Source organism: Peribacillus sp. ACCC06369, assembly GCF_030348945.1.
Classification (GTDB): Bacteria; Bacillota; Bacilli; order Bacillales; family DSM-1321; genus Peribacillus.
Genome location: NZ_JAUCEN010000002.1, coordinates 4,323,963 through 4,381,633, shown reverse-complemented (window position 1 = coordinate 4,381,633; position 57,671 = coordinate 4,323,963). Strand labels below are relative to the sequence as shown.

Sequence of the window (57,671 nt, the reverse complement as noted above, 5' to 3'; positions counted from 1 at the left end):
CACGTCCGGAGCAGGGGGTAAGATCTTTATCCATGAGTTTGCTGAAATTGGATGAAGCCGTGGACTTTGGGCCGGATAAACCGGTTCGCCTGATTATCATTTTGGCAGCCGTAGATAACGATTCGCATTTGCGGGCATTGATCCAGCTCACTCAATTATTGAATGAACCAGCCAATATAGAGGAAATCTTACGCACTTCAGATAAATCGCTCCTTATGGAGTACGTTCATAAATATTCGAAGGAGGAAACGGAATGAAAATCATGGTAGTATGCGGAAACGGATTGGGCAGCAGCTTCATCATGGAAATGAATGTGAAGAAAGCATTGACGGAAATGGGAAAAACGGCCGAGGTGGATCATACGGATCTTACATCCGCAAAAACGGTTCAGGCGGATATCTTCCTGGGAGCGGCGGATATTGTCGGTCAGCTGGATGATGGAACCCGGACGATCGTCACACTGGAAAACATGATGAGCATCCCTGAAATCAAATCTAAATTAGACAAGCATGTAGGATAAAAAAAGGAGAGATTGATATGAAGAAAATCATGGTAGTATGCGGAAACGGATTGGGCAGCAGCTTCATCATGGAGATGAATGTGAAGAAAGCATTGACGGAAATGGGAAAAACGGCCGAGGTGGATCATACGGATCTTACATCCGCAAAAACGGTTCAGGCAGATATTTTCCTGGGAGCGGCGGATATTGTCGGTCAGCTGGATGATGGAACCCGGACGATCGTCACGCTGGAAAACATGATGAGCATCCCTGAAATCACATCGAAATTAGCGTCACATCTATAACAAGAAAACTTAAAAAAGAGGGGGAGAGGCAATGCTGGAGCTTATCATGAATGACATCTTGGGTACACCTTCCATACTAGTGGGGCTGTTTGCTCTCATTGGCCTGCTGTTACAGCGGAAATCCAGTGCGGATGTTGTATCTGGAACGTTAAAAACAGTCATGGGTTTCATTATCATTGGAGCGGGAGCGGCAGTGCTCATCGGCGCCCTTGATATATTCAGTAAAATGTTCGATCATGCATTCAATGTACAAGGCGTCATACCGAATAACGAAGCCATTGTCGCAGCCGCCCAAAGTGATTTTGGGACCTCGACTGCACTTATCATGGTTTTTGGTATGGTCGTCAATGTATTACTAGCTCGGTTTACGCCATTTAAATATATATTCTTAACGGGGCACCATACCTTATTCATGGCTTGTTTACTTGCAGTCACCCTATCGGTCGGCGGGCTTGACGGATTTCCGCTTATCTTGGTCGGTTCCATCCTATTGGGGGTATGCATGGTGATGTTCCCAGCCCTCCTTCAGCCATACGTACGGAAGATCACCGGAAGCGATGATTTTGCCATCGGCCACTTCGGGACCATCGGATATTTTGTATCCGCGACTGTTGGAAAATGGTTTGGGAATAAGGAGAAGACGACCGAGCAGATCAAGGTTCCTAAATCTTTAGGATTCCTGAGGGACACATCAGTCGCCGTATCGCTTACGATGACGTTGTTCTTCGTGATCGTCGCATTGTTTGCCGGACAGAACTATATTGAAACGGAATTATCCGGCGGTTCGAACTTCATCGTATTTTCTTTCATCCAGGCGATAACATTTGCAGCAGGGGTCTACATCATCCTTGCAGGGGTACGGATGTTAATTGCTGAAATCGTCCCTGCATTCAAAGGGATTGCTGATAAAGTGGCACCGAATACAAAACCTGCATTGGATTGCCCGACCATCTTTCCTTTCGCTCCAAATGCAGTGATCATCGGATTCCTATTCAGTTTCCTGGCTGGCCTATTATCCATGTTCCTCCTTCCGGCAATCGGATTGAAAGTCATCGTTCCGGGGCTCGTACCGCATTTCTTTACCGGAGCGGCAGCAGGTGTTTTTGGAAATGCCACAGGCGGCAGACGCGGTGCGATGCTAGGATCATTTGCCAACGGGCTCATCATTAGTTTCCTGCCGGCGATACTCCTGGTCTTCTTGGGGGATGTAGGTTTTGAAGGAACCACATTTGGTGATTCGGACTTCGGCGTGGTCGGTCTCTTCATCCTAAGTGTCATGAAACTTTTAGGATTATCCTAAACTGTTATACTGATAAGGTACATGAAAAAAAATCAATGAAACCAACAGCCTAAGATCTTTTTGATAATGGGCTGTTGGCATTTTCATATCATTCGGATTCTAGAGGTGATTTGCATGACTAACAAGGCAATTGTGCTGGATTTGGATGGCACGACATTGAACGAAATGAATAAGGTGAATGAGACGCTGGAACAGTACATAGGCGAACTTAGGGAAAGAGGTAAGCTGATTTTCATTGCAACAGGAAGAACGCTGGAAGAAGTGAGGGACGTTTTGCCGTCTGGCATGGAAGCCGATGGAATGGTGACAGCCAATGGAATGTCCGTATTCATCGGAAAGGAACAGATTGTCGAACACGCCCTGTCGCCGGAACTTGTGGAAGAATTGGTCGCCAAAGCAGGAGCTGGAGAGATTTTTTACGAAGTACATCCGAACGCTGGAACACGGATGGCATTACTTAAAGATAAAGACTATATGGTTAAACAAGGCTTGGTGCCAAAGCCCGAGACAGTCGATGAAAATGAATGGCTATCAAGACAGGATGCAGTGGATGACAAAATAAGATGGTCAGAACAAATGGATATAAGCAGCGTCGCCAAAATCTACTTTTTCAGCAATGAAATGAATACCATTCGAAAATGGAAAGCGGATTTGGGGAAAATAAAGCAATACAATGCCTTCACAACAGCTTCCTCCACCCATCACAATGTAGAAGTGACAGTGGAAGGCGTCTCAAAAGCAACAGGGGTCCAACTATTACTGAAGCATTTCCAGCTAGCACCGGAAAATATCCTGGCAGTGGGCGATGGTGAAAATGACCTCCCCCTATTTAAACTCGCAGGACATTGCGTTGCCATGAAAAACGCCACTGACCTGGTCAAAGAACAAGCCGATGAAGTGACGGAGCATTCATACAGAGAAGATGGACTGTATCGATTTTTGAAGGGAAAGTTTCACTAAATAACCTGGAAAGCAAAGAAGATCCAATCTTGTTTGTGAAATTTGCACGTTGATTGGAACGTAGGTCACTCGCTTTCTGCGGGCGGTCCGCCCTCGGCGCCTTTGCGCCTGCGGGGTCTCCCTTGGACGCGCTTTCCCAGCAGGAGTCTCGCACCTTCCGTTCCAATCAAATTTGTTTTAGATGTAACTTCTTTTGTCTGCAGAATCGATAATAACTGGTCAATAAAAGGGGGTTCGGAAGGGTCTCAACCCGAACCATGATAGTAAAGCAAGCTAGATAATCCTTAATGATTTTTTACTATTTTATGAAACCCTCAATGGATTGAAGAGTGCGACACTCCTGCCGAAAAACTGGCTAGCCGAGACCCCACAGACGATTCCTTTGATGCTGCTTGGCAGACAGTCGGCGGAAAGGATGCGGATTTCTGGGATCAAGTGAATCATTCTTATAATAAACTCCACCTCCATAAAACCCTCAAAAGGGGAAGCTTCAAATGAAGTATTTCCTATTGAGGAAATGCTGATGGAAAGAAAATGAGGACGTACATTGATCAAAAGAGCAGACCTTAACGGGTCTGCTTTTTTTACTTTTGTTAATGTTCAACTTCAAGCCCTTGCCGAATCGGTACTTCAACTTACTTCACGTAATCAATAAAATGCATGCAGGTTGCCCTAATGGCCATAATGATTTTTATTCACAAAATTTTATTAATATTGACGGTATCAGTCGATGACTTTATCATAACAGCAGGATAATGATAATCATTTTCAATTATGAATGTATTCGTTGGTTAAGAAGTTAAATAGATATAGATGAGAGAAAGGGTGCAAAAAATGCGAGAATCTAAAAAAGCAAGAACATATGGGGGAGGAGTATTAATCCTGTTATTGACTATTATGATGATGTTATCAGGATGTAATACCTCTCAAAAAACAACAGAAGCAGATAAGACATCTGCCGAAACAAAGAATCAAGAAATAAGGACGATTAAGCATGAAATGGGAGAAACGGAAATTAAAAATACTCCTAAAAAAATAGTTACCCTTGAGTTATCTTTCGTTGATTCTCTAAATGCTCTAGGAATAAAACCTATTGGGATTTCAGATGACAACAAAAAAGATATGATTACAAAACTTGTAGGTCAAGAAATGGATTATACTTCAGTGGGAACACGTGAACAGCCTAATTTAGAGGTTATCAGTTCATTACAGCCGGATTTAATCATTGCAGATGCTGAGCGGCATAAAGGTATTTATAAAGATTTACAGCAGATCGCTCCTACCGTTGTCTTAAAAAGTCGGGAATCTACCTATCAAGAAAACTTGGATTCTTTCAAAACGATTGCAAAAGCAGTAAATCAGGAAGAGGCTGCAGATAAAAGATTAAACGAGCATGAAAAAACGATCAAAGAACTTAAATCAAAGCTAACAGTTAATTCAAATATGACGGTTTTACCTGCTGTTGTACGGGATACTTCATTCCAAGCTCATACTTCTTCTTCTTATGATGGAGAATTGCTTGAACGAATGGGATTGAAAAATGCCATTCAGCAAGACCAACCACATGCTGAGATGAATCTGGAGCAACTTGTCGAGATTAATCCGGATGTGCTGCTTTTGGCGAACAATGAAGGTAAGTTACTTACTGATGAGTGGAAAGATAACCCTCTTTGGAAAGACCTAAAGGCTGTAAAAAACAAACAAGTTTATAGTGTTGATCGGGATTTATGGACAAGATACCGTGGTGTTGTATCCGCAGAGGCCATTGCTAAAGACACCTTAAACATGCTTGGTAAAGAATAAGGAACAAAAGCGAAGTAAGAGATCCAATTCTTACTTCTCTTTCTATTAGTATGAAAATCTTGTTAGGAAGTGTGTTGTATAGTCAATGGAGACCTTAGTTAGAAGTAAAATGAAAGTGTATTGTACAGCTGTAGCCGGAATCGTTTTGTTAATTTTGGGAGTCCTAACAAGTATTTCTGTGGGCGCGGCCGACATAAATTTAGCAATGGTTTTGAAGTCCTTTTTTGAGATGGACTCATCAAAAGAACAGGTTATTATAAGGACTCTTCGTTTACCTCGAGCTTTGGTTGGAGCATTGGTCGGTGCTAATTTAGCGGTGGCGGGTGCTCTCATGCAGGCTATCACCCGGAATTCATTAGCTTCTCCACAAGTATTTGGTGTTAATGCCGGTGCGTCATTTTTTATTGTTTCAGCTTTTGTTTTCTTTCCTAACCTTTCTTCCGTCTCTCTAGTTTGCGTTGCATTCATTGGTGCAGCAGTGGGGGGGATGGCAGTCTATTCTTTTGCTTCGGGAGGGGGAATGACCCAAGTGAAGCTGGCATTGGCGGGAATGGCTGTTCACTTTTTTTTATCTTCTTTAACGCAAGGCATGATCATCTTTAATGAACAAGCGAAAGATGTGCTCTATTGGTTAGTCGGATCTATTAATGGGAAAACATGGGCGCACGTTAACATGGTTCTTCCTTGGTCTCTTTTTGGGCTATTTGTAGCTGTCTTGTTCTCTCGATCTGTTTCCGTCCTTGTATTAGGAGAAAATATGGCGCAAGGACTTGGGCAACGGGTGTACCGAATCCGTATTTTAGCAGGAATATTGGTCATTATTTTGGCAGGATCTTCGGTTGCCGTCGCAGGCCCAGTGGGCTTTGTTGGTTTGATTATTCCTCATATCGTCAGGAGGCTGGTGGGGGGAGATTATCGAAGAATCATCCCTTTTTCTGCATTATTCGGCGCTTTACTCTTAGTTTATGCAGATATTATCGCCCGGTTTATCGCTTATCCTTTTGAATCGCCAGTAGGAATTGTAACAGCTATAATCGGTGCGCCATTCTTCCTTTATTTAGCGAAGAGAGGGAGGAATATTAAGCAATGAAACTTAGTCGAAAATCCGTGTTGAAACCCAAATTTCTCCCTTATTCCATTCTCCTTATACTTATGGTAATCCTGCTGATTTTATCAATGGTGAGCCTGGGATTAGGGGCCATTTACATCTCACCTTTGGAAATCATCCAAAATTTCCTTGGAAATGGCATGCAAAGTCAGGCATTCATACTGCACAACTACCGGATACCCCGTATTTTGATTGCCGTGATAGTGGGTGCCGGATTGGCAACGGCTGGAGCCATTCTGCAAGGGGTCCTTCGAAATCCATTGGCTTCTCCCGATGTGATTGGGGTAACAAAAGGTGCCGGATTGGCAGCTGTTATCGTCATTGTTTTATTTCCGCAATCGCCAATCATCATTTTACCCCTTTCAGCTTTTATCGGAGCAGCGGTCATGGCGGCAATTTTGATGATATTTGTTTATAAAAAAGGGGCTCAACCAAATACAATAGCTTTGGTGGGAATTGCTTTAGGGGCAATATGTCAAGCAGGCATAGAGTATTTCATGGTCAAGTTCCCGGATGATGTGAATACGACTCTCTTGTGGTTAACAGGGAGTCTATGGGGAAGAGGATGGGATCAAGTATTCATTTTGCTTCCATGTCTAGTTCTTGTCCCGGTATTAATTGCATTAACTTCTAAAATGGATGTACTGAGCCTTGGAGACGAAATAGCTACAGGTCTCGGTGAAAGATCAAAATTACTGCGTTATATTTTACTAGGTGTTTCTGTCATTTTAATTGGAGTCTGTGTAGCTGCGGTTGGTTCTATCGGATTTATTGGTTTAATCGCCCCCCATATTGCCCGTAGAGTGGTTGGATCTAAATTCAAGGTTTTACTTCCTGCTTCAGCGCTCTTTGGTTCTATCTTTCTACTCGTTGCTGATAGCTTGGGCAGAGGATTGTTCCCTCCAATAGAAATACCCGCCGGAATTATCACTGCGGTGATTGGGGTGCCATACTTTTTATATCTATTACGTCGTGAACGAAAAATAACATAAGGAAGGCTGGCGATCATGACAACATTATCAGCAGAGCATCTTTCTCTATCTTATGGATCAACTCAGATCATTGATAATATCGATTTAGAAATTCCTGAAGGTAAAATCAGTATAATCATAGGTTCCAATGGTTGTGGCAAATCTACCATCTTACGGTCTCTAGCTAGATTATTAATACCTCAGCAAGGCACGATCTATTTAGATGGAAAGGCCATTCATCAGCAATCTTCCAAGGAAGTTGCGAAGAAATTGGCTATTTTACCGCAAGCTCCGGAAGCTCCGGAAGATATAACCGTTAAAGATTTATGTTATTATGGCAGGCATCCACACAAAGGCTTGTTTTCGAGACAAACTCCAGAAGATCATGCCATTGTCGACCGTGCTTTATCTGCAACGAAAATGACTGAATTTGCTGATCGTACATTGGATGCCTTATCTGGAGGACAAAGGCAAAGAGCATGGATTTCGATGGCTTTAGTACAAGAAACCGACCTTTTACTGCTAGATGAACCGACAACCTATCTAGACTTAGCACACCAAATTGAAATATTGGAATTACTGCGCGATTTAAACGTAACTTATGGGCGCACGATTGTCATGGTTCTGCATGATTTAAATCAAGCGGCACAGTATGCGGATCATCTGATTAGCATCGTTAAGGAGAAAATCTATAAAGAGGGACCGCCTGAAAAGGTCTTTACAAAAGAGATGATCAAGGACGTCTTTAGGCTGGAATGCTGTATTATTGAAAACCCTGTTGACCAAACGCCTCTATGCATTCCAATTGGTTTATCTCAAGATCATTAGAAGCAGTTTCTTCCCTATTAATATAGATCAAGACTTTAGCGGTAGATTTTTAAATTAATCCAACCAACATTAAATGGGGCATTCCTTCAAAAGGGGATGCCTTTTGTTTTTTCTCAATAGGCACAGTGACATACATCGAAGCCTAAATCATAAGACTACTATAAAGGCTTATCCCTTTATAATGCCAAAAAGAGGTGCTTTTTGATGGAAAAACGAACTATTAATCAAGTGGACGGGTATGTGCCACAGCCTATCCGAAGTGATGGAGCCGGAGCGATTGACTCTGGCCCGCGAAATATTATGCGGGATCTTCAAAATCCAAATATGCTCGTCCCGCCTATCACAGATGCAGGCTTGCTTCCTAACTTGAAATTCTCGTTCTCAGACACTTCAATGACATTAAATCACGGGGGATGGTCAAGGGAGATCACCGCAAGGGAACTTCCGATTGCGACCACACTTGCGGGAGTGAATATGAGCTTAACGGCAGGAGGAGTACGTGAACTCCATTGGCATCAAGAAGCAGAGTGGTCTTATATGCTGTTAGGACGGGCACGCATAACCTCGGTTGACCAAGAAGGACGAAATTTCATTGCGGACGTCGGCCCGGGCGATCTTTGGTACTTTCCACCAGGAATCCCACATTCGATTCAAGGGTTGGAACATTGCGAATTTTTGCTCGTCTTCGATGACGGAAACTTTTCCGATCTTAACACCTTATCCATCTCAGATTGGTTCGCACACACTCCAAAAGATGTTCTGTCGGCCAATTTCGGCGTTCCAGAGAGTGCCTTTGACTCCATTCCTTCAGATCAGGTCTATATCTATCAGGGAAAGGTACCCGGTTCACTGGAAAGTCAGGAAGTCCAGTCACCTTACGGAGAAGTTCCTTTAACCTTTAAGCACGAGCTGTTGAAACAAACACCAATCAAGACCCCTGGTGGAAGCGTGCGAATTGTGGACTCTTCTAACTTCCCTATTTCAAAAACAATAGCCGCGGCACTCGTTGAGATTGAGCCGGGTGGAATGAGAGAACTTCATTGGCATCCCAATAACGACGAGTGGCAGTATTACCTTACTGGACAAGGGCGCATGACAGTATTTACTGGAAACGGTACAGCTCGTACATTAGATTATAGAGCAGGTGATGTCGGATATGTACCCTTTGCTACTGGGCACTATATTCAGAACACCGGTACCGAAACGTTATGGTTTTTAGAAATGTTCAAAAGCAATCGCTTTGTAGACGTTTCTCTAAACCAGTGGATGGCACTGACTCCTAAAGAGCTAGTTCAAAGCAACTTGAATGTTGGATCAGAATTGCTCGATTCACTACGTAAGGAGAAATGGCCTGTTGTGAAATATCCCGGGTTTCCTACTAAAATGCCGGATTAAACTGATAGGGGTTTTTATATTAGAAAAGTTATGATTAGGTTCTTATTTAACAAAAGAAATTTTTACTTCAAAACCTGGGTTGCTGCGGCAACCTTTTTTTTATGGAAAGAAGGGGCAGGTCAATTGAAGGTGAAAAGGGATTATAATAATAAAACGGAATGCTTAATTAGAAGTGATTAAAACGTGGAAAACCACAATATATTAAACCCAGAATTAACAGCTCTTTAAGTTTTTTAGAATACTGGCCAGGTTCAGTTTAAATGATAAAATAGATAGACTTATACATAAAAGGAGACTTATTATTTTGGAAGCCAAATGTGTTACATTCTATGAGTTTGGGAATCCGCAAAAGGTTTTAAAAGTTGAAAATAAATTTATCCAAAGACCTTTCGAGGGGGAAGTCCTCGTTCGGATGACCACACGTCCCATTAACCCGTCTGACTTGCTGCCCATTCGCGGTGCCTATTCCCACCGAATCCCCTTACCTGCCATACCTGGTTATGAAGGTGTCGGCATTGTAGAAGAGGTGGGTCCATCGGTTTCGAAAGAGCTGATAGGCAAGCGTGTACTGCCTTTGCGTGGTGAAGGGACCTGGCAGGATTATGTTAAAGCATCTGCGGAGCTGGCCATCGTCATTCCTGATTCGATCGAGGACCATATAGCAGCGCAATTATATATAAATCCGATAACCGCGTGGCTAATAATCACAGAAGTATTAGCATTGAAACCGGATGATGTATTACTCGTAAATGCTTGCGGATCTTCCATTGGCCGTTTATTTGCCCAGTTATCCAGGATTCTTGGTTTTAAGCTGATTGCTGTAACGAGAAACGATAAGTATACGGAAGAACTGCATGAACTTGGTGCTGCATATGTAATCGATACGTCCCAATCATCCTTGCGTGATACCGTGATGGAATGGACGAATGGGCGCGGAGCGAATGCGGCCATAGATTCAGTGGGCGGCATTGATGGTTCAGAGCTAGCTTTTTGTGTTCGGCCTAACGGCATCTTATTAACGATTGGCCTTTTATCAGGACAGTCTGTAAATTGGGCGGAAATTTCACAAAGGACAAAAGTGAATGTTAAAATGTTTCATCTTCGCCATTGGAATCAGCAGGCTTCAGTTCAAACCTGGCATGAAACGTTTAACCTTTTGATGGGTTTCATTGCTGATGAAAGATTGATGTTCATGAAGCCGGATTCCTACTACGGCCTTCAAGATGTGCAAGAAGCCATTCGTATCACCGAAACCCCTGTGGGCAATAGAGGGAAGATTTTTTTAAGCAGCTGATTTGCCTGCTGAATTTGCAATGGGCATCACCTATGTGGTTTGCTGATTGATCGGACATATTGAAGGAAGCATTCATCTTGAAGCTTTTCCAATAGGTTCCTAAGGTAAATGGAAATGTCCCCTGATAATATGGAATTACTTGATTACCTGTAAGATGCTAGTTTAGAATGCGGAATAGAAACATGTTGATACATGATACGACTTTGGAGGAAATACTTATATGAAAACGATATATATGAATGCTACCTTTTTTACTATGGATAAAGAAAATCAAATCTTTGAAAATGGGATGATGATTGTACAAGATCAAACCATATCCTACATCGGCCAGCACTCTGAAGAACAATTGGCAGATGCTGATCAAGTGGTCAACCTTGGCGGGAAATGGATTATGCCAGGCCTTGTGAATGCCCATTCGCATATTGTCATGACCCTTTTACGCGGAATCGGGGACGATATGCTGCTGAAGCCGTGGCTTGAAACGAAAATATGGCCGATTGAAAGCCAGTTTACAACGGAAATCGCCTCTGTAAGTTCTCAACTTGGCCTTATGGAAATGATGAAATCAGGAACCACGACATTTTCGGATATGTTTAATCCTAATGGAATAGATGCGGGTGCTGTCGTGGAGACGATAGGCGAAACGGGAATGCGCGGAGCCTTTTCTTACACAATTTTCAGCTTGGGTACGGAAAAAGACCAAAAAGCGAACCTCATGGGGGCTGAGCAGTTTTCAAAAAACTATAAAACGTTTGCCGATGGCCGCCTGACCACCATGGTCGCGCCACACAGCCCTTATGCCTGTACACCTGAGGCGATTATGGAAAGTGCACGGATTGCAAAAGAGAATGATTTAATGGTGCACATTCACGTATCGGAAACGGACTTTGAAATCCTCGACATCGAAAAACGTTACGGATCCCGTCCTGTCGAGCACCTTCGCCGTTTAGGACTGTTCGATCAGCCTACCGTGATGGCCCATGGTGTGGTCCTCAATGATGAAGAGCGGGCGATACTAAAACAGCATGACGTTCGGGTTGCCCATAATCCAATCAGTAACCTGAAGCTCGGATCTGGAATAGCAGATGTCGTCAGCCTCCTTGATGCAGGCATTAAAGTTGGGGTTGCAACAGACGGCGTCGCCTCGAATAACAACTTCGATATGTTCGAGGAAATAAGGACAGCTGCATTACTACAAAAAGGAATCTATAAGGATGCCACTAAATTCCCTGCACAAACGGCACTCGCCATGGCCACCAGAATGGGTGCAGAAGCGATCGGCATGGGTCATACGGGATCACTTGAAGCTGGTAAAAAAGCAGACTTCATCACCATTTACCCATATAACAAAGAACATCTGCAGCCACTGAGTGAAGCCTATTCGCACCTGCTTTATGCAGCACGCGGAAATGATGTATGTGATGTATACATTGATGGCAAAATGGTCGTGAAAGATGGCCGCTGCTTAACGATCGATGAAGAAAAAGTAATCGCCGAAACGAATCGTCTGCAGGGGACCCTATCACGATAAACATGAACGGATGCATGAAAAAAGGAGCTGTCATTGCAGCTCCTTTTTTTTATGGATTCAATGATAAAAATGGGAATTATTTTGATGTAGGACGGAATAAATGGGGTGTAGGTCGAATTAAACTGATGTAGGTCGAAATAATCCGATTTAGGACGAAATAAATCAATTGTAGGCCGAATTAATCCATTTTGAGGACCATATTATTGGGTTTTAGCAAGGAATAAATCGTATCGAATGGCAGTTTAAAAGGAATTACCGCTAGTATTGTGGAATAAATTGTTCTTAACACTTAGAAATTCGTCATGAGTCCAGTTTCTTGGAAATATGGAAACAAAGTAAGCCGGTTAAAAATATTAATAAGAAAATAGGTATGGCAAAAACGGTTAAAAACGAAAAAATGAAAAAAATGCTGCTGACCGCAAATATTAGCCAACTGGTAATCAGCAAGCAGCTGGAAAAAAAATCTTTGACAGCATGGATCATGAATTCACCACCGTATGAAAGTCTTTGTATGAATTATACACCATTTTCCAATCGTATTGAGAAGCAGTCAACTCGAGGAAAGTAGTTGAAAAAGGAGGACAAGATGAATGGAAAGTGATTCTTCGTTGTTAAAAGAGCATTTGTATCAGCTGGAGGAGAAATTGTTAAAATCTGAAATCCGTACATCTCCAGAAGAGCTTTCATTATTATTGAAAGATGATTTCTTTGAGTTTGGCAGTTCGGGTAATATATGGACTAAAAGCGATTTTGTGGGGGAAGAGGGAGCCGGTGCGGTGAAAATGACCTTAAGTCAATTTGACATGCATCAATTGTCAGAGGATACCGTGTTAACTACGTACCGGATTTTTGATGAAAGTAAAGCGGAACATACCTTAAGAAGTTCAATCTGGAAATGTACGAATGGAAGATGGCAAATGTTTTTTCATCAAGGCACAAAAACGAAAGGGCCTCTTTAAGCCTTTTATTTATGAAATTGAAAATGGTGAATTAGCGTAAGAAAATGAGTATTACCTATCTAAAAACTATTCCAATAAAATGATAGGGGTGGATGAAGTTGCTTTTTCGTACCATTGATACGGACAAAGATAAAGAAATTATCGTTAAATTCCGGAAAGATTCATTTGTTGTAAGTTTTGGATCTGAAGACGGTTTTGGAGATGAAAATACATACTTGCAACGAATGAAAGAACGGGTCCGCAAATTTCCGGATGGACAGGTAATCATTGAAAAGGACCAAGAACCGATTGGACAAATGGAACTTCAAATTCGGGAGTATGAAGGAACTGAGATTGGCTATGTGAATCTATTTTATCTTATTCCCGAATACCGCAGTAAAGGCCTTGGCAAGGAATTGGTTCGCTACGCAGAAAACTTTTTCAGGCAATTTAATGTATCCGAATATCATTTAAGGGTTTCTCCGAATAACCAAAGGGCGATTCGATTATATACGAATTCGGGCATGATGAAGATAAGCGAAGAAAATGAAAAACACCCTGTATGGAGAATGAGTAAATCATTATAAAATAGAAATAAAAATTATATTAATATAGTTAAAAAGCATCGAGTCACTATACTATGAAAATATTTAGAGCGATTAAAAATATGGTTGACTTTAGAGAAATTAGAATATATAGTGAAGGACATAATTAAATATAACGTTAATTCTTATCAAGAGATGTGGAGGGACTTGGCCCTATGATACCTCGGCAGCGGGTTTTTACTTTTGTAAAAATACTGTGCTAATTCCAACGGACGAAAGTTTGAAAGATAAGAAGGAGCTTTTCTTAGATAATTAAATTAAGAGTTTACTCTTTTTTATTTCTAAAAGAGGCCTCTTCTGTCTGATGACGGAAGAGGCCTCTTTTGTTTATTCAAAATGTATATGGTTATTTGGAGAATTATTGATTTACTCGTGAGATTCGGGCATTTACTCGTGAGTTCCGGGCATTTACTCGTGAGATTCGATCATTTACTCGTGAGTTTCGATCATTTACTCGTGAGTTTCGGGCATTTACTCGTGAATTTCGAAATTAACCCTATCATTATGAAACTTTGCAAAGCTCTTCTCTGATAATGAATTTTAACAAATAAACAACATGGGGGGAGATAGGATGATTGAGTTTCAAAATGTTAAAAAGGTTTATCAAACAAAGAAACAGACCGTTGAGGCTTTGAAAGGAATTAATTTGACGGTGGAAAAGGGGGATATATTCGGTGTCGTCGGTTATAGCGGGGCCGGGAAAAGTACGTTGATCAGGTTGGTCAACCTGCTTGAACAGCCTTCAGATGGTTCGGTGATTGTCGGGGGTAAGGATTTAACTTCATTGAATCCGAAGGAATTGCGGGCAGAAAAGAAAAAAATCGGAATGATCTTTCAGCATTTCAACTTGCTAAACTCAAAGACTGTTTTTGATAATATCGCCATGCCGCTGGTTTTATCAGGAACTCCTAGTAAAGAAATCAAACAGCGGGTAGGCGAGCTGTTAGAGTTCGTTGGCTTATCAAGCAAGGCAAAGAGTTATCCGGAACAATTATCCGGCGGTCAAAAGCAGCGGATCGGCATAGCGAGAGCATTGGCTACCAATCCATCGATCTTATTGTGTGATGAAGCTACATCTGCATTGGATCCACAAACAACGAGTGCGGTTCTGCAGCTCTTAAAGAAAATTAATAAAGAATACAATATTACGATTCTGTTAATCACTCATGAAATGTCTGTTATTAGGGAAATTTGCAATAAAGTAGCGGTCATGGAGGGCGGATTTGTGGTTGAACAAGGTTCAGTTTTCGAGGTTTTTGCCAAGCCGCAGACGGATATTGCAAAAAACTTCGTGAGAACGGTCATACATGATGAGATTCCACAAAGTTTCCTAAAAAGTATAGGGTCCCATATCCCGATTATTTGGAAAATTAATTTTATTGGGACTACTTCGGGTACTCCCTTACTTTCTACCATCTCGAAGAAATATGATGTTCATTTAAGCGTATTATCAGCCAATATTTCTGAAATTCAGGAAACGCCTTTTGGAAATTTAATCATCGAAGTGACAGGGAACAAAAAAGAGGTGGACAAGGCTTATCAATATATTAAAGATGAGGGGATTCTCGTCCAGGAGGTGCAGATAAATGGGTAATACGCTTTGGGGAATGGAAATAACGGCAGAGCAGCTGTCGACAGCTTTCGGTGACACACTTTATATGGTAGCCATCTCATTGGTGTTTTCCGGATTGATTGGGCTGCCGCTCGGTATCCTGCTTGTCATTACAAGAAAGGGTCACATCCTGGAGAATAAATGGATCTTTAATGTATTGAATCCGATCATCAATATATTGCGGTCTGTTCCTTTCATCATCTTGCTTGTAGCACTTATTCCGTTTACCAGAATGCTCGTAGGCAGTGCGATCGGAACGAATGCGGCCATTGTTCCGCTTATCTTTTACGCGGCTCCTTATATTGCCCGGCTTGTCGAAAACTCCCTTTTGGAAGTGGACAAAGGGATCATCGAGGCAGCTCAGGCGATGGGGGCGACGACATGGCAAATCATTTACCGCTTTTTGATTCCCGAGGGACTTAGTTCATTGATCCTTACATTTACAACAGCGACAATCGGGCTGGTCGGATCTACGGCCATGGCAGGTGCCGTCGGAGCAGGCGGGGTCGGAGATTTAGCTTTGGCTTACGGTTATCAAAGGTTCGATACGATGACGATGGTCGTCACAGTAGCGGCGCTCGTGATCATCGTTCAATTACTGCAATCCACCGGGAATTTTGTTTCAAGAAAAATCAGAAGAAGATAAAAATAACAGGAGGTAGGAGAAAATGAAGAAAATCTTATTAACGATCATAGTATTGGCATTGGCCATCGTGGCTGCAGCATGCGGGAACGAAGAGGGTGCATCAGGCGGTTCGGATGATGTGAAAACAGTAAAAGTCGGTGTCAGCAGCGGGGATACGAGAACATGGGAATACATTGTTGACTTAGCTAAAGATAAGGGGCTGAATATCGAACTGGTCACTTTCAATGATTATATCCAACCGAACCTTGCATTAAGTGAAGGGGAAATTGATGCGAATTCATTCCAAACGGTCGCCTACTTCGATGAATTCGTTCAAGATCAAAATCTGAAATTAGAGGCCATCGGGTCGACTGTCATTGCACCCATGGGACTTTATTCGAAAAAACACAAAGATCTCAAGGATCTTCCAGATGGCGCTACGATAGCGGTTCCGAATGAAGCAACAAACTTTGGCCGTGCGTTACTCCTTCTTCAAGAAGCTGGATTGATTACATTGAAAGAGGAATTCAATGGATCGGGATCATTGGAAATCATTAAGGAAAATCCGAAAAAATTGAAAATCAAACCTGTTGCTGCCGGCAATACACCGCGTCTATTGGATGATGCCGATGCTTCAGCCATTAATAATAATTTTGCCGTCGAAGCAGACCTTACTTTAAAAGATGCATTATTCCATGAAAGTAAAACGGCGAAACCATATATCAATATCATTGCAGTTAAAAAGGGAAATGCCGATCGTCCTGAGCTGCAAAAATTAGTAGAGCTTTATCAATCGAAAGAAGTGAAGGAATTCATTGAAAAAACGTTTAATGGAAACACCATTCCTGCATATGTTTCTGTAGATGAATTATTGAATTACCAAGATGCTTGGACAAAACCAGCTAACGAAAAATGATGAATAGAACAATGTGAAGGAATGCCGGAAGGATTCAAAATGCTATCCGGCTTTTTAAACCAATAAATAAAAGGGGAGATAAGAGTATGGCGAGAGAATTAGTGCAGAAGCAGCATCAGCAAATCATTGAAGATCACATCGACCTTCATTCCGAATTATATATCCAAACGAGTCAAGCCATTCATGCCAAACCCGAAATTGGGAATCAAGAGTTCTTCGCTTCGGACACGTTAACCGGAATACTTCACCATGAAGGATTTGAAGTGACCCGCAATATAGCTGGACATGAAACAGGATTCATCGCCAAAAAAACCTCTTCAAAGGAAGGACCTACCATTGCCTTTTTAGCCGAGTATGATGCATTGCCGGGTTTAGGTCATGCTTGTGGCCATAATATCATCGGCACAACGAGTGTTGCAGCAGGCATTTCCTTGGCTCAAGTGCTGGAGGAAACGGGCGGAGAGGTGATTGTTTTCGGTACACCGGCTGAAGAGGGCGGGCCGAATGGAAGCGCAAAAGGCAGTTTTGTGAAACATGGTCTATTTGATGGGGTGGATGCAGCCATCATTATCCATCCTGCCGGGCAAACGGGTATAACTAGTCCATTTTTGGCCGTCGATCCCCTTGATTTTCATTTTTACGGGAAGGCAGCACATGCGGCTGCTGCTCCTGAACAAGGCGTAAATGCACTTGATGGGGTGATTCAGCTGTTCAATGGCATTAATGCTTTGCGCCAGCAGCTTCCAACCGAGGTCAAGATCCACGGAATAATCACCAATGGCGGGGAAGCGCCTAACATCATTCCTGAATTTGCTTCAGCCAGATTTTACATTAGGGCAACAACATGGAAACTTTGCCAAGAAGTGTCCCGAAAAATACGTGCTGTCGCTGAAGGGGCAGCACTTGCCACAGGAAGCACGGTTAAAGTCGAGCGTTTCCAAAATGAAGTACTCGATTTTGTCATTAATCCAGTCCTTGATGAACTGTTAAAAGAAGAACTGGATCAATTGGGGGAAGCGGTGGCCCCTCGAAAAGAGAGTGGTTTTGGTTCGACGGATGCAGGTAATGTAAGCCATGTAGTGCCGACAGCCCATCCTTATATTAAAATTGGACCGGATGAGTTGATTGCCCATACGAATGAATTCCGCGACTGTGCTAAATCAGAAGCTGGAAACAAAGCCATTCTGACTGGTGCAAAAGCACTTGCGCTTACAGGATATCGATTGCTATCGGATAAAGACCTGTTGGGTAAGGTGAAAACGGCATTTCATGAAGCGAAGCAAACGGAAAAATAAATAAAATAAAAATTTTTGTTGACTACGGAGCTCGGAGTTTGTAATATAAGAAATAACAATACCAAGTAATTAAATAGGAATTATAGGTTAATTGACCGGAAAACCGGAGACTTTTCTTTAAAAAGAGATGTCTCCGTTTTTTTTGGTGTATGAGCCAGGTTCCATCGCTGTTACAATACCGTAGTTGTTCATATAATAAAGGAGGATTTATTATGGGGATATTATTACGTAAAGCAATTGAAAAGAAAAGAAACTTCCTGATCAACAAGTTGATTAACGAGGGAGTCTATAAAAAGAATGACATCCATCTATTTGAATTAACACTAACCGATTTAGAGGAAGAATATATCAAAATAATTAAAATTGAAGAGAAGGAATCCGATGATCATTACCCCTGTCTGAAGATCCATCATTTCATATAATCAGTGGAAAGATAATGAAAAGGGGAGGGTGAAATGAGGAAGAGTGTGGAAGAAAGGCGGAAGGAATTAATCCATAAACTTATGATCCATACTGTAAATAAGAGTGTGGAACAGCTTATGAAGTTAACCTTGAAAGAATTGGAAGTGGAGTACAAAAAGGTTCAAACGGACAGTCATCCCCATAGCGATGCTGGTTCGATACAATGGATCAATACAAAACGATATTAGAGAATGTGACACCTCAGTTCATCATGAAAAACTTCATCATTTTGCTAAAAGCGTTTTGTGCTGATTCTACATGATACTTTGAACTGTAAGGGTCACTGAATCCGTGTTTTCCGTTGAATTTTTGCACTTCGATATTCTTTATTTCTAAAGCTGAAATCAATTCGTCCACATTAAATGCTGATTCTTCTTGCGGAAAGAATAACAGTGTAGGGCATTGTGGCGTTAATTCTACATAATTCCTAATACGGGAACCGTAGTATCCAACCATTCCATCGACACATTCGTCCTCACTACACAGCCAAGCCACAGTTGCCCCTGCACTAAATCCAAGGATGAATATTTTTTGGTATTCATCTTTAACATCCGATAATATGTCCTTTATTTTATGTAAAGCGCCTGTTAAACCCACATTCTCCATAAAATGACGATAAGCAGCATCCTCTTGGGAATAATCAAAAGGTGTCTCTCGGTCTAACAAATTCGGACAGATGACATCAAAACCCTGATTCGATAATGATTCACAAAAACCCTGCATATGTTCGTTCAGTCCATAAATTTCGTGAATGACAATGATTACAGTATCGGAATCTTTCTGTATGTGCAGCATTTTTCCCCCCCCATTATCCTATTGCTTCATTATATATTGATCTTCAGCTAACGCACTTGTTAGTTGAATCCTTTATTTGAATACCCCGTCTATTTCATTTCTGTCGTAAGCTAATATCCAATCGTTGTAGTTGTCATAAACATCTCTTATTGTTTCGCGCGAGGTCGCCACTAAATCACAACCCCTGTCATCATAAACGTGAAATATAGTTTTCCTGTTGATGTTGATAAAATAGACCATATTAAAAATACTAGGTCTTATCCCCATATCCTGATTGCAGATTGCTTTCAACATAGGAATGTATTTGAAGTCGGATGTTTTACATTTTAAAGTGAATCTATGTGTTTTATATGTTCCTTCTTCATCATCGTCATGAATAATAGTCTTTTGGTTTAACCCATATAAGACAGATTTCCCTTTAATATAACGAGAAAAAGTTTTTGATTTAAGTTTAAAATCATCTGCATAATCACTAACGTCAACTACAATATAAATATCATCGTTATTAGAATGCAAGGACTTAAATAAAGTGATCACCCTTTTATATACTCCTTGTAGATATGGGCTATTTTCATAAGCAAAATCACTATCATAGTCCACACCTAATTCAAAACGGATACCAATTTTCCAACTATAAAACACGGGTGGTCTAAGTTCTAAGTTTGGGAAATTCTCATTCATAAATTCGTTTAAAAGCATTTTTGCACCTCGTTAATTTTCCTCATTCCTCATTAACTTGTCCTTTAGTTCGGAAGAAAAGGGTTGCAGCAGTTGGTATTACGACTGATTGTGATAAATTAAATCTTTCCACCCTTCAAAAGTATTTCTGAAATTTCTGGATATATCATCATCTTTACTAAGAAGTAAAATCAATGAAGAGTCCCACAGAACCAATTCAACCATAGCCTTAGGATGTTGGATAATTGGATTTTCCACCCAAAAATTTGGATTTCCATCAGCATATGGTACTTCTTTAATGTCATCTAAATCAATTTTTTCGTTTTTATCGAATGCCGAAAATACACCCCATATAAAATGAAAATCTTTATTATTGGCAAGTTCCGTTAGATTTTCACCTGTAATCCAGAAGTTATTATGAGGGTCGTCAATAATTCGATAATCTTCGAAGTAATTAAGGTAATTTTCAGGGTAAGACCAATCTAAGTCGGTAAGTAGCCAATTATAATCTTTATTGAGGCCATTGAACGAGTTTAATATTTCTTTTAACTCCAAGAACTCTTCTAAAATGGTGTTCATTTCTTCCACCTCACAACTAAATTCCCCTTTATTTTATCACTTCTTCTTCAACGAACCTTCTCTATTGGTTTAAGTGAATTACTGGCATCTTTTAATAAACTTCGTGACTTTATGTTAAAACCACATTGTTTATACTTTCCTAAAAATTTTCATTCCATTTAAATATGAAATCATAACGATTAGCACCATCCAACCAATAGACACCCACAAATCATTTCCAACAGCATGAGTCGTATTTAGGTATAGGGAAGTTCTCTTCCTTCTGAAAATGCTTTTAGGTTTGCCAAACTAAGTTCAAATCCGTCCATGTTAATGGATACTCTAGTTCCTTCAGGTTCTGGGTATATTTCGAAAGTGAAAACGAGGTTATCCGAATCCAAGGAATAAGAAAACTTTTCGTTAGGAATTACTTCTTGGATGGTAAAGCTCATTGGAATACTTTCGTTATCTTTAAGATTGTTATGTGCACTAGGCATTAATACGAAGATTGCCTTCTCGCCAACCTTGAGTTTAGGAATATTCCATTTTGAACCCGGGGCATACCATTTTGAAATGTTTCCATCATTTGTAATCGCATGCCAAACAGCTTCTTGGTTTTTATGAATTAGAACAGAGTTACTATCATTATTCACCTGACTAACCTCCTGATTTTTCTATGGATTATATAGAATGTCTTAGAAATATACAAGAAGATTTATACTCTAGCGATAGTTGAACACGTGACAATATTGTAAGATTGCAGCTAAAACTGTTAGGAAAATCGATGGCGATTTACACCTCTTTTCTTTTACTATGAAAGAAAAAGAGGAAAGGTGGATATGAAATGAGTCTTTTTGAATGGAATGTCAATGTATTTAGAATGATAAATGACTTAGGGAAACAATACTCTTATTTAAACCCTTCTGCCATTTTCATTGCCGAGTACATGGTATTTTTATTAGCTTTAGCAGTCATCGTAATATGGTTCACTCGAAATGAACAGAGTAGAATGATGGTTGTTTGTGGAATGATTACGTTTGTAATAGCTGAAATGATGGGGAAAATGGCAGGGGGATTACATTCGAACAATCAGCCATTTGCCGAATTGACCAATGTTAATAAGTTGATTGAAAAAGCAGTGGATAATTCATTTCCAAGCGACCATACCATCTTGTTTTTCTCGTTTTGTGTATCCTTTTGGCTTTTCAAAAGAGGATGGTGGATGCTATGGATCATGCTGGCTTTCCTTGTTGGCATTTCTCGTATTTGGGTAGGAGTCCACTTTCCGGCGGATGTGCTGGCAGGTGCTATAATAAGCATCATTTCGGGCCTGGTGGTTTACTTTGTTGTTCCTAAGATAAGTTTGATTCATAAAATATTAGCGGGTTATGCGAGGTATGAACAAATACTTCTATCTCCATTGACTAAATCGAAGGAAAAAAAATCAAAGGACTTTTAAGCGAGACTTAAAAACAGGGTTGCTCAGGTTTTAAAAAGTCCAGCAAATATTTATTCAATTCAATACAATAAATATTTTAGATAAGAGAAAAGGATAAATGAACAGGGAAGCACTCCTGAATACATCTATCCTTTTTATTCAACATATGACCTCATTTACTACTACAACACCAAAGTTTTACCACAACAATTTGTTTTTCTAATTCAAACATAGTTTTTTATATTATTACAGGAGGCTACCCCTTAATTCCATCCCTCGTCTTGCCTCCCATTTTTGAAAATAAGGACTAGAAACTTAAACAATGATGTTATTTGGAATTATGTTTGTTATTTGCCCGAACCCAATCGGTAAAGGCTTCAATGCCATGCACGACTGCTTTGGTACGAATGGAGTGATATAAATCAAAATTGTGCTCAGCACCGGGAAGTTCGACATAAACAACCGGATTAGATGAGGAATCACGCAAATGCTCCGCGAAGCGTCGTGCATTTTCCACGGGCACTAACCTGTCCTGATCACCATGCACCACGAAGAATGGCGGTGCTTCTTTTCCACTGTAAGCCATAGGAGATGAGAATAAGCCAGGGTGTGTATCGATATAACCGTAATAGCCATATAGACAAATGGCGGCAGTTACCGACGTGTCCACACACTCAAAACCTGGCTGGAATGAAGGGGAATTTGGGGTTAGTGCAGCCATAGCAGTCAAATGAGCCCCTGACGAATTACCAGCTAAAACTATCGTCGTAGGGTCAGCTCCGTACTCGGACCCGTGCTCGCGTACCCAAGCAATCACTTTCTTAATGTCAATCAAGTGGTCGGGAAATTTCACGTCAGCACTTAAGCGGTAGTTTGCACTGATGCACACCCACCCCTTGCTAGCAAGCTGGTAAATAAGAGGGAGAGATTGGCTGTTCTTTTTACCGCCTACAAATCCTCCACCGTGCAAATGCACCAACGTGGGGCAGCCCGTCGGATGAGAGCGATGGCGATAAACATCTAGTTGATTTCTCATACCTGCATTACCGTAGTTGATGTTTGCAATCCTCACTACATCGTATCGTCTTTTAAAGAATGGACCGAGTAAAGCTGTGAAACTAAATTTCTTGTGTAATCGGCGCTCATTCTTAGGGTTAATTGTAGTTCGCCACGTTTTCTCAAGACTATCATTCATGGCTTGACTGACTACAGGAGAAGTTTGTAATCCCCGATGGATAATCACTAAGAGTGTTCCCACTGTCAAAATTGATATTGCAAAAGCCATCCACCCAACCGGAGAATGAACGTCGCCTTCAATAAAGGCTAACGAATTTGATCCAATCAACCAGAAAAGTGCAAAGAATGGTAGTTCATTTATTACGGAAAAGTAAGAACCTAAAGAGTTAAAACTTCGAGGGAAGTTGGATGGTGCCACTACGAAATATGTACACCAAGCGACAAAAAGCACAGAAATAAGGTAACCGATTGGTATGCTCGATATAGTCATCACGCCCTTTAGGAGATATACAATCGCGTTAGTTTGTTTCCTCTAGAAATTTGATGTTATCTTTTACTGTCATTTAAAATTCCAGTATCACCTGATGGCTATTCAACATCATAAATATATTCTAATGGATACACGTTGCCTATATGCCATTTTCCACATCTTACTATATGTTAGGTCCTTATATGAATTCTTCTTAATGACCTATAAAATTTTCTAATATTTGTTCGTGAGAAAGTGGAAATCCTTCTTCCACAAAACTGCTACTTTAGTCTAATGAGGACAGGTGATACTTTTTGAAGTACCACTTACTTTCAAATGTTTGCCACCCATTTTGAATTATTATCAGCTATATATTTTCCACAAGTATAAAGCGTTGTACCAGTTCATTTATTTATTTAGCAACACTTCAATTTTGTATTTTAAGTACAGCCGCTATTTTAGTGAACGATATGTAGAAAGTAAATACAAAAATATCCATATGATGATCCTGATGGTAAAATAAAGGGAAAGAATTCATCACAATGGGGGGCTTAATATTGGTTGATATCCAAGAAATCAAAGACATTATCAGGCATCGCTATCCATTTCTTTTAGTTGATAGAGTACTGGAATTGGAAGAAGGAAAGAGAGCGGTGGCCATTAAAAATGTAACAGCAAATGAAGAGTTTTTTACTGGTCACTTTCCAAATCACCCAGTGATGCCAGGTGTATTGATCGTTGAGGCTTTAGCACAGGTAAGTGCTGTTATTATGCTTACAAAAGAAGAAATTCAAGGGCGGATCGGGCTTTGGCTGGGATCGATGGATGTCGTTTTAAAAGGCAAGTAAGACCAGGGGATCAATTACGTTTAGAAGTGGAGATTACTCGCTTGAAAGGTCCTATCGGGAAAGGAAGGGCTACTGTTGATGGAGAAACTGTTTGCGAGACAGAGCTCGTATTTGCTTTTGGTGATTGATCTTTCAATAGGGGTAACTTGAACACGGGGGGATGAAAGTGATACCGATAAAAAAAGCCTATGGGTATGTGACAAGAATCAAAAATGGAGAAACTCAGGTATTGGTTTTTCAACATCCCATTAGGGAAGCGGGTATACAGATACCTAAGGGAACAGTGAAGCCTCAAGAAAATGCTTACCAAGCAGTGATTAGGGAAATGAAAGAAGAAACAGGTCTTGAGAATTTTTATGTGGAGAAATTAGTTGCGGAAGATTTTTGGGAGAGCGCTGATGGTGCCATACATAATAGATATTTTTATCAAATAAGTGTATCGATTGTTCCTGATGAATGGGACTATCAGCCAACGGGTGGAGGAGATGAAGAGGGGCTGACATTCCATTTCTTCTGGATTTCATCCCAACATGAAGTGGAACTTATTAAAGGGCATGGAGATTATTTAAACCTGATATTTACCTAACCCTTCAGTACGCAGCAGTATATCACAACCGGCCAAGGTCATTATTGATCTTGGCCGGTCGTTTTTTTATAATCAGGTCTGTTTTTCGGTAATGAAAGTTTTTACGGTTGGCGGTTCATATGTATTGAATTGATCAAGAAGCCCATTTGGTTCAACATCTACCAGCGCCATCGAACGGAATTTTTCATGAAGGAACTGTTCGTCGGACATATGATTGAATAAAGCGACCAAAGGATCATAATAGTGATTGATATTTAAGAGTCCGCAAGGTTTTTGATGAAGACCAAGTTGAGCCCAAGTGAAAATCTCAAAGAATTCTTCCATTGTTCCTGGCCCGCCTGGCAAGGCAATGAACCCATCTGCAAGCTCAGCCATTTTAGCTTTTCTTTCATGCATGGATTCCACGACAATCAGTTCGGTTAAGTTCTTATGGGCTATTTCCTTTTTTTCTAGAAAATCTGGCATTACGCCAATTACATTTCCGCCTGCTTCCAAAACGGAATCTGCAACTGCACCCATGATTCCTACACTTGAGCCTCCATAAACAAGGGTAATATTACGTTTTGCCAGTACCGCACCCAGTTTTTTAGCCTCTTCTACATAGACAGTAGATGCACCAATGCTTGATCCACAAAATACAGCTAGACTTTTCAAAATATCACATCTCCCATTTAGTAATCTTCCTTTCTTATCATACATAATTCAGGGGGGTTTGTTAAACTTGAATTATCTAAATGAAGGGTGGATGAATATGAACGTCACTGAATTTCAACAATGGGTAAAAGATTATTATGAAGCACGAGGATGGTCTGAATTGGACATTTTCATTCGCATTGGCTTTTTGGCAGAAGAAACTGGCGAGGTGGCACGAGCCATTCGCTCCCTTGAGATTGGCAGGGATAGGCCTGATGAAGTTATTGGTTCGTTTGAAGAGAACAAACAGGAGTTAACCGAAGAATTGGGAGATGTGCTAGGTAACTTGATTGTGATTGCGAACAAGTACGATATTCCATTGGAAGAAGTGTTTAATGCCCATAAAAATAAACTATCCGAACGCTATCATCATGCATAATTTCCGTCATTATTGGTGTGCATGAAAAACATCCTGTTTTTAAACTTGGAGAGCTGTGACGATCAGCTCTTTTTCTCATGGGTCTAACGATAGTGATTTGTACTAATTTAACTCATTATAAGGAAAAAAATCAGCCTTTTATCCCTCTTCATTAACAAAGAATTCACAAAATATGGGTACTATGCGCGATTGAGATGGGATTTTATTGGGTATACACTTACATTAATAGGAATGAACATTCATTCCGCATCTTATAAAGGGGTGAATCATTATGATCAATGCAGTAAATAAACGAGACAGTATAGTATCCAGCGCTTTGGAACTATTCGCCGAACGGGGATATGATGCTACGACGATTCCGATGATAGCTACATCGGCAGGGGTGGGAGCCGGTACCATCTATCGTTACTTTGAGAATAAGGAGGTGCTAGGCAACAAGATTTTTCAAGAGTACTTGGATATTTTCACTGAAACGATCAAGAATGGATTTCCCCATGATGATTCGATTCGCAATCAGTTCCACCATATTTTTAAATCTATGGTTCATTTTACAAATGAGCAGGACCAAGCTCTTTATTTTATAAAGATACATAGTGGAGCCCATTTTTTAAATGAAGATAGTCATGCTAGTTTTCAAGGGCTATTGAATATATTTAAAAATTTCTTTGATTATGGAAAAGAAAAAAAAGAAATTAAGGAGCTGCCTTCTTCTGCTTTGATTGCCATCATTTACGGAGCATTTCTTGAGCTTGAGCGACTTGTCCGCATTGGGGAATTAGAACCTGAACCAAAACTATTGGCAGATGTGGAAGAAAGCTTTTGGGATGCAGTCCGATTGCACGCTTGACACATTTTTAACAATTAAACTGAATGAATGTTCATTCCGCATTCTAAACTATTAAAAGAGGTGCTTATAAAATGGAAAATACAACTCAGTTTCCACAGCCAAAAACTTACGGACCCCTAGGCAGCCTGCCTATCCTTGATAAGGATAAGCCGCTTCAGTCTTTCATGAAGCTGGCACGGGAACTTGGGCCGGTTTTTCAATTTCAATTTCCTGGTCGCATCGCTACATTCGTATCCAGTGCTGACCTCGCTAAAGAAATTTGTGATGAAGCAAGGTTTGATAAGAAAGTTGGACCTGCCCTACAAAAAGTGAGAGCGTTCGGCGGCGATGGACTCTTCACAAGTGAAACCACGGAGCCGAATTGGAAAAAAGCCCATAACATCCTGCTGCCCAGCTTTAGCCAGCAGGCAATGAAGGGCTACCATGCTAAAATGGTGGATCTTGCAACCCAACTCATTCAAAAATGGGCTCGCCTGAATCCGGCTGATGAGATAGATGTTCCTGAAGATATGACACGATTGACCTTGGATACGATCGGACTCTGCGGGTTCAATTACCGCTTTAACAGTTTTTATCGGGAGACCACCCATCCTTTCGTCACCAGTATGGTGCGTGCGTTGGATGAAGCGATGAGTCAAACGCAGCGACTTGGCATCCAAGATAAACTGATGATCAAGTCTAAAAAACAATTCAGGGAAGACATTCAATATATGTTCTCTCTAGTGGATGAAATGATTGCTGAACGAAAACAAAATGGCGATCAAGGAGAAGATGATCTTCTTTCCCATATGTTGAAGGGAGTCGATCCTGAAACGGGCGTTTCCCTGGATGTTGAAAATATTCGTTTTCAAATCATTACCTTCTTAATAGCGGGGCACGAAACGACGAGCGGTCTCCTATCGTTCGCCATCTATTTCCTGATGAATAACAGGGACAAGTTGAAAAAAGCGCAGCAGGAAGTCGATGAAGTGCTTGGTGATGATGTTCCTGATTACAAACAAGTGAAAAAGCTGAAATATGTCCGGATGGTGCTGAATGAAACGCTTCGTCTGTGGCCGACAGCTCCGGCATTTTCCGTTTATGCTAAAGAAGATACCATGCTGGGCGGAAAATACAAGGTGAAGAAAGGCGATGTGTTCTCGCTACTTATTCCTGAGCTTCACCGTGATCCATCCGTTTGGGGTGATGACGTTGAATCGTTCATTCCTGAGCGGTTCGAGGATTTGGATTCCATCCCTTATCATGCTTATAAACCGTTTGGAAACGGGCAGCGCGCCTGTATCGGACAGCAGTTTGCCCTTCATGAAGCGACACTGGTGCTTGGCATGGTTTTACAGCACTTTGACTTGATTGATCATGAAGAATATCAATTGGATGTTAAAGAAACGTTGACTCTCAAACCGGACGGGATGACCATGCGCGTTTCTCCGAGGAAGCCGGAGATGTCGTTTACCGTTTCTTCTCCAGAACCAAAGTCTGCGGACAAAGGAGCCACGGCATCTTCAATCGAATCAGCACATGGTACACCATTACTTGTCCTGTTTGGATCAAACATGGGAACAGCGGAAGGGATTGCTCGTGACCTTGCTGAATCAGGAAAGCGGCAAGGCTTCAATGCCGAGATTGCCCCTTTGAATGATTACACGGATCGGCTACCTCGAGAAGGGGCTGTTCTCATCGTCTCGGCATCTTATAATGGAAATCCCCCTGATAATGCGGGTGACTTTGTTTCATGGCTGAAGGAAAGTCAGGATGACACATTGGATGGTGTTCACTATGCGATCTTCGGATGCGGGGACCGCAATTGGGCCAATACGTACCAACGCATTCCACGTTTCATTGATGAGCAGCTGGAACAAAAAGGAGCGGTGCGGCTGTCAGAAACAGGCTATGGAGATGCAAGTGATGACTTTGAAGGTGATTACGAGAAATGGACAGAAGCCCTTTGGCCGAATCTTGCCGAAACCCTTAATATTGAAGTGAATATGAATGATCGAGTAGTCAGCTCGATTACGATGAACTTCGTAAGCGATGTGAGCGGAACGCCACTAGCCCGCACCCATCATGCTTTTACAGCCATTTTAAAAAGGAATTACGAATTACAACATGTGGAAAGCGGAAGAAGTACACGGCATATAGAGTTAACTTTGCCAGCGGGAATACATTATCAGGAAGGCGATCATCTCGGGGTTCTTCCACAAAATCCACCGGAACTTGTCGAACGAGTGCTCAGTCGATTTAACCTAAACGGCCAAGATTACGTGGATCTGACTGGGGATTCGGGAAAAGCTGCCCATCTTCCTACAGGAAAACCAGTAAAACTCGAGGAGTTACTATCAAACCATGTGGAGTTCCAAGAACCCGCCACCCGGTCTCAAATTCGGGCGCTTGCCACTTACACGGTATGTCCTCCACATGTAAAAGAACTTGAAGAACTACTTGAGGACAGGACCTATAAACAAGAAATCCTGAACAAGCGCATAACCATGCTTGATCTTATAGAAAAGTATCTTGCATGTGAAATCCCATTTGAACGTTTCTTGGCTTTACTGCCACCTTTAAAAGCAAGATACTACTCTATTTCAAGCTCTCCACTTCACAAGGAAGGAGAAGCAAGCATCACCGTCAGCGTTGTCCGCGGGGAAGCTTTGAGCGGCAACGGGGAATACAAAGGAATTGCATCGAATTATTTGGCAGAACGCTCCTTAGGCGACAAGGTAGCCTGCTTTATCAATACGCCGCAATCCAATTTCCAACTTCCAGAGCAAACAGGAAAACCAATCATCATGATTGGCCCTGGAACAGGAATTGCACCATTCAGAGGATTCATTCAGACTCGTCGCGTACTGAAGGAAAAAGGTGAAACGCTAGGGGCTGCCCACCTTTACTTTGGATGCCGTAATCCGGAACACGACTTCCTCTATCAAGAAGAACTCGTGCAAGCCGAACAAGAGGGACTTGTAACACTGCACACCGCTTTCTCAAGATGTCCCGGCCAAGAAAAAACGTATGTCCAGAACCGATTAGCGGAAAACGCTCATGACATACTTCCTTTATTAAAAGAAGGAGGAGGACACCTATACATCTGCGGAGACGGAGGTAAAATGGCACCCGATGTTGAACGAACATTAATCGACAGCTATATGCATTACTATCAAAAACCTCAAGAAGAAGCCACGGAATGGCTGCAATCATTAGAGGAGAATGGCAGATATGCAAAAGATGTTTGGGCAGGAGCATAAATAGGAGGGAGCAGCGATTCCAAGAGAATCGCTGCTTTTCTTGTGTGGCAATGATATATGAATTCGCGAGTAAATAGCACAAGCACGAACTCACGAGTAAAACACGCAAACTCGCGAGTAAACAGCACGAACTCACGAGTAAAACACGCAAACTCACGAGTAAAACCGCAAAACTCACGAGTAAAGTGCGTAAATTCACGAGTAAAGTACGAACTCACGAGTAAAACACGCAAACTCACGAGTAAAACACGCAAATTCACGAGTAAACAGCACGAACTCACGAGTAAACAGCACAAATTCACGAGTAAAGTGCAAACTTACGAGTAAAGTACGAACTCACGAGTAAAACAGCAAAACTCACGAGTAAACAGCACGAACTCACGAGTAAAACCGCAAAACTCACGAGTAAACAGTACGAACTCACGAGTAAAACCGCAAAATTCACGAGTAAACAGCTCAAACGATCAAACTCACGAGTAAACAGCACGAACTCACGAGTAAACAGCACGAACTCGCGAGTAAAACAGCAAAACTCACGAGTAAAGTGCGTAAACTCACGAGTAAACAGCACGAACTCACGAGTAAACAGCACAAACTCACGAGTAAAAAAGCAAAACTCACGAGTAAACAGCACAAACTCACGAGTAAAGTACCAATTCGCGAGTAAAACAGCAAAACTCACGAGTAAAGTGCGTAAATTCACGAGTAAACAGCACAAATTCACGAGTAAAATCAGCGAAACTCACGAGTAAAGCGCAAACTTACGAGTAAAGTACGAACTCACGAGTAAAACAGCAAAACTCACGAGTCAACAGCACGAACTCACGAGTAAACACGCAAATTCACGAGTAAAGTGCGTAAATTCACGAGTAAACAGCACAAACTCACGAGTAAAACAGCAAAACTCACGAGTCAACAGCACGAACTCACGAGTAAAGTGCGTAAATTCACGAGTAAACAGCACAAATTCACGAGTAAAACAGCAAAACTCACGAGTAAAGCGCAAACTTACGAGTAAAGTACGAACTCACGAGTAAAACAGCTCAAACTCACGAGTAAACAGCACGAACTCACGAGTAAACAGCACAAATTCACGAGTAAAGTGCAAACTTACGAGTAAACAGCTCAAACTCACGAGTAAAACACGCAAACTCACGAGTAAACAGCACAAATTCACGAGTAAACAGCTCAAACTCACGAGTAAACAGCTCAAACTCATGAGTAAACAGCTCAAACTCATGAGTAAACAGCACAAACTCACGAGTAAACAGCAAAACTCACGAGTAAACAGCTCAAACGATCAAACTCACGAGTAAAACCGCAAAACTCACGAGTAAAGTACGTAAATTCACGAGTAAAGTACGAACTCACGAGTAAACAGCACAAATTCACGAGTAAAACAGCAAAACTCACGAGTAAACAGCACGAACTCACGAGTAAAACACGCAAACTCACGAGTAAACAGCACGAACTCACGAGTAAACAGCACAAATTCACGAGTAAAACAGCAAAACTCACGAGTAAACAGCTCAAACTCACGAGTAAAACACGCAAACTCACGAGTAAAGTACGAATTCGCGAGTAAATAGCACGAACTCACGAGTAAAACAGCAAAACTCACGAGTAAACAGCACGAACTCACGAGTAAAACACGCAAACTCACGAGTAAACAGCACGAATTCACGAGTAAACAGCAAAACTCACGAGTAAAAAGCACAAATTCACGAGTAAAGCGCAAACTTACGAGTAAAGTACGAACTCGCGAGTAAAACAGCAAAACTCACGAGTAAAGTGCGTAAACTCACGAGTAAACAGCACGAACTCACGAGTAAACACGCAAATTCACGAGTAAACAGCTCAAACGATCAAACTCACGAGTGAAATAAGCTATTTTCGCAAAAATAGAAGAGTTGGTTTGCAAATGGGGAGTACAACATCCATTGAGGGAGGACGGACGTTTACGGATTCTTTATTGATTGTTAAAATTTGAGGGTGTGTTAATAGTGGAGGCAGATGATGCTCTCTATGGTCAACATTTGTCACGGCCATGTGGTGGGGTTAAACTAACGATAAAGGGGTCACTTTATATAATGTTTAAGTATACAGTTTGTTTTGTTAAGAAAGGTAATGAAATACTCATGCTCAATCGGGAGAAGGCTCCAATTATGGGTGTATGGAACGGGGTGGGGGGCAAAATCGAGAACGGTGAAACACCTGATATAGGTGCACGGCGTGAGGTGTTTGAGGAAACGGACATTGGAGTAGAGCCCTTTTTTTCTAAAGGAACGGTAACTTGGGAGACTCCAGAAGGTGAACTGGATGGGATATATGTGTATTTGTATGAAGTAGATGCAGATTTAATATATGAAACACCGAAAAAAACGCGGGAAGGTATTCTGGAATGGAAATCGATTGAGTGGATCCTCCATCCAGAGAATCTCGGAATTGCTGAAATGGTCGCACAGTACTTACCGGTTCTATTGAATAAAGAAGGAAACTACACATTCACTTACAAAAATGGTCAAACGTATCATTCATGAAACCAACTTTCCTTAAAAAAAGGGATACTACCATTTTGAGCAGTATCCCTTTTTGGGCTGTCATATGAATGTTGATTGCGTCTACAAATTAACATTCATTCTCGAATATCGTACCTTTTTTGAATCTTGAATCCTTAAAGGCGAACTTCATCAGAATAATATAGGCAATGCCTGCCACAACAACACCGATGATCCAGGCAAGCTCCACTTTTATAAAGGCGGCACCGGCGCCGATAAGCATGGCGAGCAGTGCGCATGGATTATATCCTGCAAATGGTCCGTCTTCTCTGTATAAATCGGCAACATTCATTTTTTGCTTTCTTAATATATAATATTCGACTAATAAAATCGAAACGATCGGGCCTAAAAAAGCGGAATAAATCAGAATGAACATACCGAGCCCCTTCGCCGAAGAATCCTGTACAAGCACCCAAGGGAATGAGCAAAAGGCAAGAAGTCCGGTTATGATAACGGCAATCTTATATTTCAACTTTGTAAGTAAAGTAATGACATAGGTTGGCGGAATAATGTTGGCGACCATATTTACGGCAATCGCACCTATTACGATAAATGCAGAAACGCCTACAGTGATATAAGGATTGTCCACCACTATTGCAAACGCCTTAACGGGATTGGATATGCCGGTAGCGGTAGCAAGCATTACACCGATTGTCAGTACAAATCCATAGGCTATTAAAATGGGCGAAAAGTACAAAAAACCTCGTTTTGCATCACTGATGCCAGACTTAAGCTCTCTTGAATAGTCTCCTGCGCTTAAAAAGATAGCCGCATAATTCCCCAAAAACATCATGATGAAAGCAAAGAACGGCAAGCCCCATGAGCCTTCGGCATGCACCCATTTTTCCGCGATGACCTCGTTATGTGATGTAAGGAGAATACCAAATACATAGACAAGCGCTAGCATGATAACGATGGATGCAAGCATTTCCACCCATTTGATGGCATGGAAGCCGTACAGCGAAAGCGCAATTTGCACCAGTTGAATCACGACAAAGCAAATGACGGCATTATCAAAAGCGCCACCCGTCATGATCTTCACGATTTCGTTTAAGGCAGTACCACCGATCCAACTTTGAAAACCGTACCAGATGATGGCCGGAATTCCGCGCAAAAGTGATGATATGATGGAGCCTTTCATCCCGAAGGACATTCTGAGCTGAACAACATAGGGAATTCCGGTCCTGTATCCGATCCTATCATTTAAAGCGAAAATCATGGAAATGATGGCGATGGCGATGGCAGCTGCAGCAAACGTCTGAATGATGTTCAACGTTGCGGTTCCCGCTACAACCAAGCTGGCCCCTAGTGTCATATTCCCTAAATTGACGCCGTCTCCAATCCACATGAATATATAGGATATCGGGCCAACCGTCCTATCTTCTTTTGTTTTAGGCTTCAGAGATTCATCCAAATCCGCAGTATGGTTGAACTCCGTTTCTTCCAAAGCATGACTTTCTAGATATGTAGACAATTTACACTCAACTCCCATTCATCGTGTTATATGACATACCACGTAATGTAATAAAATCTAACATAAATAAAGTATATAAGATTCGGATTTAGGAATCATTAGAAGAAGTGTGAAATTTCAGATATTATTTTGTGCTTTTTAACTAAAATTATTTCGGTGATCATATAAAAAAGACCCTCTGTCTGAAAGCTCACCTTTCACAAAATGGTATAATTAGGATATAGTTAGTGGATTGGGTTAAAGGGGGAATATTCTTGAATATAGCTAGAATCATCTTAGGAATCATTGTTTTTGCTTTATCAGCTACACAGCTAATTACCGGGAATGATAAGTTGTTACCATACAGCATGTTTTTCCTGGGGTTAATGATGCTGGTGATTGGAATTACCGAACTTCAAAAGGATCGTAAAGGATTCGTTGGGTATATGTGTCTTGTTGTCTCGCTATTAGTTCTCTTTACCGTCATTCTGAGTTTCTTAATATAGAATTAGTTTTTACCTAAAGATCTTAATGGGGGTCTTTGTTCATCATTGGGATATAGATTTGAAGTTCATAACAAAACAAGGGGGGCTCTTGCAGCTCTTTTTCTTATGTGCTTAAATGGCTGATTCGGTTGATAAGACCATATCTAATTATGGTAAAATATAGATAAAATGGTTGGTGGAAGGGATGTAGTTTTAGTGGGAATTGTGTGGATCTTCATTATTTTTATTGGTTTTTCTCTCTTCATAGATAAATTTTTAAGGAAATGGTTTGGTGTAGATAAGAAAAAGATAGCCGATACCCCTGGTAAGAAAGTGGATCGGTGGGGAAGAGCCATCATTGCATCCATTTATTTATGTACTTTCCCCTTTGTTACAGAGGACCCATATGTCATGAAGGTGTATCTGATATCCTTTTTAATTGTATTAACTGGTTTTCAGTTGTTCTTGGAATGGAAGTACTTGAAAAACGCAAAAGAACATGTCATTACAATAGTTCAGCTTCTGTTAGCCTTAGTGATTATGTATAATGTGGATTATTTTATATAGGTTGGATGGTACATAAGGAGCGGATAATTTGAAAATAATGAGAGAAGCAACAAGCGGGGATATGGAAGCTGTGTATATGATGGGCCATGATGTTTGGGGAGACAAAATGGCAGCTAACGAATATATAACGATGTGTCGGAATTCCAGTAAATATAAAAAAGGTAAATGGCATGTTTTAGAAGAAACGGCTACAAAAGAGCTATTAAGTTCCTTGATTGTATATGAATTAAATCCCTCGGAAGCCTTGATTGTCAGAGGGATCGGTTCAATTGCCACCCCGATGCATTTGAGGAGCAAAGGATATGCATCGCTATTGATCCAGAAAGTGATAAACGATTTAGAGCAGAGGATGAATTGTACTGATTTTTTCCTATATAGCGATATTGGAACGGCATTTTATAAAAAATTGAACTTTATTGAACTCACTTCCACTAAGCAAAAATATGAGGATAGTATTTGTATGTATTATTCGAATGAAAAGGATATGGACTCCATATCCTATGAAATCCCAAATTATTTTTAGTGGAATAGATATAGGGCTTTTAACATGAGAGTTGCTCAGGCAGCTCTTTTTTTTATGGAGCTAACTGGGCAAATAGCGACTGTAATTTTAAAAATTTAAATGCAATAATTGGGACATTCGTTTAAATAACTAACAAGTAAATGAGGGGGAGTCTTATGGAGAGGATTAATTATTCTATTGTTGATGTGTTTTCAAATGGAAAATATACAGGAAATCAACTCGCGGTTTTTAAAAACGCTGGAAATGTTCCGGATAATGAAATGCAACAAATAGCCAAAGAAATTAATTTTTCAGAAACTACCTTTATCTTGTCTGATTCAAAAATTGATGGCGGTTATGATGTCCGGATTTTCACACCTAATGAAGAGGTTCCTTTTGCTGGCCATCCGACTTTAGGAACTGCATACATCATTCAAAACGAAGTATTGGATGAACCATTGGAAAACATTATTTTAAACTTTAAAGGTGGTCAGATAACAGTATCATTCAATAATCAGGAAGAACTTATATGGATGAAACAAAATGAACCAACTTTCGGCCGGATTTTAGATGAAAATAAAATTTCTGAAGTTTTAAATATACATAAAGAAAACATAGATGATAGATTTCCCATTCAGGAAGTTTCGACTGGACTACCAGTGATTGTTGTCCCATTAAAATCATTGGATGCCGTTAAAAAAGTAAAGGTGAATAGAGAAAAATATTTTGAGTTAATTGAACATACTGAGGCAAAAGCCATTATGGTTTTTTCTCCAGAAACGTATAATTCGAAAAATGATTTAAATGTTCGAGACTTTGCAGATTTTTATGGTATCCCCGAAGATGCAGCTACTGGCAGTTCTAATGGATGTTTAGCTTCTTACTTAGTTAAATACCGGTATTTTGAAAATAGTGAAATAAACGTTCGCGTAGAACAAGGATACGAAATCGGAAGGCCTTCTTTGTTGTTTTTAAAAGCAGGGTATGATACCGGGAAAATCAACGTTCATGTAGGAGGTAAAGTAGTGAAAATTGCTCAAGGTGAATGGTTCCTTTAATAACCTTACATTCTAACAGGTGCTTTGCTTCAAAATAGTAAGGTTGCTGAGGCAGCCTTTTTCTTATTGAACTTAGCTTCGCTATTAATCTCGTGATCCTATTTTTCTTACGCAAAATAAAAAGTCCCACAAAAAAATCCCCCCAAAAGGAGGCATTCCATATGAATAAAGAATCAATATTAATCGTAGAAGACGAAGAGAAAATTTTGAGACTGCTTGAATTAGAGCTTGAAATCGAAGGCTACCGAATCGGAAAGGCAATGGACGGGAATGAAGCACTTGAAGTATATGGATCAGGAAAATGGGATTTGATCTTATTGGATGTCATGCTTCCAGGCATTAGCGGAATCGAGCTTCTTCGTAAAATTCGTACGAAAAACACCTTTACACCTGTCATCCTGTTAACGGCAAAGGGGTCGGTGGAAGATAAAGTTTCTGGTCTTGATCTCGGCGCGAATGACTACATTACAAAACCCTTCCAAATTGAGGAATTGCTTGCTCGAATCCGTGCGGTTTTAAGAATGCGAACTGCAGCACCTTTAATGGAAGATGACGGCGATGAATGGCTAAATACTGCTGATTTAAGGTTAAATGTCAAAACGCGCGAAGTCATCAGAGGCGAAAATGAAATTGACCTAACCCCAAAGGAGTATGATTTACTTCTTTATTTACTGAAGAATAAGCGTCAAGTGCTAAACCGGGATCAAATTCTGGAAGCGGTCTGGGGGTATGATTTCTATGGAGAAACAAACGTAGTGGATGTGTATATCCGATATGTTCGAAAAAAGCTCGAATATGGCTTTGATGCGCCACTTATTCATACTGTAAGAGGCGTTGGCTACGTCATAAAGGAAGCCAAATGAGACTTCGAAGGAAAATAAATTTATATACAACGGTGTTATTCATTTTCCTGCTGCTTTTGATGAATGTTTCCATTTATTTTGTTTTCAGTAAACAGGTGATGATGAATGAACTTAATCGTGCGAAAGCGGAGACAGAGAAAATGGCATTTGATGTTAGTGAAAATGTAAATCGTATTTCACCAAATGATCTACTACGTGCCTATGTGCCTATAGATGGCATGGTTGGTATTGTAATAGAGGGTCAAAGGCAAGGAACAGTTGTTACATCCAATTCTGAAAAACAGTTATGCAATCGACCTAGCAGCTTTTACCCAGGTGAGGAGAGCGCAATCATCACTTTTGATCAGAAAAAGTATGTGTTCGTTTCAAACCCGATCGTTTGGGGGGATGGAAGTGTAGTTAATCTTCAAATCACCAAAAGCATTCAAGCAACAGAAGAAATGCTCGCTGTTCTTCGCATTGTATTAATTGCTGTAACGGTCATCGCCATGATTCCTGTTTTGATATCAAGCAGTATTCTCAGTAATTTCATTGCTCGTCCGATTCGCTTGATGATTGAAACGATGAAAGAGATTCAAACAAGTGGCCAATTTAAGCGACTCAGCCTAGAAGAAAATTCAAAAGATGAACTTGTGGAAATGGGGAAAACCTTTAATCACATGATCGATTTGTTACAGGCTAACTTCGAGAAACAGGAACAATTCGTATCAAATGCTTCACATGAATTAAAAACACCGCTAACTGTCATCGAAAGCTATGCGAGTCTTTTGCAAAGAAGGGGTTTAAAGCGTCCTGATTTGTTTGATGAATCAGTAGAGGCCATTCATTCTGAGGCCATTAGAATGAGAGAGATGACAGAGCAATTGCTCCTGCTTGCAAAGCATCAGGAAAAATGGAATATAGTGAAGGAAAACGTAAATCTGACTGATATCATGGCAGATTTAGCAAAAGTGTATAAAAATGCGTACGATCGAACAGTGGAGATTCATAGCAACGATGCAATTGAAGCATTAACGGACGTTCAAAAGTTAAAACAGCTTTTGTTCATTTTTTTGGACAATGCAAGAAAGTATAGTGACGAGCATATCTCAGTCTACATAGGAAAAACAGGTAATGAAGCATATATCCGCATCGAAGACAGAGGGGGCGGAATCCCAAAGGCTGAATTGCCAAAAGTGTTCGATCGCTTTTATCGTGTAGATGAAGCAAGAAGCCGAAAGCAAGGCGGATCAGGATTAGGGCTTTCCATGGCAAAGGAAATTGCTGAGGCGATTGACGTACGGATTGAAATGGATAGTCTCGAAGGCAAGGGAACAATCGTCACTCTTTTATTTACTTAAGTCCCTTTACTGAAAGAGATTTAAATAAAAGAATGGGTGAATTCTTATCGAGTTCTCATTTTACCAAGATTTAATTAAGCCAGAATGAAGTTGGATGGGTGATACGATGAAGAGTAGAAGATGGCTGGTACCAGTTGGGTTAATTGTCGTGTTTGGTCTGCTTTCATTTGTCGGATTTCAATGGTGGGCTCCATCATTATCCGCGGAAAACTTGACTATAGAAGAAGTGAACCAGATAGCAAAGGATAAATATCCTGGAACCATTATTAAGACAACGAAAAATGATGGTGAAGTATATCAGATTGAAATGCAGCTTGAAACTGGGGTATATCAAATTAGGATGGATGCAGAAAGTGGGGAAGTTAATTCTATAAAAAGGAAGAGGTTAGCTGAAGAAACTTCAGATCATGCAACTGAAGAAACGACGAAAAAAACACCTCAAAAGCAACTAACTCAAAAAGAAATAAAGGAACGTATTTCCGCAAAAGGTGATCTGGAACAAATTGATTTTGTGCAGGAAAAAGACAACTCCTATTATAAAGCAGTTGTAAATAAGAATAATGAAAAAACCACATTAATACTCGACCCATATACAGGAACTATTATTGACTCAAAAAAGGTAGCAGATAGTATCATTACAGAAAACGAAGCAATTGCGATTGCCGAAAAACATGTTAAAGGAACAGGTGATGATACAGAATTTTATCAACCCCCGAATCAGACACCCTATTATTTGGTCGAAGTTGAATTGGAAGATGATCGTGACGCAGTTGTCCAAGTGGACGGTTACACAAAAGAGGTAAAAACAGTTACATGGGAAGATGATGATGCTGATGTGGATGATAATGATGACTCTAAATAAAACAGTTTGCTCAAAACTGAGTAAAACTAAGAGATGTTTCCCATCACATTTCAATTTTTCTTTCCGCTAAAATAAAAAAGGGTGATACCAATTAGATGTCTAATGGGTATCACCCTTTTTTGTTGAGTAAGGGAAATGCAAAACAAAAGAGAAGAAATTGTAATAATTCTCACCATTTTCTAATCCTTCTATCATTTAACTCTAATTTTATAACTTTAACATGGAATTAGCTTAAAAGAAGGTTTCATCCATGTAAAACGAAGCCAAATAAGATCATTGGATGAAAGGCATCTGGATCATTGTACATACCCTTTTTTAGAACATTACCTTCTATAACAATTTAACAAAGAATTGCAACGGAAAGGAGAATGATGAATGTCAATCATTTCGAGTATTTTGGATTATAACAAGACGTTTGTCGATCAAAACAAATATACAGAGTTTCAAACGACAAAGTATCCAGATAAAAAGATCGTCATTATAACGTGTATGGATACCCGTCTATTGGAATTGCTTCCAAAGGCGTTGGGTTTAAAAAATGGAGATGCGAAAATCATTAAAAACGCAGGAGCTATTGTTTCTCACCCCTTTGGCAGCATTATGCGCAGTGTCCTTGTCGCTATTTATGAGCTGAAAGCGGAGGAAGTATGCGTGATCGGACATCACGGATGCGGTATGGTGGGGCTTCAATCCTCTTCACTTCTTGATGCCGCAAAGCAGAAGAAAGTCAGTCAGGAGCATATTGATATCCTAACAAACTCTGGTATTGATTTAACAAAATGGCTATCAGGTTTTCAATGCGTGGAGGAGAGTGTTACTAATAGTGTTCGTTTGATCAAAAACCATCCCTTATTACCGGATTCCATTGCCGTTCACGGTATGGTCATCCATCCCGAAACCGGTAAATTGGATCGAATCATAGATGGATATAGCAACGTTGTCAACAAGGATGAAATACATATTCAATAAAAGAAGGGGCGATAAAATGATGGGTTCTAGCAGGCTTGAAGGATACAACTTTAGCCATTTTCAGAAAGACCTGGTTGCCGGTGTGGTAGTTGGGATTGTAGCAATTCCTTTAGCGATGGCTTTTGCCATTGCTTCAGGGGTAAGACCAGAATACGGACTGTACACATCAATCATAGCTGGAATCATGGTCTCCCTTTTAGGCGGATCGAGATATCAAATTGCAGGCCCGACTGGAGCCTTTGTCCCGATCTTGTTGGGAGTGGTCATGCAGTATGGATATGAAAAACTGTTAATCGCCGGTTTCTTGGCAGGTATCATGATTTTTCTTTTAGGTGTGTTCAAACTGGGGAGATTCATCAAGTTCATTCCGCGTCCAGTTACCATCGGATTTACTGCTGGAATTGCTGTGATTATCTTTTCTGGCCAGATTGCCAATTTCTTTGGACTCAGTAACTTAAAAAAAGAAGAAGCCTTTCTTTTAAACATGAAAGAAATCTTATTGAACTTCAATACAGTTAATATCTACAGTGTACTGGTGGCTATCATAAGTTTAACTCTCGTCATATTAACTCCAAAATATTTACCGAAAATCCCTGGAGCCTTGCTGGGATTGATTGTATCAACTCTAGTCGCCACCTTTTTCTTTCCTGATCAGGTAGCGACCATTGGATCGGCTTATGGCGCCATCCCTAATGCATTGCCCCATTTTCAGTTCCCCCATATCACTGGCAGCCTAGTGATTGAACTCCTTCCGGCTGCTTTGGTCATTGCCATGCTTGGAGGAATTGAATCACTATTATCCGCTGTAGTGGCAGACGGCATGACCAACAGTAAACATAACAGCAATAAAGAGCTGATGGGGCAAGGATTGACCAATATGATTACGCCATTATTTGGAGGCATTCCGGCTACAGGTGCCATCGCCCGTACCGCAACGAATATTAAAAACGGTGCAGTTTCCCCCATATCAGGTGTGATACATGGGTTGGTGGTATTGCTGGTGTTAGTCAGTTTAGCTCCTTATGCTTCTGCCATTCCTTTGGCAAGCATGGCTCCCGTTCTTATGTTTGTCGCATGGAACATGAGCGAACGCCAAGAATTTTCGCATATCTTAAAAGCAAAAACCATGGATTCGGTCGTATTGATCGTCACCTTCTTGTTAACAATTTTGATTGACCTGACAACAGGTGTTGGGATCGGTTTACTATTAGCTATTCTATCTTTTGTTAAACTAATGAGCGGTACACTGAAATTAACAAAGGTTTTACCAGATCCAGCTGATAAACTAGTTAAACCGGAAATGGTGCAACAAGGTTCAAGCTGCCCGCAGATAAACATTTATACGATAGAAGGACCTTTATTCTTTGGTTCAATCGAAAGGTTGCAAGAAGAAATCGAGGAAATGATGCGTTCTAAACCAAAAATCCTCCTATTAAGAATGAGCAATGTGTCATTCATTGATACTTCGGGAGAAGCACTTCTCACCGACATTGTGAAGCAATTCAAGTCCCACAAACTACAAGTGCTGATTTCCGGGATTCAACAGGAACCTAAAGAAATGCTCGAAAAAACCGGTTTTATTAAACTGGTTGGTGAAGAACAGTTCTTTTCCAATACGGGTGATGCCATTAATGAAGCTTTATCCAAACTGGATGAGAACCGTTGTAAAGGGTGTAAACAATTTGCTTTTGATGAATGTACGGTACTCTCCCAGCAGGTTCCAAAGCCTGCGGTATTAAAACAGAAAAGAAAACGGGAGATAGGGTTAACATGACCCTTATCAAGAAAGATCAATTCACGAAAATTAAGGCATCTGCTTTTGGCAGATGCCCTTTTTTCTAATCAACTATCTTCTTGATTCACCATGGCTATAAATGAATACGGTAGTAGTCAGGAAGGTTACAAGTAGAAGTAACTCAAATACAAATAGATTCATGAAGACACAATGGAGAGGGAGGGGCAGAAGCCTCTCAGCCATAGCGAGAAGCCGGATTTCAATACTTGTTGAATCCGGCTTTTCGTTATTACTCCTTATTGAAGAGTAGGGAAGACATGGTGAATTGTGGTCAAAGTATACCCTCATAGTATCGCCATTCATAAATGATGTTCAATTAATCGAACCGAGGTGTTTGATCTTAATATTATGAAAGACCGCTTTGCCTCCCTCTGAGAAGAGGGATATTCCTTTATCATCAAATTCAGGGAATATTAAATTTGAATGTGCAATCTTTCCATCATCCACAAACACCTCAATACTTGTTTTATCAATGAGGATCTTTAAGTGAACATGTTTCTTGCTAGCATCATATGGAGCAATGCTTTTAATATATTGATTACTTTCGTCAGGGTGTTCGGTGAAATTTCGATTGACATAAGAGTAGTTTTCTTCTACAAAAATTCCTACGTCAATGTGGCGTGTTCGATCTGCTGATTCTCGAAGCCTTAAGCCCACATTGTTTAGGTCTGACCAATTGATATCCGTCTCCAATTGATATACATCACCTTTTACATCTAGTGTTTTGGAACCATTCACTTCAATTTGTTCATAGGAATCCGTTGAACTCGTCAATTCTTTCAATGCTTCGATAGGTTGTGAAGATAAATAATATTGGTTGTTGCCCGCATGTTTTAGCCCGATTTGGCGAACGATGGAATCCATTCCATTAAAGCCCTCTTTCAGGGTCGGAGTATTATCGGCATAGGCCCAATTATTCATCCAAGCGAGAGCATACCGTTTGTTGTATTTATCGCTTTCTGTCCCATCTTCAAATGTAACTCCACCATACCAATCGAATCCATAATCCAACCATTGCGGTTCATTGTAATCTGGGAAGAATTCCATTCCATCAAAGCTTCCAGTCCAATAGGCGTATGTGTTTGGTTTACCATTCGATTGCCCATTAGCACTGACACCAAGTACCCATTTTAGAGTCCCATCATCCGCCCGTAACAAATAAAGGTCCGGGCACTCTACAATACCTATGTTTTTCGTGACAAAACCGCTCATATACTGCCAATCTTTTAGGTTGTCAGACTTATAAAAACCTATTTTTGTTCCCTCAGCCATGACCATAATCCATTTATGATCACTGTCATCCCAGATGATTTTTGGATCTCTAAAATCTTTCGTTCCTGGATTTGAGATGATGGGATCATCACTGTAGGAGGTAAATGTTTTACCGTTGTCCGTACTATACCATAGAAATTGTTCCTGTTTACCGCCATCCTTGGAGGGCTGCGTAACAATTGCCACAAGAGCATCTTTTCCAAAGCCTGCCGTATTTTCCTTGTCTACAACGACTGATCCCGACCATGGATCTCCATTATCATTGGTATATTTCGGAATGGCTATCCCTTGATCGCTCCAATGCACCAAGTCCTTTGAGGTTGAATGACGCCATTCTGTTCCATTTCCATCCGGATAATCCCCATTATAGAGGTAAAAGTAATGGTACTCACCATCTATGAAAATCGGCTTCTGAGGATCGTTTTTCCACTTGTCAGGTACAGTGAAATGGTAGTTAGCTCGATACGATTCCTCTTTATGCTTAACTGGTAAAGTTGATTTGACTAAAAAGACTAATAATCCGGCAATGATTAATCCAAGTATTAATAGAGCCAACGACTTAAAACCTTTCTTAGTAAAAACTATTTTGTCCAAGTAAATCACCACGCTAATCAAAAAAAGAAAATGCCAATTTTATAGACATTTTCTTTTTTGATTTATTTTGTAAAAATTAGGATGAACATTAAATTATTGGTTATTCGTTATTTGACCCTGTTCCTGAATACTATCTTCTATCACAGCTGTATTTGGCCCTTTAATGTTAAGTGAAAAACTTGGGGCAAAGGTAGATTTATGGTCTTTAAAATAACCTCTATTTGTCATGTAACTTGTGATAACTACATTATCGCTTTCCGGTTGGGGGATAGCATAGTGAGCGTATGTCCAAGTAATATCATAAGGATCAAGATCTTGATGTAAGACAATTCCGGTTTTATTTAACGGTTTGTATGGGCCAGTTAAAGAATTTGCCACGTAGCCTAACATGTAAATATCTTTATCATCAATTCCATCAATGGTCATTTTTGATCCTCTTGTACTTGTGAATAAATACCATTTTCCGTCCTTTTTAAATATGTTAGGACGTTCAATTTCATCTGTTACTGTATTCGAAACAATCAGGGGTTTCATTTCGTTTTTTAATGTATAATCATCGTTTATTTCAATGATGCCAATTGCACCATTTGCTAATTCAGCTAAACCTTTTTTAGAGCTTTGCAGAAGTTTATCCTTTTCAGCTTGGAAGAATTTATTGCTGTTGCCATAGTAAGCCCTGTTGTAAAGGGATTCTTCTCCTTGGTAACCATATTCAGTCCCAGTATTCGCTTCAAAAACAAGGTATTTACGACCCTTATCTTCAATATAGTGGGGATCTCTGAATGTATGATTATCACTAAAATTTTCATCAGCGAAAGCCTTATCATGTGATTGATAAAACTTGCTGTCTCCGCCTTCATAGATGGACTTGAAATCTTCTACGCCATCCACTTGCAATGTACCAGCACCTGACTCAGATAAGTTTACTTGAGCCGTTGTTAATGTTTGCTTACCGTATTGCTTGGAATCTGGTGAAAACTGTCCGCGATTTGTATAGAATAAGCGAACTTCTCCATCAGACGTGAAGGTTGCAGAACCGGACCACTCTTCTGCTTGATTTTTTAAATAAGGATCATTTGGAACATTTTTATCATTATCATCAAATACTCTGCCAGCATTTTTCCAAGCATCAATGGATGTTTCTCCAACTTTTTTGTAGAACAAGTAAATGAACGTGTCACTACCATTTTGAGGGTCTCCAGCCAATCCGAATACGATATGATAGCCCTTATATTCTGCCACTGTACCATCAGCGTTTTGTAATGGCCAGGTATCCCATACATCCATATCAATTAAATTTCCTGATTTGTCATACTTTTTTGCTGAGGGAATGTTTTTTATTGTTGATTCGTCAAACTTGGGAACTGTAAACTTTGCATCGCCTTGTTGATTAATCATTTTTTGCATGTCGTAACGAGTGATTTGTGAAGTGCCGTACTTTTCATTGTGATCTAATGGGTCTTTTGCCGCCGCGAAAGTTTCTGAGCGACTGCCTCCTAATAAGATAACTGTACTAAGTGTTATTACTGTTGCTTGTTTGGCAAGCCTGTTAAGGTTCATATGCCTTCCTCCTAGAATGTTTATTAGTATATAAAAATAAAGTCTAGTGGAACGATTACTTTTTGGGAGTAACAGTCCCGCCTGTTTGAAGTACTAATAAAATTATAGGTTAGTCTTAATTCTATGGATATGTCATATATTGATTAGAATTTAGTCTTATATTGATATCGTAGTTTTCGCCGTACAAAAAAATGCCCCAACAAAGGAGGCAAGAAGTGTACAGAAGTCCTATTTTATTCGCTGGAAGCCCTTTCCCATGACCTCTGAAACTCATGCAGTAATTGACCACGACTAAGCTTGTTTCCTACATATAGCTGCATGGCAGCACCAAATTCTTCTCTTATTCCGACAGGGAAATCATACCAGTTTGAGTGTAATGTTTTTCCTTCTTTATAATACTGAATCGTTTCATCAGCAAGAGGTCCTAAATTGTCAGCTTCAATGTTAGTGAAAGCAGGTATGAATTTAAAGCGTTCTGTCAAAAACATTTTGCCTTGTTCGGAAGAAACCATCCAATTTAAAAATCTCTTCGCTTCTTTCTTCTTTTCTGGTGTGGTTTGTTTGTTTACAACCCAATAATTCGGTACGCCGACCATCAAGGCTTCCTTCTTAGGTTGATCATTTATTGGTATTGGCATAAATCCGATGTTCATATTCGGTGATTGTTGATCGATCATCGGCTGTATCCAGTTTCCTTGTTGGATAATCGCAGCATTTTCTGAAGTGAATAGATTCACTTCCATGTTGTAATCGGTTGTTAGCGGGTTATTGTTTCCATACTTTAATGTTACATCCAACAAATTGATTAGATCATTGAATTTTTGATTATTATATATTTTTTCAGTTCCATCATTTAGGCCTTTTATAAAAGCCGGTGGATCTTCTTGCTCTGTAAAACCGACATTCATTAAGTGGTCACCCAATTTCCACTCTTCATAATATCCAGTTGCAAAAGGAGTAACTCCTGCTTTTTGCAATTTTTCAGCCACTGCTATTAATTCAGTCAGCGTTTTGGGTAATTCATCGATTCCTTCCTTATTAAATATATCCTTATTATAGATGAATCCGTACCCTTCCAGATTAACCGGCATCCCATGAATTTTTCCATCGAATTTCATAGGGGTTAATGCATCTTCATATGCATATTCAACCCAGGGTTGGTCAGAAAGATCCTCTAAATATTCACTCCACTGTTTGGCATTTTCGTATCCGCTGTTTGTGAAAATATCAGGACCATTGCCAGTGGCTATTTTTGCTTTCAAATCAGCAAGGTTATCCATAGCCCCGCCAACCGTGTGAACCCTTATATCTACATTTGGATTTTCTTTTTCATAAGCAATCACCATTTGTTCGAACTGCGTAGAAATTTCAACTTTCGGATTCCTTACATTCAAAGTGATTTTTCGCTCTGAAATTTCCGGTTTTTTTGTTCCGCTCTCAGTCTTTGTTTGACATGCACAAAGTGATAGGCTCAATATTCCGATTAAAAATATGTTTAGTATCTCTTTTTTCATCATGTCACCCCTGCAATTTTCTAATTAAGGTGAATTATTTACTTCAAATCTGCATTCTTTTCACCGTTTCGGTACTCGAATGGTGTCATGCCAACCACTTTTTTGAATAGTTTTGAAAAGTATTTCTCATCCTGATAGCCGAGCATTAAAGAGATGGAGTAAATGCTTTTTTCGGTTTCTCTTAACCAGCGTTTTGCTTGGTCAGTTCTAAGTTTAGTGACGTATTTGGACAGGAGCATTCCGGTTTTTTGTTTGAACTTTCTTGAGATATGTTCGCGACTTAAGAAGAATACATTCGATAGTTTTTCTAAACTCAATTCTTCCATGTAATATTTTTCAACATATGAAACGATGTCCTCTATGCGACGTGCAACATCCAAGTCATCCAAACGGTGGATGGATCTGAAGTTTTGATTTTTCATTGCTTTTTGTAATGACTTAAAGGAATTGTGGATATCCCCCAATGATTCCAAGGGCTCGCCACAAACAAGGCGGACAGGAATATCAAATTGATGGCTGATCCATTCTTCAACGGATAACCAATGGTCAGGTATGGTGATCACTAGACAAAGATTATGATCATTCTGAAGCGCAAATACATTTCCGATTTTCCGCTCAACAAGTTCGTCAGCGAGTAACTGAATGTAGGGGGCAGGATGGTGCATTTGATAAAAGGAAATTAATGTAAGAGTGTATCCGTCTGCTTTTGGAAGATATGACTCAATATCGTTTTTGTCGAAGTTTCCCCCCATACAAGCGGCAGTAACTAATTGATTACCCCGATACCTTTTAACATCTTCATATACTCCGGTATCTTCATTAGCACGAACTTCTTCTTCATTCGCCCATGATTTAACGGCTTCTTCCAGTGTTTTGTTAAATGCATCAGCTTCAATCGGTTTCAATAAATAATCGAAGCTGCTAAACTGAATTGCTTTACGCATAAATGAATAGTCGTCAAAACCCGAAATTAAAATCACTTTACCAGGATAAGAAATGGAATCTAGCCACTCGATTAGTTCCATACCGCTCATTCCCGGCATTTTCACGTCTGTAAAGATGATTTCCGGACTTTCCTTCTCTATCATTCTTTTTGCATCATCGCCATTACTTGCTTCTAATAGTTGGGTGATACCGTATTTTTCCCACTGCCCCAAATGGCGTATTACGTCACGTACATTGAACTCATCATCGACAATTAAAGCTTTCACAGATTTCATCTCCTTATATGAATGAGTTAAAGTGTCCGTTTTTGAATAGCTACGAAGCAATCTATTCATTAGCAAGCGGAAATTCTAGTGGAATCACTATTTTAACGGAAAATCCTTGTCCTTGATACGTATCCACTTCCAGGCCTGCTTTTGATCCATAATTTAGAACTAAACGGTCATAAATATTTTTTAGACCGATATGATTATGTGAATATGTGCTTTCATGTGGGGACGCGTATATATTTTCTCTTAATATTCGAAGCTCCGCCTGAGTCAAACTTGGACCCGAATTTTCAACGATGAGGTGTAAAAATTCTCCTTGTATTTCTCCATGAATAGTTAAATGAGCCTGATAGAAACCTTCTTCATAACTGTGTTTAAAAAAGTTTTCAACGAGGGGCTGAAGAATCATACTTGGAATCGTCATATCAAGGATCGTCTCGCTTATTTTAATAGAATAGTTCACATTGTTTCCAAAACGCTCCATTTGAAGGTTTAGGTATGCTTCTATATAATTCATTTCATCTCGAACCAACACCCATTGGTTTGCCTTAATGGAGTAGCGCATCATTTTAGATAGTGACGTCAATAAATGGTAAACTCTTGGAGAATTAGATCTTAGGGCAACTGCACCAATAGATTGTAACGAATTAAATAAGAAATGCGGATTAACCTGAGATTTTAATGCTCTGAATTGGTTTTTTCTATTTTCTATTTCGAGTTTATATTCTCTTTCAATGTGTAGATTGATTCGGTTCATCATATCCTTCATATGTTTTTCCAGCTCACCAATTTCGTCTTTTCTTCCATCATCAAAGGGGACATCCATATTTCCACCTTTTATTGTTCTCACTTTCTTGCTAAGAAGTTTAATGGGACGAGTAATTCTGTATGAAATAATACCAATCATTAATAGCCCTAACAAGCCGACTATTAGTCCAACAATTATATTTGTATAGGCAGTCTTCCGGACATCATCGAATAATACATGATTAGGGGTTATCTTAACTAATTTCCAATGATTTAGAGTTCCTGATAATGTTTTGGTTAAGATAATATCTTCACCCGTAATCTGCTTTTTAAATTCAGGAGTAATTGATTTTCCTATAAGGGACCGATCATTTGCATACATGACATTGTTATGTGAATCCATAAGTATTACAGATTCTTCATCCTTTTGAATAAGGCTGTTACATATACGGGCATAGGCATCCAAATCTATATCAATTGTAATTATTCCGAGATATTCGTTTGAAGGCACATCGACTATTTTATGGTGAAAAGTCATCACCATCGTGTCGTCCGACTGGGGAATGATTGCTGTGTCATTGTAATTTTGAATTTGATGTGGCGGCTCAATCATGTAATTAGAGTCAGAGCTATAAAAGTGTTTTATCGGTTCCTCATTTAATAAATCGGGTTGAGGTTTCCGGGCACTGACCGTCGCATTATAAACTGTAAACGATTCTTGATCCTTATCAATATAAAACCGTACTTGACGGATTTCGTTTCGCATCAGATAAAAGGTTTCTATACTTTTTTCCATCGCAATCGGGTTAAAGTATATCGAGTCTTCAAAACCATTCTTGAAAATCCGGAATAAATCGGGATTTCGATATAATAGATAGGGAAGATTAATCATGTCATCAAAGTATTGCTCCAGTTCTTCAGCGTTATTCTGAAGTTGTTCTTGGCTATTTTCAAGCTCATGTCTCTCCACACTATTTTTTGTATAGCTGTAAATCAGAAACACTGATAGAAAATACGGTAAGATGATAAAAAGAAGTAACATTAACAATAAGCGACTTTGAATGGTTTTCACAGAAGGTGCCCCTTTCGCTAAAGGCCCATTATTTATTTCATGCAGAGTTTATATAAACGTTACAAACAAATAATCCTTAGCTCCATTTTATTATGATGCAGTTTTTTTGCTTTATTTAGTCAGTCTTGAATACTATTTTAAAACTATATCAAATAAACACGTATCGTCAACAAGGCATAAACACGTGATGCGCATTGAGAACATGGAACAAAAAACTATTGATATAAAAAAACGGGAAATTCATAATTCTCATTTTTCAAAATTGGAGGAAGGAAGAGTATAAATGATTACGACTACAGGAGCTTGTCTAGAAGAGTTTTGCATGTGTGTGCTGACAATTCAGGTGAAGTTTCATAAAGTAAAAACGCATGCCCGAATTAAGAGCATGCGTGAACTATTATTCTTTTATGATATCCAACTCTTTCAGGGTATCCAGTGTAATCGTTTTGGCTTTGCTTCCGCTGCCATTCAAGTTGGTGGCGAAAGCCCATTTGCCTTTGTCCGTTTCGATGTATCCTACATACCAGCCCAATCCCATATCGGAAAGGCGTGTACCGGTTTTTCCATGGAGGACATATGAGTCTGCATCTTCATTGATCATGATTCTCTTAACGGTTCTCATATGCTGCTTATCGATAGGCAGTTTTTCCTCTACAAGGTTTTCGATGAACTGGACTTGTTCCCGGGCAGAAATCTTTATGCTGCTGTCCAGCCAGAACTGATCGATTCCACCGGAGATATCATGATTGCCGTAATCGATTAGTTTCACATATTGCTGCATGTTTTCCGCCCCGATATCGCGGGCCAGTGCTTGATAATACCAGATCACTGAATGTCTCATGGCTGAAGCCAGCGTATGATCCCTGTTCCAATCTTCAAATTCCCTGATTACGCCATCCCAGCGCTTCACTTCATATTCATCGCTCACCGCTTTTGTCTGTAAGCCGATTAATGCATTCGCGACTTTGAATGTCGATTCTGGAGTGTAGCGTACTTTACTTCTCTGTTTGTTATAGATAAATACTTTATCATTTTTTAAGTTTTGGAGAACCATCGTGCCTTCCACACTATCGAAAGACTCCCCGATATCCAGTTCTTTCACCTTTTGATCGTTTGCACTTGCATGAATCGAGCCCATGGAACCAGTGACTAGCAGGACAAGAATGAAACATAACGCTTTGATTTTCATTACACACTCTCCTTTAAGGCATGGATTGATCGATCATCAGAAATACAGAATAACTTCCAAAAAATAGGCTGACAGCTAAAGTATACCTATTCCCGATAAAAAACGAAACCTTATTCTTGGATTCTATCTAGAAGTATCAATCAAGGAGGAATGCAGCGGGTAGCTAATGAATATATAGAGCAGACGATAGAATGGATTCAATGGGAGGAATCTATCATGAAGGTTAACCAAGGAAAAATAAATAGTAATGAAAAAGAAATTACATACACGCATATTGAAAATGGAAGCCCAGCCGTTTGTTTTATGTTTTCTGGTGCGGGTTACACGTATGAGAAGCCGCTATTTTATTATTCGACAATGATCATGCTTCAAACTCAGTATGATGTCGTGCATGTTCATTACTCTTACGACCAGGATATATTCAAGCATCCGTTGGTAGATATCACAAAAGTGATAGTTAATGATATTAATCCCGTCATAACTGAAGTTCTTCAAAATCATGAATATCAAGAAACTGTATTTTTGGGCAAATCACTTGGTACCATACCAATCATCAACGGAATTATGAAAAGTGAGCGGTTTATGAATTCCAAAATGATTTTGCTTACGCCACTATTGAAGTTCGATTCGATTTTTGAAGGGTTATTAAGTAGCCACCATTCAGTACATATAATAATAGGAGAAAAAGATCATCATTATATTCCAGGTAAAATTCAAATGATTGAAACAAAAACGAATATAAGTATGGATAAAGTCTCCTATGCTAATCATTCTTTGGATAGTGAACCTTTGAATACTTCAAGGTCGATTACCATGCTAAAAGGTGTAATGAAAAGAATGGAAGAGTTCTTAAAGATATAACTCATTTAAGGTAGGGTAGCGGGAAATAACGAACGAAGGAGATAAAAATATGAATCTTTGTTTTATTGGGGGAGGAAATCCTTTAACAGGGGAACTTGATGAGGTCATGAAGCGGATAGCCACTTATGTTGAACCTGAAAGCAGGGTTTTGATCATTCCGTTCGCTACAGAACATGCAAAACGGGATGGATGGTTTCAATCTGCTAAAAAATCATTCAACGATATAGGTGTAGAGAATATTCAGCTTCTTAATGATGAACTTGGCAATGAAGAAATGAAAGCAAATATATCAGTTCAAGATGTACTTTACTTCACTGGAGGAAGACCCGAAATATTAATCGAATGTATGGTCAATAAAGGTTTGATTCAAACGGTAAAGGAATTCAAAGGTCTAATGATAGGTGTTAGTGCAGGTGCGCTGGCTTTTTGTAAGGATTGCCTTATAACGAAAGACGAGGATTATCCTGAAACCCAAATACTGAGAGGACTTGGATTGGTGGACTTTAGTGTCGAAGTCCATTATGAAGAATCTGTGGATGAAGAACTGATACTTTTATCAAAGGAGAGGGATATATATGCCATCCCAAATGGAGGGGCCCTATTTTGGAATGATGAGGGGGTAACATCGATTAAGAACATTTTTCACTTTAGTGACACTAAAAAAAATAAAAATATAGAAGGAAAATGATTCTTGAATCGTTTTGTGTTTGGAGCCCTTTTTCTTAAGGGTAACGGAAAAGGATAGGGTATAATAGTGGGCAGTGATCGTTTAGATTATGAAAGGAGTTAAACATGGAGGAAATTCAATCAATTGATGAATACATTATCCAATTTCCCGAAGAAGTTCAGGAGATACTGAAAACGTTAAGAAAAGTCATAAAAGATTCAGCACCGGCTGCAAAAGAAAAGATCAGTTATCAAATGCCCACTTTTGCTTTAAACGGAAATCTGGTGCATTTCGCTGCCTATAAAAAACATATTGGATTCTATCCAACTCCAAACGCGATTTCTGCTTTTGAACATGCTTTATCTGAATATAAATGTTCAAAAGGAGCCGTTCAGTTTCCACTTAACAAGCCAATTCCTTATGAATTAATAACCAAGATGGTTACATTTAGAGTGGAAGAGAATAAGAAAAAAGCAGAAGGTAAATTGAAAAAGAAAAAATAATTTCTACTATTATCAGAATTTACAAAACACTAAATGTAAGCTGTAAGAAGCTTAAAATCAACTGGAAAGAGAAAGGCAGGAATAGTATGTTTAAAAAATTATTCGGTAACAAAGAAAAAGTGGAACAACTGCTTGCTCCTATAAATGGACAAGTAATAAATATTGAAGATGTTCCGGATCCGGTATTTTCCGGTAAGATGATGGGGGACGGAATAGCGATTCTTCCTGAGGAGGGGCTCGTTGTTTCTCCTATTGATGCAGAAGTGATCCAGGTTTTTCATACTAAACATGCTTTGGGCCTTCGCACGAAGCATGGCTTAGAATTGTTAATTCATATTGGATTAGAAACAGTGAACCTTAAAGGCGAGGGATTCGAAGTCCATGTCACAGAAGGGCAAAAGGTAAAAGCAGGGGACAAGCTTGTTACATTTGATATTGAATTTCTAAAATCCAAAGCTCCAAGCATCGTAACTCCGATTGTTGTCACGAATGGCGACCTGGTTGAAAAAATAGAAAAAACAGATAGTACACAAGCAAATATTAAGGAAACACAGATTATGAGTGTTTATTTGAAGTGAAAATAAAGGTCCTTTATTAGACGCGATTCTACATGTCTACAAGTTTAGCAAACGGAATCATTAGCCTCACGGATGCTTATGTTCTAATGAAGCATGAAAATTATTGAAAGCGACCTTTCTGCTTTACGAAGCCTGCACGGCGGCATTGTGGAGCGGGATAGTTGAGATTGGAACTGATCCAGGCATGCACTTGCAGTGAAAGCGACGTTCGGCGTTGAATGGGATTTATTATGCATACCTAATAGGAGGGAGGCACGGTGAGCTCTCCTTTTTTGCTGCAAGCAGGATTATCGGGAAGTGCAGCGAATAGTAGGTGAATGAACATAAAATAAATCAAGCGAGGGTGAATTTGATGGGAGTTCAAGCAGAAAAGATCTTTGTAAACTTGCCTGTTAAAGATTTGGATGCCTCAATGGGATTTTTCACAAAGGTCGGCTTTGAATTTAACGAGCAAATGACCAATGAAAATGCAACGTGCATGGTTATCAGTGAATCCATATATGTCATGTTATTGGTGGAAGATTACTTTAAAACGTTTACCAAGAAGGATATCCCGGATTCAGCAACAACTACGGAAGCAATCGTAGCCCTATCGGTTAAAAGTAAGGAAGAAGTGGATGAGGTCGTGAATAGGGCACTGGATGCTGGCGGAAAGCCATTTAATGAAGCAATTGATCATGGTTTCATGTACGGTTGGAGCTTTAAGGATATCGACGGTCATTCTTGGGAAGTGTTCTACATGGACGAAAGCGGATTTAATCAAAATTAAATCAAATGAAAGACACAATCCTTCACTTAGGATTGTGTCTTTTTTTGAAGTTCGGTGCCGTAGGTTTATTCATAACAATACCGGGCTAATATCCTTCCATTCATAAACCAATAGATTTATTTCAGCGCCAGCGATTTTGATTTTTTCGGTTTTAAGCAATTCAGCACCAAATGCCTCATAGAAGTATCGAGATTTATTATCTTCAAGCACCTCGACGTAAATAGTCTTAAATCCCAGATCTTCGAATTTAAAGAATAGTTCTTTGATGAGTTTCTTACCTATGCCCATTCTTTGAAAGTTTTCGAGAATATATATCGCAGTTAAATCACCAGAATCCTCAGCCTTATTCGTTTCCCTTTTCCCTCCACTTATAAATCCTACTATTTTTCCCTCGTTATTCTCTGCTACATAAATATGATTCCCATCACTGGATATATTCTTTATCCATAAATCTTTCCTTTTCTCATACGACAGATTATCTAGAAAATCACTTGGTATTATATTTTCATAAGTGGTTCTCCAGCAATCCACATGGACTATTGCTATACCTTCAGCATCAGCAAGCGTTGCCTCTCTTACTAACATATTAATTCCCCCTAATTATCTTTTAGTTTGCTATACTTTCTGTGTTTTACTAATATTATCCATTTTACAACAAAGCTGTCCGAAATAGTCCAAGAATATCAACAGACACATTCAACAGTGCCTTTTTCCAACGAGTAATAGCCAATAATTAATTTCGTCGATATATTCCTAATTTCGGAGATAAAACGATAGATTTCGTCGATATATATCTAATTTCGGAGATAAAACGATTAATTCCGTCGATAAAGTTCTGGTGAGATGTGACTTCTTCAAAAAAAGAGATAAATCTTTAAAATGATATTGAAGATTGCTGAATAATTTGATAAAATAAAATAAATGAAAAGACTATGTGCAACTGGCGAAACACGGATAACCGTGAGGGAACACATAGTGTCGTAGCCGTTCGCCTGGGCAGAGGTAAGGGATTTTATCCCTTGCCTCTTTCTGTGTATTTACAGAGGATAGTAAAGGTTTAGAGAATGCAGATTTTTACGGATTCAAAATCTTGTCAATATTTTGAAACTTCAAAACTATCATAACCAAAGAGGAGCAAACAAAATGAGCACAGTACTTTTAGAAAAAGTCAAAACGATCAAAGCGTTAAATAATATTGCCGAAAGCGGGCTAAATGTATTCAACAAAGGCGATTTCAAAGTCGACAATGACAGTGAAAACCCTGATGCGATCGTGCTTCGCAGCTTTAACATGCATACTATGGAATTCGGCGATCAGTTAAAAGCAATCGCAAGGGCAGGGGCAGGAGTCAATAATATTCCGGTCGACAAATGCACAGAGCAAGGAATCGTCGTTTTCAATACACCTGGAGCTAACGCAAACGCTGTAAAAGAAATGGTGCTAACTTCATTAATGGCTTCATCTCGTAACCTGTTTGCCGGTGTGGCCTGGACAAAGACGCTGGAAGGCGAAGGAGAACAAATTCCAAAGCTTGTAGAAGCAGGAAAGAAACAATTCGTTGGTAAAGAAATCAAGGGAAAAACTCTTGGCGTGATCGGTTTAGGAGCGATCGGTGCACTTGTAGCGAATGATGCCCTGGATTTGGACATGGATGTCATTGGGTTTGACCCGTTCATCTCTGTTGATACAGCTTGGAACTTGTCCCGCAATGTACAACGCGCCATGACAATTGAACAATTGTTTGCAGAATCTGATTACATTACAGTACACGTTCCATTAACTGATGACACTAAAGGAATGTTTAACCAAGAAACATTTGGCATCATGAAGCCTGGCGTACATATCTTGAACTTCTCACGCGGCGAGCTAGTGAATGAAGCGGATATGGAAGCGGCACTTGAGAGCGGGAAAGTTGGCAGGTTCATCACCGACTTCCCGAATGAAAATGTGTTGAAAATGAAAAATGTCGTTCCAATTCCGCATCTTGGTGCCTCTACACTAGAATCAGAGGAAAACTGTGCCATCATGGCAGCTCGTCAGTTGAAGACCTTTTTAGAAACAGGGAACATCAAGAACTCTGTGAATTTCCCGAATACTGCCATTCCTTATACAGGAAATCGTCGTGTGGCAACTTTCCACGAAAACGTTCCTAACATGGTTGGGCAAATCACACTGGCTGTATCTGGCTTTAATTTGAACATCGCTGACATGGTTAACAGAAGCCGTGGGGGATATGCGTATACGATCATCGACATTGAGGGTGAAGTAAACGGCGATATCATTCCTGGTTTGGAAGCAAAAATCAAACAAATCGAAGGTATCGTCACAACTCGTATTATCTAATTGGTACCGGAAGATAGATGATAAATAGTGAAAGCCTCAATTCCTTTAAGGAGTTGGGGCTTTCTTTAGGCTTTGTTAATGTTTTTGAACAAAAAAAGCCACTTATTGTGGTGATCATATTAAACTGACTCACGTGTTGAGAACGAACTCAGCCTGGCTCGGGTTATGCCGTGCAGCTCGATACAGTCAGTAGAAGTCAAAACTTCTTCCATCACGAATTGTTTAAGATCGAACTTCTCCAAGATTAAAAATCTGTCATGGTTTCACTTCCGTTTCTTCTTCATAATGTACAAACAACATCAAGTAGATTGCGAATAGAAGATGCAAATAAAGTGGAAT

65 protein-coding genes, 1 pseudogene and 2 riboswitches (2 of these 68 cut by a window edge) are annotated in these 57,671 nt (G+C 39.9%); of the genes and pseudogenes, 44 read left to right on the top strand and 22 right to left on the bottom strand.

Translation table 11 applies throughout. From position 1 onward, the window contains the following. The 22 genes from QUF78_RS22250 to QUF78_RS22145 form a co-directional block, all read left to right on the top strand. Window positions 1–257: the final stretch of a BglG family transcription antiterminator gene (locus tag QUF78_RS22250; RefSeq protein WP_289326384.1), read on the top strand. It extends 1,810 nt beyond the left edge of the window; 257 of the gene's 2,067 nt are visible here — the last part of the coding sequence; its start codon lies off the left edge, out of view; the stop codon is at window positions 255–257. After that, window positions 254–520, top strand: coding sequence for a PTS sugar transporter subunit IIB (locus QUF78_RS22245; RefSeq protein ID WP_289314989.1), 267 nt, complete (start codon window positions 254–256; stop codon window positions 518–520). The genes QUF78_RS22250 and QUF78_RS22245 overlap by 4 nt, the downstream gene beginning before the upstream one ends. A 17-nt stretch (window positions 521–537) precedes the next feature. Continuing rightward, on the top strand, window positions 538–804 hold the full coding sequence (locus tag QUF78_RS22240; protein ID WP_053347686.1) for a PTS sugar transporter subunit IIB: 267 nt from the start codon (window positions 538–540) through the stop codon (window positions 802–804). A 31-nt stretch (window positions 805–835) separates the two neighbouring features. Continuing rightward, a complete protein-coding gene (locus QUF78_RS22235) occupies window positions 836–2,104 on the top strand; it encodes a PTS ascorbate transporter subunit IIC (protein WP_289314990.1) in 1,269 nt (422 codons plus the stop codon). A gap of 114 nt (window positions 2,105–2,218) precedes the next feature. After that, window positions 2,219–3,064 (top strand): HAD family hydrolase, encoded by an 846-nt coding sequence (locus QUF78_RS22230; protein ID WP_289326383.1) that lies wholly within the window; start codon window positions 2,219–2,221, stop codon window positions 3,062–3,064. An 834-nt stretch (window positions 3,065–3,898) separates the two neighbouring features. Continuing rightward, complete coding sequence (locus QUF78_RS22225) at window positions 3,899–4,867, top strand: ABC transporter substrate-binding protein (protein ID WP_289326382.1); 969 nt, start codon at window positions 3,899–3,901, stop codon at window positions 4,865–4,867. A 109-nt stretch (window positions 4,868–4,976) separates the two neighbouring features. Then, window positions 4,977–5,957 (top strand): FecCD family ABC transporter permease, encoded by a 981-nt coding sequence (locus QUF78_RS22220; protein ID WP_289326381.1) that lies wholly within the window; start codon window positions 4,977–4,979, stop codon window positions 5,955–5,957. Then, window positions 5,954–6,967 (top strand): FecCD family ABC transporter permease, encoded by a 1,014-nt coding sequence (locus QUF78_RS22215; protein ID WP_289326380.1) that lies wholly within the window; start codon window positions 5,954–5,956, stop codon window positions 6,965–6,967. The genes QUF78_RS22220 and QUF78_RS22215 overlap by 4 nt, the downstream gene beginning before the upstream one ends. Before the next feature lie 15 nt (window positions 6,968–6,982). Next, window positions 6,983–7,774 carry an ABC transporter ATP-binding protein gene (locus QUF78_RS22210; protein WP_289326379.1) on the top strand — a complete coding sequence of 264 codons (792 nt, stop codon included), beginning with the start codon at window positions 6,983–6,985 and terminating at the stop codon, window positions 7,772–7,774. A 204-nt stretch (window positions 7,775–7,978) separates the two neighbouring features. Then, window positions 7,979–9,169 (top strand): oxalate decarboxylase family bicupin, encoded by a 1,191-nt coding sequence (locus QUF78_RS22205; protein WP_289326378.1) that lies wholly within the window; start codon window positions 7,979–7,981, stop codon window positions 9,167–9,169. A 304-nt stretch (window positions 9,170–9,473) separates the two neighbouring features. Further along, complete coding sequence (locus QUF78_RS22200) at window positions 9,474–10,463, top strand: zinc-dependent alcohol dehydrogenase family protein (protein ID WP_289326377.1); 990 nt, start codon at window positions 9,474–9,476, stop codon at window positions 10,461–10,463. A gap of 220 nt (window positions 10,464–10,683) precedes the next feature. Then, the gene (locus QUF78_RS22195; RefSeq protein ID WP_289326376.1) at window positions 10,684–11,994 is read left to right on the top strand and encodes an amidohydrolase family protein; all 1,311 of its coding nucleotides are present in this window, start codon (window positions 10,684–10,686) and stop codon (window positions 11,992–11,994) included. A 316-nt stretch (window positions 11,995–12,310) separates the two neighbouring features. Continuing rightward, window positions 12,311–12,562 carry a hypothetical protein gene (locus QUF78_RS22190; protein WP_289326375.1) on the top strand — a complete coding sequence of 84 codons (252 nt, stop codon included), beginning with the start codon at window positions 12,311–12,313 and terminating at the stop codon, window positions 12,560–12,562. 22 nt (window positions 12,563–12,584) lie between these two features. Continuing rightward, on the top strand, window positions 12,585–12,953 hold the full coding sequence (locus QUF78_RS22185) for a nuclear transport factor 2 family protein (RefSeq protein ID WP_289326374.1): 369 nt from the start codon (window positions 12,585–12,587) through the stop codon (window positions 12,951–12,953). A gap of 98 nt (window positions 12,954–13,051) precedes the next feature. Then, window positions 13,052–13,519 carry a GNAT family N-acetyltransferase gene (locus QUF78_RS22180; RefSeq protein WP_289326373.1) on the top strand — a complete coding sequence of 156 codons (468 nt, stop codon included), beginning with the start codon at window positions 13,052–13,054 and terminating at the stop codon, window positions 13,517–13,519. Between the two features lie 140 nt (window positions 13,520–13,659). Next, window positions 13,660–13,771, top strand: a riboswitch (SAM riboswitch). A gap of 108 nt (window positions 13,772–13,879) precedes the next feature. Further along, on the top strand, window positions 13,880–14,068 hold the full coding sequence (locus QUF78_RS22175; RefSeq protein ID WP_289326372.1) for a hypothetical protein: 189 nt from the start codon (window positions 13,880–13,882) through the stop codon (window positions 14,066–14,068). Between the two features lie 40 nt (window positions 14,069–14,108). Continuing rightward, on the top strand, window positions 14,109–15,131 hold the full coding sequence (locus tag QUF78_RS22170) for a methionine ABC transporter ATP-binding protein (protein WP_289326371.1): 1,023 nt from the start codon (window positions 14,109–14,111) through the stop codon (window positions 15,129–15,131). A gap of 13 nt (window positions 15,132–15,144) precedes the next feature. After that, complete coding sequence (locus QUF78_RS22165; protein WP_289318292.1) at window positions 15,145–15,795, top strand: methionine ABC transporter permease; 651 nt, start codon at window positions 15,145–15,147, stop codon at window positions 15,793–15,795. Between the two features lie 22 nt (window positions 15,796–15,817). Continuing rightward, window positions 15,818–16,690: a MetQ/NlpA family ABC transporter substrate-binding protein gene (locus tag QUF78_RS22160; RefSeq protein WP_289326370.1), complete on the top strand. Its 873-nt coding sequence runs from the start codon at window positions 15,818–15,820 to the stop codon at window positions 16,688–16,690. Window positions 16,691–16,776: 86 nt separating this feature from the next. After that, on the top strand, window positions 16,777–17,985 hold the full coding sequence (locus QUF78_RS22155; protein WP_289326369.1) for a M20 family metallopeptidase: 1,209 nt from the start codon (window positions 16,777–16,779) through the stop codon (window positions 17,983–17,985). A gap of 212 nt (window positions 17,986–18,197) precedes the next feature. Beyond that, window positions 18,198–18,407 (top strand): Fur-regulated basic protein FbpA, encoded by a 210-nt coding sequence (locus QUF78_RS22150; RefSeq protein WP_289326368.1) that lies wholly within the window; start codon window positions 18,198–18,200, stop codon window positions 18,405–18,407. 33 nt (window positions 18,408–18,440) lie between these two features. Next, complete coding sequence (locus QUF78_RS22145) at window positions 18,441–18,635, top strand: Fur-regulated basic protein FbpA (RefSeq protein WP_289326367.1); 195 nt, start codon at window positions 18,441–18,443, stop codon at window positions 18,633–18,635. A 13-nt stretch (window positions 18,636–18,648) separates the two neighbouring features. Here the strand turns inward: QUF78_RS22145 and QUF78_RS22140 are convergent, their stop codons facing one another. From QUF78_RS22140 to QUF78_RS22125, 4 genes are all read right to left on the bottom strand, one after another. Further along, entirely contained in the window at window positions 18,649–19,242 is a 594-nt protein-coding gene (locus QUF78_RS22140; RefSeq protein WP_289326366.1) for a dienelactone hydrolase family protein, read from the bottom strand. Window positions 19,243–19,314: 72 nt separating this feature from the next. Then, window positions 19,315–19,941 (bottom strand): DUF3885 domain-containing protein, encoded by a 627-nt coding sequence (locus QUF78_RS22135; RefSeq protein WP_289326365.1) that lies wholly within the window; start codon window positions 19,939–19,941, stop codon window positions 19,315–19,317. Between the two features lie 78 nt (window positions 19,942–20,019). After that, window positions 20,020–20,499: a hypothetical protein gene (locus tag QUF78_RS22130; protein ID WP_289326364.1), complete on the bottom strand. Its 480-nt coding sequence runs from the start codon at window positions 20,497–20,499 to the stop codon at window positions 20,020–20,022. Between the two features lie 236 nt (window positions 20,500–20,735). Then, window positions 20,736–21,131, bottom strand: coding sequence for an SRPBCC family protein (locus QUF78_RS22125; protein WP_289326363.1), 396 nt, complete (start codon window positions 21,129–21,131; stop codon window positions 20,736–20,738). A 191-nt stretch (window positions 21,132–21,322) separates the two neighbouring features. Between QUF78_RS22125 and QUF78_RS22120 the strand changes: the two genes are divergently transcribed. Beyond that, window positions 21,323–21,937: an undecaprenyl-diphosphatase gene (locus QUF78_RS22120; RefSeq protein ID WP_289326362.1), complete on the top strand. Its 615-nt coding sequence runs from the start codon at window positions 21,323–21,325 to the stop codon at window positions 21,935–21,937. A gap of 307 nt (window positions 21,938–22,244) precedes the next feature. Here the strand turns inward: QUF78_RS22120 and QUF78_RS22115 are convergent, their stop codons facing one another. Beyond that, window positions 22,245–23,384: an alpha/beta hydrolase gene (locus tag QUF78_RS22115; protein WP_289326361.1), complete on the bottom strand. Its 1,140-nt coding sequence runs from the start codon at window positions 23,382–23,384 to the stop codon at window positions 22,245–22,247. Between the two features lie 560 nt (window positions 23,385–23,944). Between QUF78_RS22115 and fabZ the strand changes: the two are divergent. Both fabZ and QUF78_RS22105 read left to right on the top strand, forming a co-directional pair. Next, window positions 23,945–24,378, top strand: a pseudogene (fabZ, locus tag QUF78_RS22110) (3-hydroxyacyl-ACP dehydratase FabZ). A 32-nt stretch (window positions 24,379–24,410) separates the two neighbouring features. Further along, a complete protein-coding gene (locus QUF78_RS22105) occupies window positions 24,411–24,836 on the top strand; it encodes an NUDIX hydrolase (protein WP_289326360.1) in 426 nt (141 codons plus the stop codon). A gap of 72 nt (window positions 24,837–24,908) precedes the next feature. Here the strand turns inward: QUF78_RS22105 and QUF78_RS22100 are convergent, their stop codons facing one another. Continuing rightward, the gene (locus QUF78_RS22100; protein WP_289326359.1) at window positions 24,909–25,490 is read right to left on the bottom strand and encodes an LOG family protein; all 582 of its coding nucleotides are present in this window, start codon (window positions 25,488–25,490) and stop codon (window positions 24,909–24,911) included. A 97-nt stretch (window positions 25,491–25,587) separates the two neighbouring features. Between QUF78_RS22100 and QUF78_RS22095 the strand changes: the two genes are divergently transcribed. The 3 genes from QUF78_RS22095 (at window position 25,588) to QUF78_RS22085 (ending at window position 29,997) form a co-directional block, all read left to right on the top strand. Next, on the top strand, window positions 25,588–25,908 hold the full coding sequence (locus QUF78_RS22095; RefSeq protein ID WP_289327385.1) for a MazG-like family protein: 321 nt from the start codon (window positions 25,588–25,590) through the stop codon (window positions 25,906–25,908). Window positions 25,909–26,179: 271 nt separating this feature from the next. Beyond that, the gene (locus QUF78_RS22090) at window positions 26,180–26,755 is read left to right on the top strand and encodes a TetR/AcrR family transcriptional regulator (RefSeq protein WP_289326358.1); all 576 of its coding nucleotides are present in this window, start codon (window positions 26,180–26,182) and stop codon (window positions 26,753–26,755) included. Between the two features lie 71 nt (window positions 26,756–26,826). Then, window positions 26,827–29,997 (top strand): bifunctional cytochrome P450/NADPH--P450 reductase, encoded by a 3,171-nt coding sequence (locus QUF78_RS22085; protein ID WP_289326357.1) that lies wholly within the window; start codon window positions 26,827–26,829, stop codon window positions 29,995–29,997. On the opposite strand, the gene QUF78_RS22080 is transcribed toward QUF78_RS22085, so the two are convergent. The 7 genes from QUF78_RS22080 to QUF78_RS22050 form a co-directional block, all read right to left on the bottom strand. Next, window positions 29,919–30,299: a hypothetical protein gene (locus tag QUF78_RS22080; RefSeq protein WP_289326356.1), complete on the bottom strand. Its 381-nt coding sequence runs from the start codon at window positions 30,297–30,299 to the stop codon at window positions 29,919–29,921. The two genes, QUF78_RS22085 and QUF78_RS22080, sit on opposite strands and share 79 nt — an antisense overlap. Continuing rightward, window positions 30,296–30,442, bottom strand: coding sequence for a hypothetical protein (locus tag QUF78_RS22075; protein ID WP_289326355.1), 147 nt, complete (start codon window positions 30,440–30,442; stop codon window positions 30,296–30,298). The genes QUF78_RS22080 and QUF78_RS22075 overlap by 4 nt, the downstream gene beginning before the upstream one ends. Before the next feature lie 11 nt (window positions 30,443–30,453). After that, window positions 30,454–30,672, bottom strand: a complete 219-nt coding sequence (locus tag QUF78_RS22070) for a hypothetical protein (RefSeq protein ID WP_289326354.1) — start codon at window positions 30,670–30,672, stop codon at window positions 30,454–30,456. A gap of 133 nt (window positions 30,673–30,805) precedes the next feature. Beyond that, window positions 30,806–31,003: a hypothetical protein gene (locus QUF78_RS22065; protein WP_289326353.1), complete on the bottom strand. Its 198-nt coding sequence runs from the start codon at window positions 31,001–31,003 to the stop codon at window positions 30,806–30,808. 21 nt (window positions 31,004–31,024) lie between these two features. Further along, on the bottom strand, window positions 31,025–31,237 hold the full coding sequence (locus tag QUF78_RS22060; RefSeq protein ID WP_289326352.1) for a hypothetical protein: 213 nt from the start codon (window positions 31,235–31,237) through the stop codon (window positions 31,025–31,027). A gap of 17 nt (window positions 31,238–31,254) precedes the next feature. Further along, the gene (locus QUF78_RS22055; RefSeq protein WP_289326351.1) at window positions 31,255–31,557 is read right to left on the bottom strand and encodes a hypothetical protein; all 303 of its coding nucleotides are present in this window, start codon (window positions 31,555–31,557) and stop codon (window positions 31,255–31,257) included. Beyond that, entirely contained in the window at window positions 31,554–31,694 is a 141-nt protein-coding gene (locus QUF78_RS22050; protein ID WP_289326350.1) for a hypothetical protein, read from the bottom strand. Before QUF78_RS22050 ends, QUF78_RS22055 begins: the two co-directional genes overlap by 4 nt. Window positions 31,695–32,087: 393 nt before the next feature. Between QUF78_RS22050 and QUF78_RS22045 the strand changes: the two genes are divergently transcribed. Further along, on the top strand, window positions 32,088–32,537 hold the full coding sequence (locus QUF78_RS22045) for an NUDIX hydrolase (RefSeq protein WP_289326349.1): 450 nt from the start codon (window positions 32,088–32,090) through the stop codon (window positions 32,535–32,537). Between the two features lie 88 nt (window positions 32,538–32,625). Here the strand turns inward: QUF78_RS22045 and QUF78_RS22040 are convergent, their stop codons facing one another. Continuing rightward, window positions 32,626–34,029: an NCS1 family transporter gene (locus QUF78_RS22040; protein WP_289326348.1), complete on the bottom strand. Its 1,404-nt coding sequence runs from the start codon at window positions 34,027–34,029 to the stop codon at window positions 32,626–32,628. Between the two features lie 254 nt (window positions 34,030–34,283). Between QUF78_RS22040 and QUF78_RS22035 the strand changes: the two genes are divergently transcribed. From QUF78_RS22035 to QUF78_RS21995, 9 genes are all read left to right on the top strand, one after another. Then, window positions 34,284–34,514, top strand: coding sequence for a DUF3953 domain-containing protein (locus tag QUF78_RS22035; RefSeq protein ID WP_289326347.1), 231 nt, complete (start codon window positions 34,284–34,286; stop codon window positions 34,512–34,514). A 195-nt stretch (window positions 34,515–34,709) separates the two neighbouring features. After that, window positions 34,710–35,060 carry a DUF4181 domain-containing protein gene (locus QUF78_RS22030; protein ID WP_289326346.1) on the top strand — a complete coding sequence of 117 codons (351 nt, stop codon included), beginning with the start codon at window positions 34,710–34,712 and terminating at the stop codon, window positions 35,058–35,060. A gap of 28 nt (window positions 35,061–35,088) precedes the next feature. Beyond that, window positions 35,089–35,583 carry a hypothetical protein gene (locus QUF78_RS22025; RefSeq protein ID WP_289326345.1) on the top strand — a complete coding sequence of 165 codons (495 nt, stop codon included), beginning with the start codon at window positions 35,089–35,091 and terminating at the stop codon, window positions 35,581–35,583. A gap of 155 nt (window positions 35,584–35,738) precedes the next feature. Beyond that, window positions 35,739–36,620 carry a PhzF family phenazine biosynthesis protein gene (locus tag QUF78_RS22020; protein ID WP_289326344.1) on the top strand — a complete coding sequence of 294 codons (882 nt, stop codon included), beginning with the start codon at window positions 35,739–35,741 and terminating at the stop codon, window positions 36,618–36,620. A 161-nt stretch (window positions 36,621–36,781) separates the two neighbouring features. Then, window positions 36,782–37,483, top strand: a complete 702-nt coding sequence (locus QUF78_RS22015) for a response regulator transcription factor (protein WP_289326343.1) — start codon at window positions 36,782–36,784, stop codon at window positions 37,481–37,483. Continuing rightward, entirely contained in the window at window positions 37,480–38,823 is a 1,344-nt protein-coding gene (locus tag QUF78_RS22010; protein WP_289326342.1) for a sensor histidine kinase, read from the top strand. The genes QUF78_RS22015 and QUF78_RS22010 overlap by 4 nt, the downstream gene beginning before the upstream one ends. Window positions 38,824–38,929: 106 nt before the next feature. Then, on the top strand, window positions 38,930–39,685 hold the full coding sequence (locus QUF78_RS22005) for a PepSY domain-containing protein (RefSeq protein WP_289326341.1): 756 nt from the start codon (window positions 38,930–38,932) through the stop codon (window positions 39,683–39,685). A gap of 375 nt (window positions 39,686–40,060) precedes the next feature. After that, a complete protein-coding gene (locus tag QUF78_RS22000; RefSeq protein ID WP_289326340.1) occupies window positions 40,061–40,654 on the top strand; it encodes a beta-class carbonic anhydrase in 594 nt (197 codons plus the stop codon). A 16-nt stretch (window positions 40,655–40,670) separates the two neighbouring features. Further along, the gene (locus tag QUF78_RS21995) at window positions 40,671–42,428 is read left to right on the top strand and encodes a SulP family inorganic anion transporter (protein ID WP_289327384.1); all 1,758 of its coding nucleotides are present in this window, start codon (window positions 40,671–40,673) and stop codon (window positions 42,426–42,428) included. A 333-nt stretch (window positions 42,429–42,761) separates the two neighbouring features. On the opposite strand, the gene QUF78_RS21990 is transcribed toward QUF78_RS21995, so the two are convergent. The 6 genes from QUF78_RS21990 to blaOXA form a co-directional block, all read right to left on the bottom strand. Further along, on the bottom strand, window positions 42,762–44,276 hold the full coding sequence (locus QUF78_RS21990; protein WP_289326339.1) for a glycoside hydrolase family 32 protein: 1,515 nt from the start codon (window positions 44,274–44,276) through the stop codon (window positions 42,762–42,764). A 132-nt stretch (window positions 44,277–44,408) separates the two neighbouring features. Beyond that, complete coding sequence (locus QUF78_RS21985; RefSeq protein WP_289326338.1) at window positions 44,409–45,875, bottom strand: glycoside hydrolase family 68 protein; 1,467 nt, start codon at window positions 45,873–45,875, stop codon at window positions 44,409–44,411. Between the two features lie 233 nt (window positions 45,876–46,108). After that, window positions 46,109–47,389 carry an ABC transporter substrate-binding protein gene (locus QUF78_RS21980; RefSeq protein WP_289326337.1) on the bottom strand — a complete coding sequence of 427 codons (1,281 nt, stop codon included), beginning with the start codon at window positions 47,387–47,389 and terminating at the stop codon, window positions 46,109–46,111. A gap of 38 nt (window positions 47,390–47,427) precedes the next feature. Beyond that, on the bottom strand, window positions 47,428–48,600 hold the full coding sequence (locus QUF78_RS21975; protein WP_289326336.1) for a response regulator transcription factor: 1,173 nt from the start codon (window positions 48,598–48,600) through the stop codon (window positions 47,428–47,430). A 61-nt stretch (window positions 48,601–48,661) separates the two neighbouring features. Then, window positions 48,662–50,422 carry a cache domain-containing sensor histidine kinase gene (locus tag QUF78_RS21970; protein WP_289326335.1) on the bottom strand — a complete coding sequence of 587 codons (1,761 nt, stop codon included), beginning with the start codon at window positions 50,420–50,422 and terminating at the stop codon, window positions 48,662–48,664. Window positions 50,423–50,819: 397 nt separating this feature from the next. Beyond that, window positions 50,820–51,611, bottom strand: coding sequence for a class D beta-lactamase (gene blaOXA / locus QUF78_RS21965; protein WP_289326334.1), 792 nt, complete (start codon window positions 51,609–51,611; stop codon window positions 50,820–50,822). A 216-nt stretch (window positions 51,612–51,827) separates the two neighbouring features. On the opposite strand from blaOXA, the gene QUF78_RS21960 reads away from it, so the two are divergent. The 5 genes from QUF78_RS21960 (at window position 51,828) to QUF78_RS21940 (ending at window position 54,989) form a co-directional block, all read left to right on the top strand. Beyond that, complete coding sequence (locus QUF78_RS21960; RefSeq protein ID WP_289326333.1) at window positions 51,828–52,472, top strand: alpha/beta hydrolase; 645 nt, start codon at window positions 51,828–51,830, stop codon at window positions 52,470–52,472. Between the two features lie 49 nt (window positions 52,473–52,521). Then, window positions 52,522–53,160, top strand: a complete 639-nt coding sequence (locus QUF78_RS21955; protein ID WP_289326332.1) for a Type 1 glutamine amidotransferase-like domain-containing protein — start codon at window positions 52,522–52,524, stop codon at window positions 53,158–53,160. Window positions 53,161–53,264: 104 nt separating this feature from the next. Beyond that, window positions 53,265–53,642: an iron chaperone gene (locus QUF78_RS21950; protein WP_289326331.1), complete on the top strand. Its 378-nt coding sequence runs from the start codon at window positions 53,265–53,267 to the stop codon at window positions 53,640–53,642. 86 nt (window positions 53,643–53,728) lie between these two features. Beyond that, entirely contained in the window at window positions 53,729–54,220 is a 492-nt protein-coding gene (locus QUF78_RS21945) for a PTS sugar transporter subunit IIA (protein WP_289326330.1), read from the top strand. Window positions 54,221–54,572: 352 nt separating this feature from the next. Further along, window positions 54,573–54,989 (top strand): VOC family protein, encoded by a 417-nt coding sequence (locus tag QUF78_RS21940; RefSeq protein WP_289327383.1) that lies wholly within the window; start codon window positions 54,573–54,575, stop codon window positions 54,987–54,989. Between the two features lie 69 nt (window positions 54,990–55,058). On the opposite strand, the gene QUF78_RS21935 is transcribed toward QUF78_RS21940, so the two are convergent. Beyond that, window positions 55,059–55,574, bottom strand: coding sequence for a GNAT family N-acetyltransferase (locus QUF78_RS21935; protein ID WP_289326329.1), 516 nt, complete (start codon window positions 55,572–55,574; stop codon window positions 55,059–55,061). 341 nt (window positions 55,575–55,915) lie between these two features. Further along, window positions 55,916–55,994, top strand: a riboswitch (ZMP/ZTP riboswitch). Between the two features lie 138 nt (window positions 55,995–56,132). On the opposite strand from QUF78_RS21935, the gene QUF78_RS21930 reads away from it, so the two are divergent. Beyond that, the gene (locus QUF78_RS21930) at window positions 56,133–57,332 is read left to right on the top strand and encodes a phosphoglycerate dehydrogenase (protein ID WP_289326328.1); all 1,200 of its coding nucleotides are present in this window, start codon (window positions 56,133–56,135) and stop codon (window positions 57,330–57,332) included. A gap of 255 nt (window positions 57,333–57,587) precedes the next feature. Here QUF78_RS21930 and QUF78_RS21925 read toward each other — a convergent pair whose 3' ends face one another. Further along, window positions 57,588–57,671, bottom strand: partial view of a hypothetical protein gene (locus tag QUF78_RS21925; protein ID WP_289326327.1) — the 3' portion only. Its footprint extends 84 nt past the window's final position; only the last 84 of its 168 coding nucleotides appear in the window; the start codon falls outside the window, past its right edge — the gene reads right to left on this strand; its stop codon occupies window positions 57,588–57,590.

Bases quoted from the DNA above. Each gene is read 5' to 3' on its own strand.
- QUF78_RS21935 (WP_289326329.1), bottom strand. From the start codon at position 55,574: ATGTTAGTAAGAGAGGCAACGCTTGCTGATGCTGAAGGTATAGCAATA.
- QUF78_RS22135 (WP_289326365.1), bottom strand. From the start codon at position 19,941: ATGCTTTTAAACGAATTTATGAATGAGAATTTCCCAAACTTAGAACTT.
- QUF78_RS22010 (WP_289326342.1), top strand. From the start codon at position 37,480: ATGAGACTTCGAAGGAAAATAAATTTATATACAACGGTGTTATTCATT.
- QUF78_RS22220 (WP_289326381.1), top strand. From the start codon at position 4,977: ATGAAAGTGTATTGTACAGCTGTAGCCGGAATCGTTTTGTTAATTTTG.
- QUF78_RS21930 (WP_289326328.1), top strand. From the start codon at position 56,133: ATGAGCACAGTACTTTTAGAAAAAGTCAAAACGATCAAAGCGTTAAAT.
- QUF78_RS22060 (WP_289326352.1), bottom strand. From the start codon at position 31,237: ATGAGTTTGAGCTGTTTACTCATGAGTTTGAGCTGTTTACTCGTGAGT.
- QUF78_RS22155 (WP_289326369.1), top strand. From the start codon at position 16,777: ATGGCGAGAGAATTAGTGCAGAAGCAGCATCAGCAAATCATTGAAGAT.
- QUF78_RS22095 (WP_289327385.1), top strand. From the start codon at position 25,588: ATGAACGTCACTGAATTTCAACAATGGGTAAAAGATTATTATGAAGCA.
- QUF78_RS22230 (WP_289326383.1), top strand. From the start codon at position 2,219: ATGACTAACAAGGCAATTGTGCTGGATTTGGATGGCACGACATTGAAC.
- QUF78_RS22215 (WP_289326380.1), top strand. From the start codon at position 5,954: ATGAAACTTAGTCGAAAATCCGTGTTGAAACCCAAATTTCTCCCTTAT.
- QUF78_RS22240 (WP_053347686.1), top strand. From the start codon at position 538: ATGAAGAAAATCATGGTAGTATGCGGAAACGGATTGGGCAGCAGCTTC.
- QUF78_RS22205 (WP_289326378.1), top strand. From the start codon at position 7,979: ATGGAAAAACGAACTATTAATCAAGTGGACGGGTATGTGCCACAGCCT.
- QUF78_RS22175 (WP_289326372.1), top strand. From the start codon at position 13,880: ATGGTTATTTGGAGAATTATTGATTTACTCGTGAGATTCGGGCATTTA.
- QUF78_RS21950 (WP_289326331.1), top strand. From the start codon at position 53,265: ATGGAGGAAATTCAATCAATTGATGAATACATTATCCAATTTCCCGAA.
- QUF78_RS21940 (WP_289327383.1), top strand. From the start codon at position 54,573: ATGGGAGTTCAAGCAGAAAAGATCTTTGTAAACTTGCCTGTTAAAGAT.
- QUF78_RS22150 (WP_289326368.1), top strand. From the start codon at position 18,198: ATGGGGATATTATTACGTAAAGCAATTGAAAAGAAAAGAAACTTCCTG.
- QUF78_RS22105 (WP_289326360.1), top strand. From the start codon at position 24,411: ATGAAAGTGATACCGATAAAAAAAGCCTATGGGTATGTGACAAGAATC.
- QUF78_RS22235 (WP_289314990.1), top strand. From the start codon at position 836: ATGCTGGAGCTTATCATGAATGACATCTTGGGTACACCTTCCATACTA.
- QUF78_RS21995 (WP_289327384.1), top strand. From the start codon at position 40,671: ATGATGGGTTCTAGCAGGCTTGAAGGATACAACTTTAGCCATTTTCAG.
- QUF78_RS21955 (WP_289326332.1), top strand. From the start codon at position 52,522: ATGAATCTTTGTTTTATTGGGGGAGGAAATCCTTTAACAGGGGAACTT.
- QUF78_RS22160 (WP_289326370.1), top strand. From the start codon at position 15,818: ATGAAGAAAATCTTATTAACGATCATAGTATTGGCATTGGCCATCGTG.
- QUF78_RS22020 (WP_289326344.1), top strand. From the start codon at position 35,739: ATGGAGAGGATTAATTATTCTATTGTTGATGTGTTTTCAAATGGAAAA.
- blaOXA (WP_289326334.1), bottom strand. From the start codon at position 51,611: ATGAAAATCAAAGCGTTATGTTTCATTCTTGTCCTGCTAGTCACTGGT.
- QUF78_RS22000 (WP_289326340.1), top strand. From the start codon at position 40,061: ATGTCAATCATTTCGAGTATTTTGGATTATAACAAGACGTTTGTCGAT.
- QUF78_RS22165 (WP_289318292.1), top strand. From the start codon at position 15,145: ATGGAAATAACGGCAGAGCAGCTGTCGACAGCTTTCGGTGACACACTT.
- QUF78_RS22145 (WP_289326367.1), top strand. From the start codon at position 18,441: ATGAGGAAGAGTGTGGAAGAAAGGCGGAAGGAATTAATCCATAAACTT.
- QUF78_RS21960 (WP_289326333.1), top strand. From the start codon at position 51,828: ATGAAGGTTAACCAAGGAAAAATAAATAGTAATGAAAAAGAAATTACA.
- QUF78_RS22130 (WP_289326364.1), bottom strand. From the start codon at position 20,499: ATGAACACCATTTTAGAAGAGTTCTTGGAGTTAAAAGAAATATTAAAC.
- QUF78_RS21945 (WP_289326330.1), top strand. From the start codon at position 53,729: ATGTTTAAAAAATTATTCGGTAACAAAGAAAAAGTGGAACAACTGCTT.
- QUF78_RS22085 (WP_289326357.1), top strand. From the start codon at position 26,827: ATGGAAAATACAACTCAGTTTCCACAGCCAAAAACTTACGGACCCCTA.
- QUF78_RS22015 (WP_289326343.1), top strand. From the start codon at position 36,782: ATGAATAAAGAATCAATATTAATCGTAGAAGACGAAGAGAAAATTTTG.
- QUF78_RS22090 (WP_289326358.1), top strand. From the start codon at position 26,180: ATGATCAATGCAGTAAATAAACGAGACAGTATAGTATCCAGCGCTTTG.
- QUF78_RS22170 (WP_289326371.1), top strand. From the start codon at position 14,109: ATGATTGAGTTTCAAAATGTTAAAAAGGTTTATCAAACAAAGAAACAG.
- QUF78_RS22225 (WP_289326382.1), top strand. From the start codon at position 3,899: ATGCGAGAATCTAAAAAAGCAAGAACATATGGGGGAGGAGTATTAATC.
- QUF78_RS22005 (WP_289326341.1), top strand. From the start codon at position 38,930: ATGAAGAGTAGAAGATGGCTGGTACCAGTTGGGTTAATTGTCGTGTTT.
- QUF78_RS22245 (WP_289314989.1), top strand. From the start codon at position 254: ATGAAAATCATGGTAGTATGCGGAAACGGATTGGGCAGCAGCTTCATC.
- QUF78_RS22045 (WP_289326349.1), top strand. From the start codon at position 32,088: ATGTTTAAGTATACAGTTTGTTTTGTTAAGAAAGGTAATGAAATACTC.
- QUF78_RS22140 (WP_289326366.1), bottom strand. From the start codon at position 19,242: ATGCTGCACATACAGAAAGATTCCGATACTGTAATCATTGTCATTCAC.
- QUF78_RS22120 (WP_289326362.1), top strand. From the start codon at position 21,323: ATGAGTCTTTTTGAATGGAATGTCAATGTATTTAGAATGATAAATGAC.
- QUF78_RS21985 (WP_289326338.1), bottom strand. From the start codon at position 45,875: ATGAACCTTAACAGGCTTGCCAAACAAGCAACAGTAATAACACTTAGT.
- QUF78_RS22195 (WP_289326376.1), top strand. From the start codon at position 10,684: ATGAAAACGATATATATGAATGCTACCTTTTTTACTATGGATAAAGAA.
- QUF78_RS22210 (WP_289326379.1), top strand. From the start codon at position 6,983: ATGACAACATTATCAGCAGAGCATCTTTCTCTATCTTATGGATCAACT.
- QUF78_RS21980 (WP_289326337.1), bottom strand. From the start codon at position 47,389: ATGAAAAAAGAGATACTAAACATATTTTTAATCGGAATATTGAGCCTA.
- QUF78_RS22185 (WP_289326374.1), top strand. From the start codon at position 12,585: ATGGAAAGTGATTCTTCGTTGTTAAAAGAGCATTTGTATCAGCTGGAG.